The following is a 56,611-nucleotide window of genomic DNA, read 5'->3' on the forward strand; positions in this document are numbered from 1 at the left end:
GCCGCATCGACGAACTGCTTCCGCACAACTGGCACCCCGCGCGCTGAGCACGTCGCCGCTACCGCGGCGATCCTCGTCCGCCCGTCAACTATGGGACGGCCAGCCGCTTACCGCGTCGCTTCCGTTCTGCAGGACGAGTTTACCGACATCGACAGGATTCTTGGCATCTCGCCAAGCCCTGGAGCGACAGGCAAGGAGGCCCGGGCGAATTCTGTCTGGCTCGCCCCGCCGTCCAACGATCACTATCGCTGCGATGTGTATGTCAGTTACGACCGCTCGGACCTCGAATGGGCGGTTGGACTGGTAGAGGAGTTGCGACTTGCGGTTTCCACGTTACTGGGCCGCGAGACCAGGTTTTTTCGAAACCGTCGAGCCGGGTCGATTGGCCATTGGTCGTAGTCCAAATTAGGGATGCATCGCGCGGTCCGATATGGGATAACCCTTTCGGCAGCGCCAGCCGAAGTTCGAGCGCGTCTCGACTTTGGTGGAGTTGCCAGCTCGGAAAAGAACGCAAGGAGCAACCATGGCGAGTCGCGGCCCGGACATCACTTTCGTAGTTTCCGGCCAAGCCGATACGGCCGCGCCTTCCGCCCGGGAAAATCTCAAAGCGTCAGTTCGAGTAGGCGCCACGCGCGACGGTGGCACGACGCAGCGAACGACAGCGCGGCCAGGCGAAGACGTTGTCGAGTTGACGATCGCGAACGGTCCCACGCTCGTCTTGAGTCCCGAGGCAGCGAGAGACTTGCTGCGCGCCCAAAATTCTGGCATTACCCGCAGCGCGATCAGCGCGGCCGCGTCCGACGAGGTGACGGTGTCGAGCCAACTCGGGTGGCCGGGTCTGGAAGCAGCGAGTACGCGAAGCGCCACGCGCGGCTGGCTGGGCGAGGCGATGCTGAGCGGGTTCAGATTGCTGAGCCCAGGGAAGGATCCTGCCGTCTCGCTCGCAAGCGCGGCGATCACGATGAAGCTGGACGGCGCGGTGGACCCCGGCGTCTACCAACTGACGGCCGACGCGCTGCCGAAGCGCCTGAAGGACAGCGGGCTGAAGCAACAAAATGTCGCCGCGGCCGACGACGGCGGCCAACTGCTGATTCTGGTACATGGCACGTTCGTGGACACGATCAGCAGTTTCGGCAAGCTTTGGGAACTGCACCCGCAAGTCGTGCGCGATCTGTTCGGGTTCTATCGTGACCGGGTGTATGCACTGGACCATCCGACCATGAGCCAAAGCCCGATCGCCAATGCGCTGACACTCGCCACTGCTTTGCCGTCCGGTGCCCGTCTACATCTTCTCACGCACTCGCGCGGAGGACTCGTCGCCGAAGTGCTGGCACGCGCTTGTGGCGGAAAGCCGCTCGGCGAGGAGGAACGCGCGCTGTTCGCCGACCGGCGCTACGCGCAACATCTGCAGGATCTCGACCTGCTGGTCAAAACCGTGCAGCGCAAGGGCCTGAAGGTCGAACGAGTGGTTCGCGCAGCTTGCCCGGCACGGGGAACGCTACTTGCATCGAATCGCCTCGATGCCTACCTTTCCGTCCTCAAGTGGGCGCTGGAGCTCGGTGGAGTTCCGGTGGCTCCGGAGTTGGTCGGCTTCCTCAACGAGGTCGCCCGCCGGCGGGCAGACCCGACCGAACTGCCCGGCCTCGAGGCCATGACGCCTGATAGCCCAGTAGTCGCCTGGCTCAATGCCGGCAGCGAGCCCCTTCCTGGCGAACTGCGCGTGGTTGCGGGAGACCTCGAAGGCGATTCGATTGGCTCGTGGGTCAAGACCCTGTTGTCCGACGCCTTCTACTGGACCGACAACGACCTTATCGTCCAGACGCGCTCGATGTACGGCGGTTGTCAGCGGCGCGTCACCACGAACGGCGCCGGCGCGACCTTCCTGCTCGACCGCGGAGCGAAGGTCTCCCACTTCAACTACTTTTCCAACGACCGGACTGTGTCGGCCATCGCCAGCGCGCTGTTGCTCGAGCACCCAGCCGAGTTCGAAGTTATCGGGCCCCTGTCGTGGGCTGGCCAGGATGCCAGTGGCGTTCGTGGCGCCAGGGCGGTGGCCCGGTCGCGCGGGGCGGAGGGCGGCGCCGGCGCAGCCGACCGGCCGGCAATCTTCGTGCTGCCGGGCATCCTTGGATCGAACCTGAAGCTGGATGGCAAGCGCATCTGGCTGGGCTTCCGGTTCCTGAACGGGCTCAAACGGCTGGCCTGGGACCCGGCCACCGCAGCCAGGGTTGAGCCCGACGGGCCAATCGACAGAGTCTACGAAGACCTCATCGATCGTCTCGCCGACACGCACGAGGTGATTCCATTCGCGTTCGACTGGCGTCGTCCCATGGAAGACGAGGCCCGCCGCCTGGCAGACGCGGTGGACCAAGCACTGATCGCACGAGCCTCAAGCCGCCAGCCGGTGCAGCTGATCGCCCACTCGATGGGCGGGCTGGTGGCGCGCACAATGCAACTCGAACGGCCCGATACGTGGCAGCGCCTGATGGCACGCGATGGCGCCCGCCTGCTAATGCTGGGCACGCCTAACGCCGGCTCCTGGGCGCCCATGCAGACGCTGTCCGGTGACGACACCTTCGGCAACTCGCTGGTCGCCTTCGGCTCGCTGTTCGACAACGGCGGCGCACGCAAGATGATGGCTGCCATGCCGGGCTTCATCCAGCTGCAGGCTGCGCTTCTTGACCCCGCGCTCGGGCTCGACAAGGCAGCCAGCTGGCAAAAGCTGGCCGACGACGACATGGCGCGTTTGAAGGAGCACGCAATCTGGCACGACATGGGGCCGCAGCAGACAGTCTACGAATGGGGTGCGCCGCCGCAGGCCGTGCTCGACCGCGCGGTGGACTTACGCAAGCGGCTGGATGCGCAGGCCGCCGCGCTCGGCGCCGACGCACAGAAGATTCTGCTGGTCGTGGGGCATGCCGACTTCACTCCCGCAGGCATCAGCCTCGGCCCTGACGGCCTGACCTACGTGGACAGCATCGACGGCGGTGATGGACGCGTGGTGCTGTCGAGCGCCCTGCTGCCGGGAGTGAAGACCTGGAAGCTGGATGCGGTACACGGCAAGCTGCCGCAAGTATCGAGCGCGTTCCCGGCCTACATCGAACTGCTCGCGACCGGCGACACACATCTGCTCGAAACCTTTGCCCTCCCGACCCGGGGGTTGGCGCAGGCGGCCGGCATGCCGTCTGCCGCCGAGTTGGTACACAGCCGGCCGTCGCGCGGACTGCAGTCCTCGCGTCCGCCCTCCAGCGAGTCGGACCTGTTCGGCCTTGCGCGCGAGGCCGGGAAAGATTCGAAGCATCCAGCCCGCTCCGGCACTTCGTTGCAGGTGTCGGTCTACAACGGCGACCTGAAGTTCGTGCGCGAAGCCCTACTGCTGGGCCACTACCGATCCATCAAGCTCACCGGCACCGAGGCCGTGGTCGATGGACTGGTGAACAAATCCATGAGTCAGTCGCTGGACGCCGGTCTGTATCCGGACCCGCCCGGATCGCATCAGATCTTCGGCAATGTCCGCGACGACCCCGACAACGTGTTCGATATGGCGAGGCCGAAAGCAGCGATCGTCGCCGGGCTGGGCGAAGAGGGAAAGTTGCGTGCCGTCGATCTCGTCCGCACCGTGCGCCAGGCCATTCTGGCGTATGCGCATCGCGTAGCGGAACACGATCCGGAGGCCACGCAGTTCGAAATGGCAGTGACGCTGATGGGGAGCGGCGGCACTGGCATCAACGCAGGCACGGCCGCCCAGCAGATCGCTCAAGGCGCGCTCGAGGCCAACCTGCGCCTGCAGGACAGCCGATGGCCTTTCTTGGGCCATCTGCGATTCGTGGAGCTGTACCTTGAGCGGGCCGCGGATGCTTGGCGCGCTCTGCAACTCCAGGAGGCCGCCGCACCGAACCGTCTCAAGCTGACGGGCATGGTGCAATTCGGACCCGGCGCGCTGAAGCGCACTCTCGACTCGAGCTATCGCGGTGCTGCCTACGACTTCATCAGTGCGCTGACCGTTCAGACGAAGGGCCAGCCCTCCAGCATTGCCTACACACTGGACACCAAGCGCGCACGCACCGAAGTGCGCGCCCAGCACGCGCAGAGTACGCTGCTGCGCGAGCTGGTTGAGAAAGCCTCGAATGACGCCAACCAGAACCCCCAGATCGGTCGCACGCTTTTCAACCTGCTGATTCCGGTCGAGATGGAGCCCTTCCTCTCCGGCACCGGCGAGATGGTGATCGAGGTCGATCCAGGCAGTGCGGTCATACCCTGGGAATTGCTCGACACCAATCCCGACGCGCAGTCCGGCGACAAGCGGCCTTGGTCGATCCGCTGCAAACTTTTGCGCAAGCTGCGCCTCGATGAATTCCGTGCCGCGGTGACCGATGCGAGCGTCGAGGACAGCGTCCTTGTCATCGGTGAGCCGAGGTGCGATCCGAAACTCTACCCGCGCCTGCCCGGGGCCCGGGCGGAAGCCGTTGCCGTGGCGGGCCGGCTCGGCGACGCGGGAACGGGACTCGGGGCCGAACGGGTGCGCGCGTTGCTGAGTGGCCAGGACGACGCCCAGACCATCATCAACGCCCTCTTTGAGCGCCCCTACCGGATCGTCCACGTGGCGGGCCACGGCTCCCGGGACGGGGGCGTCGTATTGTCCGGCACGAACACCTATCTCGGCGCCAATGAAGTGCGTTCGATGCGAATCGTGCCTGAACTGGTGTTTCTCAACTGCTGCCATCTGGCCGGACGCGATGCGGACACGGTGCTCAAGACCTACGATCGAGCCGAGTTCGCAGCGAATATTGCAGAGGAACTGATCCGGGTCGGCGTGCGCTGCGTGATCGCTGCGGGTTGGGCCGTGGAGGACGGGCCCGCCGAGAAATTCGCCACGACCTTTTATGCGTCTCTCTTGGGAGGCGCCCGCTTCATCGAGGCTGTCTCAGCAGCGCGCACGGCCGCGTGGCGCGAGAATCCGCGCGGCAACACCTGGGCGGCTTACCAATGTTATGGCGACCCGGAGTGGGCCTGGCGCCGTCAGGCGGCGGACGGTCAGAAACCAGTCTCGTCGGTCGGCGATCCGTTCGCTTCCGTAGCATCCCCGGTGTCGCTCCAACTGGCGCTGGAGAACTTGGCAATCGGCAGCGAGTACGACACGACAGGACGTCAGACACAACTCGACAAGGTGCGGTACCTCGAATCGCGGTTTGCGCCCCTGTGGGGCGGCATGGGGCCCATCGCCGAAGCCTTCGGCCTGGCCTACGCCAGCGTGAGCGAGATCGACAAGGCTATTTATTGGTATGGTGTTGCCGTCGATGCACCCGACAGCATCGCGTCGTTCAAGGTTGCCGAGCAACTTGGAAATCTACTGGTCCGACGGGCCGAGAATTCCCGCGATCCCGAGCTTGCCGAAGCCGATTTCGCCGCGGGCATCTCGCTGCTTGAGCGTCTCGTCGCGCTGAGGTCCAGTGCCGAGCGCCAGAGTCTGCTCGGCTCTGCACAGAAGCGGCTTTCGATGGCCGCATGGCGGGCGAAGCGAACTTCAGATGCTAGCAAGGCCTTGGCAGCGGCGATCATTCACTACCGCGAGGCCGAGGCGGTCAGCCTGAGAAGCGGCGCCGACAACCTGTTCTATCCGGCGAAGAATTGCATCGCCTGCGAACTCCGAAAAGCCTTCCTGGAAAAAGCCCCAATGACGCTCAGTCGAGAACGCGTCAACGAGGTACGGAAGTCCCTACAGAAGGCCGCGATGGAAGCGCCTGACTTCTGGAGCGTCGTCGGACTGACCGAGTTGAGCCTGATCGAGTCGGTGGCAGCGGGCAAGCTGGCCTCGAATGCCAAGAACCTGATCGAGAAGTTCGGCGAACACAAGGCGAGGGTGCCTTCGACGAGCAAATGGGACTCCGTCTACAACGAAGCCCTATTCATGCTCGAACCCTATTTTGGCGCGGCCGCTGGCGACGAAAAGCGGGCCGCCGAGGAGTTTCTGAAGGCATTGAAGACAATGGCGAAGTCATGAACGCCGCGTGGTTCGAAACAAAGCCTTCAATGTGAAAGGGATCGTCAAACCTGAGAGCCGGCCGCGCGAATCTGAACACGGCCTAAAGTGGAACGGCTGCTCCGATGGGCGAGGATAGAGCCCGGCATGACAGGAGCAGAAGATGAGCAAGAGACCCCGCCGCAACCACTCAGCGGCCTTCAAGGCCAAGGTGGCGATTGAGGCCTTGGCCGATGGCAAGACGATTGCCGAGATCGCACAGAAGCACGACGTCCACCCCAACCAGGTGACGGAGTGGCGCAGACAACTGCTGGAACGCGCCGCAGGCGTGTTCGGCGGTGCGACGGCGACCGAGGCGCCGGCGATAGACCTCAAGGCATTGCACGCCAAGATTGGGCAGCTGACGCTGGAGAACGATTTTTTAGAGGGTGCGCTCACCAAGGCGGGATTGCTGAGCGCAAAGCGATGATCGACCGTGATGCCGAACTGCCGAACTGCCGATCAAGCGCCAGGCCCAGTTGCTGGGCATCAGTCAGGCTCGGTCTACTACCACCCCGAGCCGATTGCCGACAGCGAGCTGACGTTGATGCGTCGCATTGACGAGTTGCACCTGGAGCATCCGTTCGCGGGCAGCCGCATGCTGCGGGACTTGCTGAGGTTGCTGGGCATCGAAGTCGGACGGCGGCACGTACGCACGCTGATGCGGCGCATGGGCATCCAGGCGCTGTACCGCAAGCCCAACACGAGCAAGCGCCACCCAGCGTATCCGGTGTTCCCGTACGCGTTGCGCGGGCTGGCCATCGAGCGGGCCAACCAGGTCTGGGCGCTGGACATCACCTACGTCCCGATGGCGCGCGGCTGGGTGTACCTGGTGGCGGTGCTGGACTGGCGAAGCCGCAGGGTGCTGGCGCATCGAGTGTCGATCACGATGGAGGCGGACTTCTGCGTGGAGGCCTTGCGCGAGGCGACGGCGCGTTGGGGTGCGCCGGAGATCGTGAACACGGATCAAGGCAGCCAGTTCAGCAGCGCCGAGTTCATCGCCGAGGTGCAGCGCATCGGTGCACACCAAAGCATGGACGGCAATGCTGGCGCGACAACGTCTTCGTCGAGCGGCTGTGGCGCAGCGTGAAGTACGAAGACGTCTACCTGAAGGGCTACGACGGCGTCAGCGCCGCACGGCTTCACCTGGCCGCCTACTTCGATTTCTACAACGCCCGCCGCCCGCATCAGTCGCACGACGGGCGCACGCCAGACATGGTCTACTTCGCCACGCTGCCCACAATGAAGGAGGCTGCCTGATGGGTTGAACCATGAGTACATGGCTCAACCGGGGCGCCTCCGGCGGCCTGGCAGGGGCCTTCTGAAGATTGAAAGAATCAAACCCGCAGCCGATCCACTTATCTCAGGTCAAAGCGTGTTCAGACGAGCGGAGCCGGCTCTCTGCCGAACGGAGAGCTGGAGCGGTTCGCATCTTCATCTGTCATCGACGAGAAGGTTTCTGGCCTTGCCCTGGGAGATGAGCCTGACGTTGGTGCCCGCAGCCAGCGCCATGCCAGCCTCGATGCAACTGTTGACGTTGTCGTCCGTGATGTCGGCCATCACCAGGCGTTGCAGATCTTCTCCATGATCGCTGCGTGCAGCGAATCGCTCTGGATCTCGTTGCCGACGACCACGGGCATGCCGCCGACCTGCTCGACCAGCCGGCGCATCGCGCCGCCCACCGCCGCCGCCGGCGAATTCAGGTCACTACAACCATCACCGCCCAGACGGATCATTGGGCCACCTGACCCCCAGGGCAGAAAAGAGGGCAGATCAACAAGCCGAAAAGAGCCAACTCCAGCTTGGTACAGACCGAAAATGGGGGAGACGTCATCACTGAATTTGACCATAATCCATGGAGTACGTTTTTCGGAGGCAAGATCGGAATTATCTTGACTCATTCTCTTTTTTTGCCGGCCCAAACAAGGCATTCATTTGCCGGGCAAGCTCAAAATCGTGGTTGGAGATGCCATTCACTTCGTGCGAAAATAGCCAAACCTTAACGGAAGTATAAACATTCAGCCACTCTGGGTGGTGATTCATTGATTGACATAAGATTGCCACGCTAGTCATGAATCCGAACGCACGCGGAAAGCTGTCAAATTCAAACTCTCGATACAACTTGTCTTTTTCAATCCGCCACACTGGCAGATTTGTTAGCTCTCTTATGACTTCGCCTTTTGCAAGATTTTTCATGACTCAGTTTCTATGTTTGTTGCTAAGAATTGCCTGCAGCATCCAGATCTCGACGCGAGAGCTTTCTCTCATAATTCGTTAAAAAAAGACCGTCCAAATATGCTGCAACATCGACGTCTAGCAAGGATGGTCGATGACCTATGTCCCAAGTCGTCAAGTAAACAATAAGCGTGCGCCATATGTTCGTCCATTCAGGATGGTGATCAATTCGAGCAATAAATCGAACTGCGGTGTTCATGAAATGAATTGCATCTTCAAAACTCTCGAATTCATACGTTCGCATGAGTTCAGTTTTTTCACCCTTTTCTGTTGCTCGATGTACAATGCGCCATTCAGGTAATTTCACAGCCAACCGCGCCAAATTCGAACTGTCCAGCGCTTTTACCTTAAGGAGGGGGAAGGGGTAGTTTACGTGCGCTGTTGCCGGGGTTTTCCCTAAACGTATTCCAAGATCTGCAACAAGACTCGATATATCGGCGGCAATGTTTGTCGTTTGTATCGACCGAGACTGTACGGCCAGCAATCCCGCGACGGATGATGGAAGCGCCTCCTTGATCGGCATGTCTGCACCATCAATTAGAAGAGGAATAATGGATTTTCCATCTTCAAGGCTTACCTCAATTTCACGCCTAACCCAATCATCGGGATGATCAATGCGACGACGTTCAAATTCGTCCTTGATCGAGAGCCAATTCTTGCCTATCACGACAACAACTATCGACGCAACTTTCAGCGCCCCATGTATTTTGGTTGCCCATAAATCAGCGTCGCGAATGCTTTCCGTATCGATAAACACACAATCAGGGCCATATGCACCCTTCAACTGGTTTGCGAGCCATTGAGCAAAGATGGCGCTATCCAAGCGTCGGTAACTAATAAAAATGTCCGCCAAGTGGTCGCTCATTTTTGACTCCTGCACGAGTGAAAGCAGCGCCGCTACCATGCCATGACCGGTCCGTTTTGTACAGTTGGATCTCCCTTCGCTTCAGCCTGCGCCGGTCCATGGGGAAGCGCGATCGCGCCCTGGGCTTCGGACACGCAGGCGCTCAAAGGTTCACTCGCGTGCTTCCTGCACACATCCAAGCGTGTGCATGATCAAGCGATCCTGCTCATGCCCGCGCGGTCCCGCAGAGGTGGCGCCGGAATTCCGAACACAACGATAAGTGGTCAAACTGCGACATTAGCCCGGGCCTGAGGCCCGAGAAAGCAGGAAGACCATGAGCAAGAGACCGCGTAGGAACCACTCACCGCTATTCAAGGCCAAGGTGGCGCTGGACGCCATCAAGGGCGAGAAGACGCTGGCGGAACTGGCCAAGCTGCACGATGTGCATCCCAACCAGATCGTCGATTGGAAGAACCAGTTGCTCGAACGCGCCGCCAGCGTGTTCGGTTCGGAGTCGGCACCCCCGACGATTGACCTCAAGGAGCTGCACGCCAAGATCGGTCAGCTCGCCCTGGAGAATGAATACGAAGATGCTATGTGGGACTACCCGAGCGAGGCCCGTTTAGCTTAGCTACTAGCGATGCCTCTCATTCCCGAGTCATCTTGGCAGAATTTTGCTTGACTTATTGGGGAAGCCCTTGTAACGACAGACCCATTTTTCCGCCCCACTGCCTCCTCTCGATATGGGATAGACATGTTTGCTTTAGCGGTGGCGCCAGGCGCATACTCTGCTTGGACATCACAGGGCACCCCTACGCGCTGGAGGCAGCATGCGCATCTTTGTCTCGTCGTCGTTCGAAGACCTCAGGGAGCACCGCGCCGCAGCGATCAGGGTCCTGCGACAACTCGGCCACGAGGTGCTGGCGATGGAGGACATGATCGCCGGGTCGGTGGCACCGCTCGCCAAAGTGCTGGAGATGGTCGATCGCTGCGAGGCCTATGTCGGGATCTTCGCGTGGCGCTATGGCTATGTCCCTGGCCGGGTCGCTGAGTCACTGCAGACAGCGATGGGAACGATCCCCCCTGTCCAGGGCGCGCACTACGGTAAGACCTCGATCACGCACTACGAGTATCTTCGCGCCGTCCAACGTGAACTCCCGGTCATGGCATTTCTGCTCGACGAGCAGTGTTCCTGGCCGCCGCAGCTGATCGACGGATTCGACACGACGACACGCGCGGATGCGCCCGCAACTGCCGATGACATACGCGCGCTCCGGCAGGTGTTGCAGCAGGAGCGGGTGGTGTCGTGGTTCACCACGCCAACCGACTTCGAAGCGCGCGTCAGTGCGGCAGTCACGATGGCGGGCCTGACGCGCCAACTGGACCTCCAACCTGCGACGGCACTCGACCCCAACACCGGCGTTGCCGGCGACAGCTCGGCCGAGATCGGGATCACCCAGGCCATTGTGGCAGCTGGTGATCACCAGCGCGCCCTGAAGATCGACATTCGCACCACCTGGTGGTCGACCCGCCTTTACCTGATCGCGGTGCTGGCGGACCGGCTCACGCAGGCCCGACGCATCCTTGTGGTTGACACCACTCCTGCGGAGACAACGGGCGAAACGGTTGTGCAATCACCCACATTGCAAGCGATCGAGGAGCGCTTCGTCGGCCAACTGTCGACCCGTGCAATCCTGACCACGATTGGGCCGAGATTGCCAGCACTCGGCATATTCGCCCAATGGCTGCAAGCGCGGCCGATCGGCTACAACGAGGTGCACGCCGAGATTCGCGACCTGCTTGACGGCTGGCGCAACGCGTTCGCCGACGCGCAAGGAATGCACGTCAATGAACGGGCCGCCAAAGTTGATCTGACGGCCGAGCTGTTGCGCCGCTGGTTCGGCGACGCGATGCTCCAACTCCCGATGCACATCGCCGATCTACAACGCGCTTCGGTGGTGGATCTGCTGCGCCTGCTCGACTACCCGAGCGACTACGTGCCCGTGCTCACGCGCCACGCACCCGCTGCAGAAGGACAGTCAGCGTCGGAGCGCGTGGATGTGGTGGACAAGGGTGCGCTGAACGGGCGCCTGGCGCGAAGCTACCTGGTTGAGTTGATGGATCGCGCGCGCATCGTCTGAAGCCGGTTCGAGCGGCACGCGAATCGTGCGCAAAGTGAACCGCTTCGCTCTGTTTGCACATTTGAGGGCGTTATCACGTTGGCGGAGGCGAAGCGCAAGACCGATATTCGGGATCACTGATCAGAATGCAACGGACGGATTTGGGCGCTGCCGGTGAAAAGGCGCCACGAGTCGAAGCGCGCCCCGCTCTATCGTAAGCAACTGGCTGCGCGCTTCGACGCCTGGCGCCTTTTCACAGGCCTCACCCAAAATCCGTCCGCCTCCTTCTGAATCGCAACGCCGTCTGCCGATGTTGTGTGAGTGTCCGGTCTTCCCCGTCATTGCTTGATGCCGCCTGATCGGTGATCGTCAGCTTTCCTTGCTACGGAGAGTTCGATGACGGATGAGGCAGAAGCAGTCGAGACCGCGGGTGCGGGACGAGTACGTGTGGACTGGCGAACAGGCCGGGCGATGGTGCAGCATGACGAGGCCTTCTGGCGCGACCATGAGCAGCGCCGCCTGGAACAGGGTTTGAGCGTGCCGCAATACTGCGCGGCCAACGCCCTGGCGCTGTCGACGTACCGGCATCGTGTGAGCGGCAAGAAGCGCGCGAGCGCAAGGCCTCTGGTCACGAAGCCGATGCCCTCAAGATCGCCGTCGTTCGTTCCCGTGTCGGCTCCGCAGGCCGAGCTTGGCGCGCTCGTGGAGATCGCGCTGCAGGGCATGACGCTGCGCCTGAGCGGCGAGGCCGCCGAGCGCGTTCTCGCCAGCGTGATGGCACGTCTCGCATGATCCTGTCATCGGCGATCCGGGCCTACGTGTACAGCGAGGCCGTAGACATGAGGAAGTCCATCGACGGACTGTCGCAGATCGTGGCGGCTGCGATGGGGATGAACCCGTTGTCGGGTCAGGTCTTCGTCTTCATCGGCCGGCGCCGTGACCGCGCGAAGCTCCTGGTGTGGGATCGCCACGGATTTTGGGTCCTCTACAAGCGTTTGGAACGAGGCCGCTTCACCGACCCCGCGCGACTGGGCGCAGGCGGCATTGCGATGAGCGAACTCGTCGCGTGGCTGGAGGGGATCGACCTGAGTCGCACGAGACGGTTGCAGACGCTCGATGTGAGTGTCGTCGTCTGAGGCACTTCGAGAGGCGCTCGGGGCTTCGAAGGCAATCGGCAATTCACCGACTGTCCGAAGCTCGCGCACACTGCGATGATTGGCACCCATGCAACTGCTGGCTGCCCCCGTCGATCGAGCGAGCTTGCCCGACGACGTCGAGGTGCTCAAGGACATACTGGTGGAGGTCGCGCAGGCCTTCCAAGCGCTGCGGGCACAGGCGAATCAGCAGATGGACTCGCTGGCCGCGCAACTGGCCGAGTTCAAGCGCCGGGCGTTCGGCGCACGCAGCGAGGTGCTCGCGGTGCTGCAGCCGGAGCTCTGGCAAGACGTCGTCGAGCTGCCGGTACCGCCCGAGCAACTCGACCAGGTCAAGGGCCACAGGCGTCGCCGCCACGGCCGTCCGGCCATCGATGAGAGCTTGCCGCGCAGACGCGTCGAATATGACCTCTGCGACGCCGACAAGGCTGGCTTCGCACGCGTAGTGCGCATTGGCGAGGAAGTCTCCGAGACGCTGGAGTACACGCCGGCCAGGCTCGAGGTGCTGCAGCACGCGCGGCTGAAGTACCGCTGCGAGGACGAGGCCGGGCGCAGCACGATCCGCACCGCGTGGGCACAGGCGTCGCCGCTCGCGCGCAGCAATGCCGGCCCCGGGCTGCTCGCCCACGTGACGGTGTCGAAGTACGCTGACCACAACCCTCTCGCGCGCCAGGAGCGCGTGCTCGCCAGGCACGGCTTGCGGCGCTCGCGCCAGACGACGTGCGACTGGACGCTGGGCGCCGCCGAACTGCTCGCCCCGCTGATGGCGCCGCTCAAGCGCCACGTGCTGGGCAGCGCCGTCATCTTCACCGACGACACGACGCTCGCGCTGAAGGCCCCGCGTGGCGAGGCCCGCGGCAAGTCCATCACGGCCAGGCTCTGGGTCTACCTGGCCGGCGGCTGGCTGCCAGACCCCGAGCAGCGCTGGCGCCGCGTCGCACCAGCGGCGCTGTACGACTTCACCACGGATCGCTCCGGCGCTCACGCCCGGCGCATGCTGGGCGCCTGGCGGGGCTTCCTGCAGGCCGACGACTTCGCGGGCTACGCCGAATCCTTCCGCTCGGGCGTCGTGCACGCGGCCTGCCTGGTGCATGCGAGGAGGCGCTTCGCAAAGATCGTCAAGGATGCCCCCAAGGGCTCACCGCCGGGACTCGCGCACGAGGCGCTGAAATACTTCGCTGAGGTCTACCGCATCGAGGGCGAGATACGCGATGCCGATCCCGACGAACGCCTGCGCGTGCGCCAACTCGAGACCCGACCCCTGATGGACGACTTCCACCGCTGGCTCAGCGGCCATGCGCCCACGGTGCTGCCGAAGTCGCCGCTGGGCGAGGCGTTAGGCTACGCCTTGAGCAACTGGGGTGCGCTCAACACCTTCATCGAGCATGGCATCCTGGAGGCGGATAACAACATCAGCGAACGCGCAATGAAACCTGTGGCCCTGTCGAGGAAGAACTGGCTCTTCGCGGGCTCCGAGCGCGGCGGGCACGCTGCGGCCATCGCCTTCAGCCTGATCGAGACGGCGCGCCTGAACGGCGTGGAGCCCTATGCGTACCTGCGCGACGTACTCCAGCGCATCAATGGTCATCGCCAGGATCGGCTGGAAGAGTTGCTGCCGATGAACTGGAGGCCGGCATGAATGCCCGCATGCCGCCGATGCAGGATGCGGCGCTGATCGAGGCGCTGAATCAGGCGACGAGCCTGGAGCTGTACCAACTCAGCGCACTCCTCGAACGCCTGATCACGGACCCGCGACGCATCGTGGCCGTGCGCAAGGATCTGCACCTTGGACAGGTCGTGCGCTTCTACGATGGCCGCCGCGACACGATGCGCGAGGGGCGCATCGTCGAGATGCGCGATGCGCAGGCGACACTGCACGACACGCAGCAACGGGTGCAGTGGAAGTTGCCCTACGCCGCGATCGAGCCACCGCCGCCCGATGCGCAACCGCGGCCGCAAACACCGCCAGCCTCGCCACCGCCCGCAACCTCCCCGAAACCCACGCGCGCCGACTTCGCGCGCGGCGACAAGGTCTCCTTCACCGATCGACATCTGCAGACGCACGTTGGCGTCATCACCCGCAGCAACCCCAAGACCGCCACCGTCGACACTGGCGAAGCGTCCTGGAGCGTGCCCTACGGCGGCCTCAGGCGGGTGCTTGACATCTGACAGTCCCGGCGGCCTCAGCCGTCAAGCGACGGGGAAGACCGGACACTCACGATGTTGTGGCCATGGACCGTCAACGTGACAACGCCCTGCGCAGCGTTCAGCGACAACCTGAACGCATCAAAATCTACTTCGAACACGAGCCAGTTCGCTATGCGGCCTGATTCAAGTTCGTTCATGCCGGCTCAATAGTCGCGCGCAACAGGGCGACATGGTGTATCCGTCCGGCCAACCCACATTGAGTTCTGAGAGCCGGCCAAGGATGCTTGTGTCCACAACTTTTGCGTGGACACATGGACACTTCTGGAACGACAGCGGTGGTTGCAGAGCCGCTCAAGCGCAGCTGGCGGCGGCACTCTGACGAGTTCAGGGCACGCGTCATCGAGTTGGCTCGCCAACCGAACACGTCGGTGGCCGCGGTGGCGCTGGCCAACGGGTTGAACGCCAACATGTTGCGCCGCTGGATGCGCGAGTCGGAGGCGGCCGGCGAAGGCGGCGCGCAACTGCGCGATGTGGCCAGGCCGGCCTTCGTGCCGCTGCCAATGCCCGCGCAGCCTTCGCTGCCGATGCCAGAGCAGACCGCGGTACGCGTCGAGGTGGAAATCCATCGCAACGGCACGACCGTGCGCGCAAGCCTGCCAATGGACGGCCGCAGCGCCGCCTGGCTTCGCGAGGTCACGGCTTGATCCGCGTCGACTCGGTTTGGATGGCTGTGCAACCGCTGGATATGCGGCTGGGCACAGAAGCCGCCCTGGCGCGTGTGGTCACTGTCTTCGGCGCCGCGCACCCGCACCATGCCTAGCCTCTTTCCTTCAAGGCGCGTTGCAGCCCGAAGCCGGTCGGCCCAGCCTCATACACGATGTGCAACTGCTCGGCGGTTCCGATCTTTGTCAACACTTTCAGAAGCTTGTTCAGATCGTGCGTCACCTTGCCAATCAACCGTGCCGGTGCTCGCCCCAACTCGGCCGCGGCAACACTGATGCTGTCCTTGTGGACATCCAGGCCCACGTGAAACTTGGTACGCTCTTTCATGGTCGGTCTCCTTGTGTTGCTGACGACGAAAGTCACAGCATGTAGCTCTACACGCCTCGGCGTGCAACCTACGATGTTGGAGACCGGCCGCCTACCCTGGGACGGCGACCATCATGTCTAGGCATGCCGCGTCGCTCGCCGATCGGGTCGTACTTTTGCATCGGAGGCGTGAATGGCGTTTAGGACCTACGAGATCGGCCAATCGAGCATTACATTGCGATTTGGAGATCTCACCGACTCCAAGGCTGAAGTGTTGGTAAGTTCGGATGACTACATGTTGTCCATGGGAGGCGGTGTTTCGCGCGCCTTGCGATTAGCTGGCGGTTTGCAAGTCCCCACCGACGCGTCAAAGATGGTGCCAGCCAACGTCGGAGATGTCGTTGTGTCGTCAGCGGGCGACCTCTCCGCACGCTACCTTTTGCATGCCATCACGCTCGGTCCGAGCGGACAGTTCATGGAGCCGGGAGCCACGGTACGCCAGGCGTGCGCGCGTGCGATGCAACTATTGGCGGCGCTGCGCTGTCGCTCGATCGCCTTTCCAGCCATCGGCGCGGGGGTTGCGGGGATACCTTACGAAACTGTCGCTGCCGAAATGGCAGCGGCCCTTGTCGGATCAGTGATCGGCTCGCCCGTATCGTACACAATCGAGCTTTATTTGATGGACAGATTTGGAGCGATGAAAGACGGCGATTTCTTCGCATTCTTCGAGCAATTCGCTGCGCGAAAGCTCGGCCTCACAACTGCCATTGACGCAGGAATGCATGCGCTTGTCGCGCCGTCCCAGCCATCGACAAGCATGGGCGCGGAGAAGACCGCACAAGCCATTCGTCGTCACCAGATCTACACGATGCTCCGATACCTTGACGCTCGCCGCGGCACACTCGAGGCCGAGTTGGTGGAGTGCCTGACGAGAAGCGCGTCTGGTATCGCGCCGATCAAGCTCCAGCTCGACGAACTGCAGGCACTACGTCGTGGGTATGAGGTGGAGCTTGACGTCGGCGAGTCCTCGCCTCCGACGGCCGATCGCGACACCGTATTTGTAAGCTCGACTAGCTCGGACATGAAGCCTTACAGGCAAGCGATCCGGGAGGTAATCGAGGGCCTTCACATGCGCTTCGTCGGCATGGAGGATTTCAGTAGCTCCCGTCAAGCACCGGCTGATCTGATTCGCCGCAAGGTCCTCGAGAGCGAAACATACGTTGGGATCCTTGGAATGCGATACGGATACGTAGATCCCGGAACCGGCTTGTCGATGACCGAGCTTGAATATCACCAAGCGGTGGCCAGCGCCAAGCCGATGCGCATGTTTGTGATGGACCAACAAGCTCCAATTACGGCAGGCATGGTGGAATCGAACCCCGTGCATTTTGCTAAGCTGACTGAATTCAAGTCCCGTGTCATGAAGGACCACACTTGCGTGCTCTTCGATGGGCCTGATGATTTGGCCGACAAGGCGAGGGCAAACTTGACGGGCGCGCAGTGAGACCATATTGACCATTACCCCGAATCCGCCCCTTTCACTCTTGGGCTCACGGATTCAGGTATGACAACCACAGCAGCAACCGTGATTGCGAACTCCATGCCGTGGCCCAGCGTCAACCTTCTTCGCGTTTGCCCTTCTTTGAATCCAGCATCCGAGCTACCGCGCTCACCTGAGCGGCGCCGGCTCGGAAATACCCCGCCACCGTATCGGTGCTGCGATGCCCGGTCATCGCCATCGTCTCCTGCAGCGGCATGTTCTGCCGCCCGGCCTCGGTGACGAAGCCCGACCGCAGCGAATGCGCCGAGAAGTCGTCTCCCACGCCAGCCAGCGCACACCGTACCTTCACGATGTCCCGAACCGCCGTCCCCGAAAGACCTTCCGAGCCTAGCCTCCCGTTCTTGAGGATGCGCCGGAAGAGGGGCCCTGAAGTGATGCCGCTCGCCTTGAGCCAGGCGTCCAGGGGGTGATCGTCCTTTCCGTGTAGTTTGATACGGTTTGGTCTAGAAATTTCAATCCTGACAACGACTTACCAAACGCGGTTTCTGCGCAAGGTTTGCCTTTCCATGCAGATTGACACGCTTTGGCTTGCACAGCGCGTTCGATGCCGGGTAGTGCGACGCGTGAGACCGGCTTCAAACCTCGACTGCCGCTCCTGAAGAGCCCCCCGGCCGCAGCAGCGCCGAGGCGTACGCGTCGATCCTGAAGCGGAAGGTCCCGCGGAAATTGATGTGCCCGAAGTGCACCGGCCCGATGCGGCGTAGCGATGCATCGTCGATGTCCATGCCGGCCGTGCGCATGCGCTCGACCGCATCGTTCATTCGACTGGTGTTCCAGGCCAGCACAATGTTCGTGAGCAATGCGTGGGAGCCGGAGATCGCTTTCATCTCGTCGCGCCGCCGCCCGCGTTCGGGCGCCACCTTGCCGGTGTAGACGGCACGCTGCAATTGATGCACCGACTCACCTCGACTCAGGAGCATGTGAATCTCGCGCCTGAAGTCGGGAATCGCCACGTAGTCGCACAGGAAGATGCTGCGCAGCAAGCGGCCAAGATGCTCGGCCGCCTCGTACGCCGGGTCGCCCTGCGCGGCACTGCCGAGCAGGCGCAGCGCAACGTCGGCGCCGGTCTTGCCGATTCGGATGGACGCGACCACTCGCAGCAGTTCGTCCCAACCGGTGCAGATCGCCTTGCGCGACAGACGCTTGACCGTCGCGCGCTCGATGCCCTCTGGCACAGCAAAGCCCGGCGGCAAGTACAACTTGCGCTCCGCGAGATCTTGAAGGCGAGGGCAGAGATCGAAGCCGAGCAACTTCGCTACAGCCATGGCGCCGTTCGTGTACCCGTGCGTGTCTACGGCAAGGAGCGAAAGTCGGATGCGGTCATCACTGCGGTTGTGCCGCTCGACGCCTTCGATCGCTACGCCCGCCTGCCGCTCGTTGAGCACGATCGGCTGGTCGTAGACGATGCCCCAACTGTCCAGCACGTGGGTGTAGATGCCGGCTGCGTAGGTGCGGCGGCGCGGATCGGTGCGCGCGCTCCAGAGATGACGGGTGGCTTCCAGCGACATCATGTCGGCCGAACCCTTGGCGCCGTCGCCCCAGTGCGCGGCCAGTGGAACCCGGCCCTGGAACTCGACCACGCGCTCGTTGGCTCGCCGCAAGCGGCCATGAGTCTCCAGCGCCCGCATCGCGACGGAAACCCACGCCGTGTCTAGGCCGGGGATCATTGCTGCGACGCTCTTGGCATCGATGTCGGTGCCGTGAGCGAGCAGGGCGGCATACAGCGCGAGCAGTTCGGCGTCGGTTTCCGCCCGGTGGCCCAGGAGCGCCTCGCTGTAGTTGCACTGGGCATCGATCTCCAGCAGAAGATCGGGGAGCTGCACGTCGCCGATCTTCCTGTAGATGAGCTCGCGCAATCGCCGCGGCTCACCCTCATCAGGAAGGGCCGTCACGGCCGGCAGATGCAGCGTGCCGTGGGCATCGACGTGAAGCGATCCCTTCTCACAGCCTTCGCCGACGGCGGCGACGCCGGCGTTCAGGTTATGGAGGAGGGGATCGAGGAGTGCGTCGGCCGTCGTAGGCATGCCCAACAAAGCCAGGTAGGCACCCCGGTCTCGCGCCCATTCCGCTGGAGAGATGAGCATCTGTTCGCGCGAGCGGAAGCTCAGCGAATGATCGATCCAGACGCGGCCATTCCTCAGGCTCTTGCGCAGAGACATCATGGTGCACGCTGAGAACGCATGCAGGCCGAAGCGCGGATCGACATCGCGCACGAGATCGTCCCAGGCGGGACCGACATCGGGCAGGACAAGGTCGCCGGGCAACTCAGACGCCCTCATCGCCTGCAGCTGGCGCCACGCGGCCAGCTGTTCGAAGGCCGGATCTCTGGCGCGCCCACCGAACTCCAATGACTGCAGACCGCCCAGAAACACCTTGACGCGCTGGTGATCGGTCGACAGGGCCTTGCGCACCTCGGACACAAAGCTCTTGGGGGGCGCGTCAAGCACCTTGGTCAGCAGTCGATCGGCTTCGACGCATCGCGTCTGGAACGGCTTGGCTGCATCGCGCAACACGTCCCGCGCAAGGCGTGCCTGGTCGCGTGTGACGCTGTCCGAACGCTCCCGTGTCATCCTCACCTTTTGCGTGGCTTCGCGGAACAGCTGCTGGCTTCGGCGCAGGTTCTGCTGCACGGCGATGTCGGTGAGTTCTAGAAGGCTCACGCGCAGGAAACACACCAGCTCGATCGCCTGGCGGGTCTCTTTGAGTTCGCGGTTCTTCGCTGGACGCCGCGCCTGCACCTGTTGGGCGTAGGCGTGCTGCTTGGGCAGGCTGACGCCGGCCAGTGCCCACTCGTGCACCCCAAGCGATTTGAGGTAGCTGATCTTCTCCACGGTTTCGGCGAGCGTGGAAGGCCCGTGGCGCTTGGAAGGCGTCTTTATCCATTCGAGATGAGAGCAGCCGGCGCCAGGGCGCTGGCTATGGGCCGAATCAAGGCAACGACGCATCGTGGAAGGGGAGACTTCGCTGGTGATCGCGTTGCTGACGCTGGCTTCAATCGCGGCGAACGCGTCTCGCGCCCAGTCCTGAACACGGCGTTCGCCGGGAATCAGGATGCGGTGGTCATACAGCCAATGGCACGCCGACGTGACCAGTTCGTCGGCATGCGCGGCCTCGGCGGCGTGAAGTGCTAGCATGGCCACAAGGGCAGCTTCCGCGGGCGGATCGAGGTCCCTCAGGCCGAGGTAGTCCCTCGCCCACTGCTGGTGCTCGTACAGCGTCGGGCGGCGCTCGTAGAGACTGCGTAGGCTCGCGATCGTCAGCGGCGGTGCGTGCAGGGTTTCGGCCACGTACCGCAGCAGATTGCGCGGCAATACGGCAAAGCGGTCCATGGGGCGGCCGCACGCACGCAGGAACAGCAACTGCAGCGCGCCTGCGACCCGGCGGTCTGATCGGAACCGCTGGCGAACCGCCTCGACGTCACCAGTGCCGAGTTGGAAGAACTGCTGGAGGTCAAAGTCAGTCAGGCGACCCGGCAGGGTTTCCAGACCGACGAAGCGATAGACATAGGTTGACATGACCGACCAAAGTAGGCTGTCGGCGGACTGTACATCGCCGTCGTTGGCCACTCTGGGGAAGCGTTCCAGACGGTGTGCCGACGTGCCCAAACCCGCGCCAGCAAAGGCTCTCGGAGCAATCCGTATCTTTCTGCACGGAAAGGACGATTACCCCAGTATTCGGTGAACGCCGTCTGGGCGGCGCCGGCGCCGAAGTTCAGCGTCCCCAGCCAGCGGTAGTAGGCACCGCACCATGAGGTCTTGCCGGTGTAACGTATATCGTGGCCCAGCAGGAAGCCCTTGAGCTGATGGCGGGCCTGGACGCGACTGTGGACCGCGTCTTCGCGCGCCCGCGACAAATCACGGATCGCTTCGTCGTCTGGATCGGGGATCCATACGGCGCTCAACTGCCCAGCGCGCGAGCACTCAGCCAATTACACGCTGTCACGCCCATCGGTCTTGACTCGATCGCCTGGGCGCCGCGGGATCTGCGATGGGGCAATGATTTCGCAGGTGTAGCCCTTGACCTTCAGCGCACGCTGCAGTCCGAACCCCGTCGGGCCAGCCTCGTACACGATGTGCAATTGCTCGGCGGTACCGACCTTCGCCAACACCTTCAGCAGCTTGTTCACGTCATGCGTGACCTTGCCGATCAAGCGCCCGGACGCTCGACCTGGCTCCGCCGCCGCCACGCTGATGCTGTCCTTGTGGACGTCCAAACCCACGTGAATCTTGCTACGCTCTTGCATGGCCGGTCTTCTTCTTGCTGACGACGCAAGTCACAGCATGTAGCTCTGCATTCTTGGATGCAACCTACGATGTTGGAGACTGGCCGCCTGCCTACTAGGGCGGCGACCATGATGCCTAGGCCCGCTGGCGGGAATCAAGACGGATTGGCCGGACGCTTGCCTTCTACGCGCGAAGGAGAGACGAGGTGATCGCGAAGCTTGACCCCGATGCGCCTAGGTTTATTTCATCACTGAGCTTAGGAACGCGCTAACGCCTCCGTGCGCTGTCGGCTTGTCTTGGTCTGACGAAGAGCTGTACGCCGCGGTCCACGTGCGGCAGATGGGACTCCAAGTCGATTTCGCCCCGGTGCGCCACGGACGCTTCGCTGGGGTAAGGCATCGCTTTCCCTCACGGGTCCCGGCATGAGCTTGGCGGAGAGCCACTCGTCAGCGGGCACCTCCACGTGGCAAAACTCTTCGGGGTTACTTTGAAGTTGCCCCGGATCCTTGATTGCGTTGCAAGTAGAGTCGATCTACGATCGCGGCGGCATCGACGTCATGTTTCGATATCCTGTTTCCGATGTCCCATGTGGTAAAACCGACGATCACCGTACGCCATTGGTTCTCGATCCGGGGATGATGGTTCAACGTGTTCAACGGCTTTACCATCGATTGGAGGAATTCGATCGCATCTTTGAAATTCTTGAACTGATATCCCCGTCGTAGTTCGTGTCGCGTGTACGGGTAGTCTCTCGGGATCGAGGTCTCAAACGGTTGCCAGCCGGGCAACGTAAGTAACGCGGCATCCAGTTCTTGCTCCGTTAGAGGCGGGGCCTTCTTTTCAGGATTTGGAAGCACGACCTCATCATCGACCTGCTGCAGACCATAAGTCCTGGTTAGGACGCGTACCAAGTTCGAAACATCGCTTTCCCAATTGTTGTCGTTGAGAACGAAATGATGATGTTGACGAAGAGTCGCGAGGCTCGCAGGAAGCGCCTCGACCGGCGGAAGCTCAAGCAAGCCACCGATCAACAACGGAATGATCTTTTTCTTGGTTTCCAGCGCACATTCGATCTCCAGCCGAACCCAATCGTCGCTGGCATCGAGTCGCCGACGGCCATATTGATCCGCCGCTCTGAGCCAGTTAGGACCTACTACGACAAGGGCAATCGTTGCTGCGTCCAACGCGCGCTTGAGGCGATCCGGCCAGACATCTCCGGAAGTGATCGACGAGATGTCCATGAAAACCTGCCCTAGCCCAAAGCGTTGTCTCAAATGAAAGTACAACGCGCGCACCGCGTCGTTTGCATCTGCGCGCCTATAGCTGACAAAAAGGTTTGGTTTAGACATGTGTTACTCCCAAGCGAGGCAGGGGAGGTCGACCCCGTTCGGACAATAAGTGACATAGCTCGGACTCCAGCCTTCGCCATTCGCCTCTTTTCTTGAATCGTGTCAGCAGCTCGACCGATGTCAGTCTCGGGCGAGATACGGCTCCGGAACGAGTAGCAACACCGCGGTTGGTACCCAGGATTTTTGCATGTCTCAACTCGCGGGACGGGTCTGCCCCCGCCTCGTGAGTCCCCGTGTCGAAGGCGTGGCGGCTTCAATCTCGCCTGAAACGAACGCAATGTCTGGGCCACGACTTGTCGTGGCTACTTCGATCCGCGGCCCGTTACAGGAAACGGACCCGAGTCACCCAGCGCACAGGCAACTTTATCCCACGCCAAACAGAAAAGCTCTTCCTCAATATTGGCTAGACATGTTGGTCGGTGCCCAGAGGTAGACCGCCGGTCTCCAACATCGTAGGTTGCACGCCGAGGCGTGTAGAGCTACACGCTGTGAGTTGCGTCGTCAGCAACAGGGAGACCGACCATGGAAGAGGGTACCAAGTTTCACGTGGGCCTGAATGTCCACAAGGACAGCGTCAGCATCGCCGCGGCCGAGTTGGGTCGTGCAGCAGGGATCGCTGCGGTGATGTGGCCGGGCACCGATAAGGCGGCGCCAACGGCCACTTGGCGGTGGCGTTCCAGAGCCTGCCCCGACGTGGCGAAACCCGCGCCAGCAAAGGCTCTCAGGGGCAGACCGTATCAAGCTACAAAACGGCCATTAGATCAGCCAAGTAAGAGAAGAACGTAGGTCCTTCATAGAGGGGAGTCGCGCTGTCGGCTCGTGGCTGATAATAATGAATCGCGCTAGAGCAAAAGCTTTACCGAGGAGAATCTAATGGACCTTTTTCGCAGGCGGGAGAAGGCTTTCATTGAGGGAATTCGCGAAGCGAATCCTGACGCAATTCAGCGGGTCGTGGACCTCTCTGGCGATGTGCAGGAGAGGGACTATCGGCCGCTCAGAGTCATGGTTTCCTCACCTCGCAATGGGCTAGCAGAAGAGCGGGACGCGTTAGTTGCCGCCCTTGCCGACGTATCGGACATGAGAGCCAAGCTATTCGAACAACTCGACTCCGGGCACTCGAACGAAGAAGAGTCCCGCAAGATGGCGGGAGAATGCGATATCTTTATAGCCATCTTTGATCCGGAGTATCACGGGATGTCCATTTTGGACGGCCCATCAAAGGGCAAGTACTACTCCGAAATTGAAATCGAAGAAGCGTTCAGACGGCAAGCGCTCCCTCCAAGTGACTGGCCATTGATATTTGTTTTCGTCAAAGGTCAATCAACACTGACTGGTTGGCACAACCTGTGCCTTCAAAAATACAACCTTGCTCCTACTGCTCGATTTGAGTCGACCGATGATCTTGTTGAGCGAGTCAAAGGGTTGCTGCTAAGACATAACATTGAGATTCGCTCAGCCAGGGTGCGTGGGCTTGCTGACCGCCTCCGAATCGTGAGGGAGGCCCTTACGAGAGCACAGGACTCAAATACCGCGGCAATAGGTGAACGTGATGGCCTGCGTCAGCAACTAGGAAGACTTCAGGAGATATTCCAAAGTGAATTGGAACGGCAAGCTGAAGTCCTAACGAAAGCCCACGCTCTGGCCCTGCAGCAGTTGCAGAATACCGGCCAACAGATCGAACAAATTTCCGAAGAACAGCGTGTGCGCTTCAACGCAGCTACGCAGGTTGCAAACGACGAGATTTCTCGACTTCAGACAGAATGTCGGGCTAGGACCTTCAACACCGTGCGCGCACTGGCTTTAGGCCTACTTGCAGGAGTAGTCCCTATCCTGACCGCGATTTTGATCGTCAGGGCAACAGAGTCTCCGTCGTCATTGGCCTCAATGTTAAGCCTAGTTGAGGCCTCCGCCGAAAAAATCGCTGCATCCATTGAACAACGTCCATTATTTGTGCAGACATTGGACATCGACCCGATGCTACTCGCCGCAAAGATTTCTTTAGCCAAAAAACTCAACAATGAATTCGATTGTGGACGCACTGGATCACGTAGCTGGGCTACCAATCTCTTATCCGATCCTATCCTTCAATTTGATGGGAACAGTGCCTGCCTATCCCCGGGGCCGGTAATTTTTGTAGCGAAGGCTACGGGCAATGATGCCTGTCAGTATAAAGATATCCGCGTTACTCAGGCATGGTGGAAAAAACTAGAGACGGTAGCCACCGAATCTGGCCTGAAGATTGAGCGAGTTCGTGTCATTGGGCACGCCTCCAATGAACCGATCAGCGCTTCCTGCGGACCCCTGATTATTCCCTCAGAAATGGTCCGGGCCCTCGCGGGTATCAATCGTGTTTTCGGCGCGGATGATCGAATCATTCGATCAAACGCGCAGCTCGCGTATGTTCGCGCATGGCACGTTCAGCAAGCCTTGGCTGAGCAGGCGCGTCCGGGTCTTTTCGAGATCGATACCCTTGGCTCACTGAGTTCCACGGGCAGCGCCCTCAGCAAGGACCGAGGCGTTTCACTAGCCATCTTTGTCTCTCGCAACTAGACCCCTTTTAAGATTCAGATTCAGATTGAGGGTCGCATCTCATATTCACGGTCGCCGTCCCCAGGGGAGACGGCCGGTGCGTATTCCGGCGAACGTGACTGACGATTCCGCTTGATCGTGCCCGGTCGTCATGCGAGCTGAGTTGCGCGTTCAGATTGTAGAAGCGGACGTTGGGTCTGTGCTCTTTTTCTTCGGATGGATCTTGACTCCTGCCGAACCGATTCACCCATGAGGGTGAGTCGGTGGTTTTGACGCATCAGGCGATCGAGGAACGCGTCGACGATGGTGGCGTCCTCCACCCAAGCATGCCAATGCTCGATCGGCAGTTGCGCGGTGATGGTGGGTGCCTTGCTGGCCGTTCGGTCGCCGATGATCTCGATCAGCTCGCTGCGGGACCTGCCGCGAACTACGACGAATAGTGCTCAATCAACAGGCCCAAATTGCAATAACTACTTGCTCCGGTCAGATCAGGAAAGAGCGAAAGATGGTTTATGTTCATCTTGTTCAGCATACGCAGGCAACTAATTCTCTCAGCCTCGGGGATGGTAAAGCGTGTCAGAATAGTTTGCTGTATGGAGCCTGCAAACTCCTTCTTGACCCAATTATCTATTGGTACGCCATCCGGTCCTCGTGTGAAGAGTCCTCCTTGGTTGACTAGCCTCGGATTTTCGTCCGACATCGGATGAATAAATTCCACAATGGGGGGGCGCGACGAGGAAGAATGCTTGGCGATCTCCGCAGAGCGCTCGGTGGCCGCCAAAGTCGACAAAGCCCAGATGCTTCTGTCCTTCCCATCTGAACTTGGTTCGTCTGCGAAGGCAAAGAATGCAGCGACAAACGGTGAAGCTGTCCAATCGAGTAGCGGAGTTGCAAGACCGAAGTGCTGGCCGAGAGCCCACCAGTCATTTTCAGTTAGCTCACGATTCGGGTGAACCCCGCGCCTCCCGCGAGTGGCCAACTGGAAGGTTCGTAGGTGCTTTTCGTATGCGGGTCGAAGCTTGCGAGAAATGACGTTATAGAAGCCGGCATGGCTTGTTGGCTTGCCCGCCCAAAGCAATCGGTCAAGTGTCGGACGCAATTGCCAGCTGGGATTTTTTTGACCACGCCACACTAAATGCCAATGGGGGCTCTCTTCAAGATGATTGTGAAAGCTCGTCCAAGAGGGGAGCGAAATTTCACGCACACCATCCTTGAGACGCGATTTGATCAGGGTCGGCTTCTCCGCCATATGGCGCTCCTTAGGTGATTCGCTCGACTTTTGGATCAAACTGTCCGATCGCGCTTTTTTCTGGTGCGGTCGGATCACAGCATTGCTTATTGAATTGGTGGCCGGATTAGGCCAACTTTCCTATCGCGGCCCTCTCGACTGTTCGCGAAAGCCCATGCGCTCGGATTTCAACCATTCTCTCCTCTAGCCGTTGGCGAATCAATCATTCGGGCCACGGCGGTCACTTGAGCGGCACCTGCTCTGAAATACCCCGCGACGGTATCCACGCTCCGATGCCCCGTCATCGCCATCGTCTCTTGCAACGGCATGTTTTGTCTGCCCGCCTCTGTGACGAACCCCGAGCGCAGCGAATGCGCCGAAAAATCCTCTCCCACCCCCGCCAGCGCGCACCGCGCCTTCACGATGTCCCGCACCGCGGTCCCCGACAGCCCGTCGGTGCCCAATTTGCCGTTCTTGAGGATGCGCCGGAAGAGGGGCCCCGAGCTGATGCCGCTGGCCTGGAGCCACGCGTCCAGCGCCACCGCCGCCGACCCGACCACCGGCTTCACGTCCTCCGAGCGGATCTTCCCGTTGTGGTTTGTCTTCGAACTGGCCAAGGTGTACAGATAGGCGCCTTCATCCCCGCGGTGCAGGTTCTCGAACACAGCCTCTGAGACTTCCGAGCGCCGGCGCCCGCCCGAGGCCCAGGCGAAGAGGAGGAGGGCGCGGTCGCGCTTTCCCTTGAGCGAGTCGTCACAGGTTTCCAGCACCGCCTCCAGCGGCTCCTTGGTCAGCGCACGCTGCTTGTGGGGCAGGGCGTTGCGCTTCGCATAGGCCTTTCGGGTCTTGCTCAGCAGCACCTTCACCGCCGGATCCACGCACGGATTGGCCTGTTTGGAAACGTGGTGCGCCATCGAGAGCACCGAGATCCGGTGCATCAGGGTGTTCAGCGCCGGCGCGCCGAGCTTTCCCTTGAAACCGGCTTCCACCAGCGCCTCGTCGATCTCGGGCGGCAACTGGTGCTCGAGGCCCGCCTTGGTCGAGCGCTGCGCATGGTCGACGATGAACTGAACGACCACAGGGACTGCAACCGGAAGCACCATCTGGCGCCCGTACCGCGCGCCGAACCAGGCCGCCCAGTAGCGCATGGCGGCGCGGTACGCCAGGCGCGTGTTGTCGGATTCGCCCTCGGCCATCAGGTCGTGGGCGGCTTCCTCGGCCATGTCGGACAGCTGGCCGGGATCGAGCAGCGCGTGGTCGCTTTTCAGGGGCACGAGGGCCTTGGAGACCTTGGGCACCTCAGACGGCGGCACTTTTTCAGCAGATTTCATGGACGACCTCCAGCGGCATTGGCTTCACGGACGGCGACGGGCGAAGTCCGCCTCGAGCCGCTTTGGTGTTATTTATCACACATGGCATGTATGATGTCTTACGTATATTCTACATCACTTCCGATAATCTATTATTATCGAAAGTGAAAACGGGATCCCGGAAGAACAGCGAATCGTGTCCGTCCGACCGTCCGGTGGCCGGGCCAGATCTGGAGGAAAGTCATGGAAAGTTCGAACGTCAGCACCTTCCCGCCGCGCGGCGGCCGCGGAATTCAAGAGGCCCAGGTCTGGGAAGCAGCAGATGCGCTGGTGCATGAAGGCCTGCGCCCGACCATCGAGCGCGTGCGCCAGAAGATCGGCAGCGGCTCAGTCGGGCGACAGCATTCGCTTTTGGAATGTGCAGGGATATGCGACAGCATTCAGTGAATGTTGGTCTTGCCCGGAAAGGAAGCAAAAGTCTTCCAAGGGTCGGAAAGCAAGCCTTTTGTGGACATGCCTGGGGGCTTCTGCTCAGCGACACGATTCACTTGGCTTCGGTCAAAGATGAAAGGTGTTTGAATGCTGTCGTCACCCGACAAGACAGCGTCTGACACCTGCAACACGCGATCAACATCTGGCAAGGAGCAATTGAGTGATTGATAACGTGCAGCACCCGATCAGATCGGGGCGCGGCGTACAGGAGTCGCAGGTTTGGGAAGCTGCCGACGCCTTGCTTCACGAGGGCCTTCGACCGACTATCGAGCGCGTGCGCCAGAAAATCGGCAGCGGCTCGCCCAACACCGTGAGCCCGATGCTGGAGCGCTGGTTCGCAACGCTCGGCAAACGTCTGGACGGTCATGGCGCCAACCTGGCCGACGGCGAAGCACAGCGGCTTCCACTGGTCATCGTTCAAGCTGCTCAGCACATCTGGGAAGCTGCCCGCCGCGAGGCCGACCAAGTTCAGCTCCAGAAGACAGAAGCCACGCAGCGCGAATTTGATCTGGAGCGCGAGGCTTTCATTCAGAAGGAAGCGAACCTGCAGCAGCGGGAATCGACTTTCGAGCAGGCCCGCTTGAAGCTCGACGAGGCTTTGGCATCGTCGCGCCAAGCCATTGAGGCAATGCAGGCGCAGATTCAAGCCCAACAGCAAGAGTCAGCACGCATCCTCCATGATTCGGAAGCGGAGATACGACGTCTGCGCAAGGCACTTGACGACGCCCTGGCCAGCAAGGAAGCCTTGAGAGAGAAAGCCGCGATGGAGCTTGAGGTCAAACGGCGCGCCGTAGAAGAAGCTGAAGAGCGCCACCTCGCGCAGGAGCGACGCCTTCTTTCCGAGGTCGATCGGGAGCGCATGGCCACGCGCCAGTCAGCAGCGGAACTCGACAAGGAACGCAAAGCGCGCGCAGCCGAAGTCGAAGCCGCGCGCAGGGCCCAAGACGCAGCGAAGGAGGAACTTGAGGGCGAAAAGGCATTGCATCGTGACGCGGCAACTGCTTGGGCACGCCAGGATCAGGAAGCGCGGCTCGAGCTCGTGACCCTTCGCGAACGCGCCGCCGGCGCGGAACGACGCATCGATGATCTCACCTCTCAATCGCAGCGAACCCGAGAGCAATCCGAGCGGGAGATCGCACAACTCAGGGAAAGCCATGCTTCGGCAGTCGCCGCGCTGCTCCGGTTCGAGGCGCGAGCTGAGCCGGCGGCCAAGACACCGCGGAAGCGAGCGACGATCGTTTCCAGGGGAGATTGACGGTCTACTGCGCCAGGAAGTGGGCATGCGACTGAGCGCGTGGCGGGTGGCTCGTTTGAAAAAGTCTGGCCAATCGGAGGCTGACTACGATCCAATGTCTTGCACAACCCTTTTTGCCGCGTCAGCATTGTCTCGGCGCCAGAAAAAAGCTATATAAATCAAGCACTTAAAAAATACAATGTGCCTTATGTTAAATAAGGCTAGTCACTGAAGTTGCCCCAGGTGCTCGGCGGCTCGGCCCAGTCCCGTCAACAATTTGCACAACAAACAGCCGTCTCCGCGACAACATTCGCACATCGGGTCAGCTTCTGAAAAGTATCGGGAATCCTGTCGCGACCACACATCGAGCGTAAATGAGCTCTTGAGGCCCCACAGAGCGGCAGCGGGAAGCCCTCCCCTCTCGAAAGCAGAGGCCTTCCGCTCGCGCCCCCCTCCTCTGTGGCGACAAGTTGCGAGCGACAGAGCGTCGATCGCCTTGATGCCGGATGAGCAGAGAGGAGATTAGAGGCGGATCGCTTTGCATTATCCCTTGCACATCGCGCCTCTGCTTCGGTGGGCAACGACAACGTGGCAGAGACCGCAGCAGCAGCGGCCACCGACAGGTCGGTCGCCCAGATTGAGGAGCGATTCGACCTGGTGTTGCGGGCCCGGCCACAGATGGACGGTGATGCCGGCATGGTTGTGAAGACGCTGGGAACGGCCCGACGAATCCTGGTCGCCAGCCCGGCCTACCTTGACCGCAACGGCAGGCCTGCCAACCCATCAGAGATTTCCAACTTCGACGTGGTGAGCCAACTGGGCGACCAGCAGGACGGCGCGGCGGTCTGGTCGGTCACGAGCAGCGCCGGCGAGCAGGCCCGCGTCCCTCTCAGCCCACGCCTGGTATCCAGCGACCTGCGGGTGCAGCACCAGGCTACGCTACATGGCATCGGCATCGTGCTGATGCCCGAACCCATCGTCGCCGAGGCGCTACGCAGCCGCGCGCTCGAACAGGTGCTTTCTGAGTGGTCTGCCGGCGAAAACCTGATTCACCTCGTGTATCCGCCGCCTCGCGGCATGCTGCCGTCCGTGCGCAGCCTCATCGACCACCTGGTGGAGCATCTGCCCAAGGCCATTCACGATACGCCGGCTTAGCCGCCCTCAAGCCTGCGCCGACGTGTCGCGCTGGCCCAGGCGCTCCTGCAGGAACTCGATGAATCGCTGCACTTTGGCGGGCAGTAGCCGCGTTTCAGTCAGCGCGTAGACCGGCGTCGACTTGCCCTCCCAGTCCGTCAGTATCCGCTGCAGGCGACCTGCGGCTACATCCTCCGCCACGATTTCCTCGGGCAGCAGCACGACGCCCAAGTCCAGCGTGGCCAAGCGACGGAAAATGCCGACGCTGTTGACCAGGAAGCGCCCGCCGACTTCGACCTGCACCGATTCGGCGCCACGGTGCAGTTCCCAGGTCGCGGCCTTCGCAAAGCCAAGGCACTCGTGCTGCGAGAGGTCTAACGGATGGGTTGGCTCGCCCGCGACCTTCAGGTAGCCAGGCGAGGCATAGGCCTGCACCGACAGCCGCGCCAGCAACCGGGCAATCAGGTTCGAGTTGGGCAGTTCGCCCATGCGGATGGCCACGTCGAACGGCTCGGAGACAAGGTCCACACGCCTCGGCGTCAGATCGAAGTCGAAGGCGATGCCGGGATATCGGCGCGCAAATTCCGCCACCAGGGGGCGCCATGTAGATGGTCGCGAAGTCCACCGGTAGCGATGCGCGCAGAACGCCGCTGGGCTGAGCCAGCATCTCGCCCAACTGCTCGTGCGCGATGCGAGCTTCGTCCACGATGCGCCGGCAGCGCTCGTAGTAGACCTGGCCGGCCTCGGTCAGCTCGACCTTGCGCGTCGTGCGATGCAGCAGTCGCAAGCCGATGGCCTTCTCCAGCGCGCTGATGCGGCGCGACAGCGTCGAGTTGGGCGCCCCGGTCACATCGGCAGCCCCGCGAAAGCTGCGGGCGTGGGCCACTTCCACGAACAGCGCCATGTCGTTCAGCAATTCCAAATAGATTGCGCCAAATTTGAACCAATGTTTGCCAATTTACCGTATTTATCTCTCAGTGGGAATAAACGAACATTAGCCACCAAATTGAAGGATTGACCATGAAGCAACTTCTCACCCCCGTCCGCATCGGCCGCCTCGTCGCCCCGAACCGTGTCGTCATGGCGCCGATGACCCGCTCCCGCGCGAGCGACGGCGGCGTCGCCGGCGACATGACTGTCGCGTACTACGCGCAGCGCGCCAGTGCCGGGCTCATCATCACCGAGGGTGTCTTCCCCTCTGCCATGGGAAAGGGCTACGTACATACGCCGGGCATCGAGACCGAAGTGCAGGTGGCGGCGTGGAAGAAGGTGACTGAGACCGTGCACGCTCGCGGCGGACGTATCTTCATGCAGCTCATGCACTGCGGCCGGGTCTCGCACCCCTCGCTGCTGAACGGCGCCATCCCCGTGGCCCCTTCTGCCATCAAGCCCGAAGGGCAGGCCTGGACCCCCGTCGGTCAGGTCGACTTCGTCACGCCACGCGAGCTGAGCCTGGAAGAGATTGCCGGTGTCATCGACGACTACAGGCAAGCAACCCGGCGCGCCATCGAAGCTGGCTTCGACGGTGTCGAACTGCACGCGGCATCGGGCTACCTGCCGGAGCAGTTCCTGTCCTCCGGCAGCAACCAGCGGCAGGACCTGTACGGTGGCTCGGTCGAGAACCGGGCGCGCTTCGTCCTGGATGTGCTCGACGCCATGGCGGCCGAAGCCGGTGCCGACCGCGTCGGCATCAAGATTTCTCCGGAGATGAACTACAACAGCATCTCCGATGCGGCTCCGCAAGAGACCTACACCTACCTGGTCGACAAGCTGAAGGGTTGGGGCCTGGCCTACCTGCACGTGGCCCTGTTCGGCACGACAAAGGTCGACTATCACGCGCTGCTGCGGTCACAGTTCGAAGGCGCTTACCTGATTGGCAGCGGCCTCACGCAGGAAGCCGCCGAGACGCTGCTCAAGGAAGACAAGGCCGATGCCACTGTGTTCGGCGCGCCGTTCCTCGCTAATCCGGACCTGCCGGAACGCTTCCGGGTAGGCGCAGAGCTCAATGCGCCGGACCGCACCACCTTCTTCGCACCGCCGACCGCCAAGGGCTACATTGACTACCCAGCGCTGGTCCCCGCCGAGGTCGATTGAAGTGGCTTAACGCCACGAGGAGCCTATGCCATGACCGCCACCATCGCCCGCATGCAGCGCGCCAATCGGGGAACGCAGTTCCGCGCCTACCGCCTGCACGGCGCTGACCCCGCGCAGCTCGACCCCTTCATGGGCATCGACCACGCCTGGATGAGCGCACCCACGTTCCCGCCACATCCTCATGCGGGATTCTCTGCAGTGACCTACCTGTTTCTCGATTCGGAGACGGGCATTGCGAACCGCGATTCGCAGGGCAACAGGACCCTGATTGAACCCGGTGGCCTGCACTGGACGGCCGCAGGGCGCGGCGTGGTGCATGAAGAGAACCCTGCGGTGCTGGGGAGCACAACGCACCTGCTGCAAATCTTCGTGAACCTGCCTGAAGACCGCCAGACGGAGGCGCCGTTCGCGTTGACCTTGCGGCCACAGGATGTGCCCGTCGTGCAGCGCCCCGGTGCGCGTGTGCGCGTGCCCTTGGGCAGCTTCGGTGGCGTTCGCTCGCCACTGACACCGCCGACCGACGTCACCTTGCTGGACGTCACGCTGGAGGAAAACGCCGAACTCGAGGTGACCGTCCCAGCGGGGCAGCGCGCCTTCTTCATGCCGGTCTTCGGCAGCGCCGAAGTCGATGGCCAGAGCTTCGGCCTGGACGACCTGGGGGCGCCCATCATGCCGACCGGCGCCGATGCGACGGCCCACAGGCTCGTGGCCAAGGCGGGCAGCGCCAAGGTCGCCGTCTTCATCGGCAAGCCGCTGGAGCAACCTGTCCTGTCGAATGGCCCGATGGCCTTCGCAAGCCGGGACAACCTGGCCGCAGCGGCGGCCGCCTATCACCGTGGCGATATGGGACGCCTGTAAGGGGCAGCCACACACTCCGGGGCAGGTGGCCCATCCGCCCCATTCACATCCAAGGAGCTACATCATGAAGTCTGAACAATTCACCGCCGAGAACTCTGCTTTGCTGCTCATCGACCACCAGGTCGGCACCATGCAACTCATCAAGAACATCGACAAGGAACTCGCTGCCAAGCAGTCGATTGCCTTGGCCAAGATGGCGAAGATTCTGAACATGCCGGTCGTCATCACGTCCAGCCAGGAAGACCGGGCGCAGGGCCCCATCCTTCCGGAGATTGCGCAAATCCTCCCGGAAGCACATGCGGCACGCGTCAAGCGTCCGGGCGTCGTCAACGCCTGGGCCTACCCTGACTTCAAGAAGGCCGTGCTCGCGACTGGGCGCAAGAACCTCATCATGGCCGGCGTGACCACCGACGTCTGTCTCATCTTCCCTGCCATCGACGCAGCGAAGGAAGGTTTCGGCGTGCAGGCCGTGATGGATGCATCGGGCTCCCCGAGCGATTTGAGCGAAGAGTTCTCGCGCCAACGCATGCACGATGCCGGTGTCGTTCTGACCGCCACGAACACGCTTATGGCGGAAATCGCGCAGGACTGGTCCACCCCCACAGGCCAGCAGCTCATCGGGTTGCTGTTCTCCGACGTGTTCCCGGCCCTGGGCGCCAGCATCTCCTGAGCCATACCTGAGACGGCCGCATCGTGCAGGCTCTGAAGCATCCCCACGTGGTCTTCATGCGAAAGGACGAGATCGCGCGTTGGGCCATGGCGCATGGCCGATACACCCACAGTGAGCCGACGAATTGGCCAAAGGAACTGAAATGACCTCCACGACAAACCTGCGCAGGACTGATGCCTACGGTACGGTCCATGGTGTCCCCCAACTACCCGATGGTTTCACCAGCGTCTTCGACAGCTACCTCGTCCAGAGCGGCATGCTGAACCTGCATGTCGTGATCGGCGGCGAGGGCCCGCCGCTGCTGCTGCTCGGCGGCTGGCCGCAGAGCTGGTACACGTGGCGGCACCTGATGATGCCCCTCTCGAAGCGTTTCACCGTGATTGCGGCGGACCCGCGCGGCGTGGGCGTCTCCGACAAGCCCGAGGGCGGTTACGACTCCACAAGCCTGGCCGGTGACATGTTCGCGCTGATGGATGCGCTGGGGAACGACAGATTCGCCATGGTCGGTCACGACATCGGCATGTGGGTGGGCTATGCCATGGCCCACGAGCAGCCCAGGCGCATCGTGCGCATCGCGCTGGGCGAGGCGAACATCCCCGGCATCTCGTCCTCCCTGCCGCTGCTTCCTGAAGCACGCGGCGTGAGCGACTTCCTCTGGCACTTCAACTTCAACCGCGCCTTGGGCGTGAACGAGGAACTGGTCGTCGGACGCGAAGCCATCTACTTCGGCCATCAGTTCGAGACCAAGGCCGCTTCGCCCGAGGCCATTCCCAAGTACGCCAAGGATTTCTACATCAGCCTGCTGGCCCGGGACCGCAACGCACTGCGCGCGAGCTTCGATTACTACCGCGCCCTCGACGAGGTGATCCCGCAGACGCGTGAGCGAATGAAGCGCAAGCTCACGCTGCCGGTGCTGGCATTCGCCGGTGAATTGGCATGCAACACGATGGTGGAGGACGAGCTGCGGACGGTGGCCGAAGACGTGAGCTCAATCATCATCCCCGGCAGCGGCCACTTTCCCGCCGAAGAAAAGCCGCAGGAACTGCTGCAGGCTCTTGAAAGGTTCCTGGAACCTTATGCGCGCAGCGGCGACTGAGGTTCGGGTGTGTCAGCGCCGGTTGAACTTTGACCGGTGGATCAATTTTCGGCCGGCGCCAACACGAGTACACCTTGATCGGCGAGAGCAGGTCCCCGCACGAGTTGGACGATCTTCTCGACGAGGTGGAAAACGAGGAATGGGAAACCCTGCGTCACTACCAACCCCGATTGCTTCGACCGGCGCGCCGTCAACCGAAGGCTCGCCGCCTCGGCTGCGCAATCTCAGGAAAGGTAGGCCCCCATGAGAGTCACCGTTCAGGTTCGCATTAAGGGAGCAGCGTCGCGTCCCTCCACCGTGCGGCTTCACACCATCGATGGTCCATGTGACCAGGTGCAGGACGTCGGACTTGCCCTCGGCGACCCAACGTTCAAATGAACCCAAATGCGACTTCCCCGTATCTTTGGACAACTGAGTCCCTCACCTGGTCGGGGGAATCGTTCGCCGAACAAGAGGCGGCAAGACTTTGGTGGTACCTGCCGGAGGCGCTTCAAGCCATCGCAAGAAGAGAAATTGGTGCGGGCAACACCCCGAAGGCTTTGCAGCTCGACCGTAAGACGTTCGTGTCAGTCATGACGTTTTCCAAGCCGCCATCGGTGCCATTCACGCCCGAACCTGGTGTCTCCGTGCACACCACCTATGCGCCAGGGAACTACTGCTATGACGGCACCGCATGCACGTACGAGCTGACCAATCCTCGCGGATTTCTATGCTTTGACGACCCAGCCTATGGAGATGATTCCTCGGTGGACTGAATGGCAGTAGAAGACGGTCATCGACCGGTTGAATCCGCAGCCAGCAGTAGACCTTCGAGCGTCCCTCAGAATATCTCCCCCGAGGTGACCGTACTGGCTGACGGTCAAAATGAGGCAAACAGATAAAGGGCTCGTGTGGGCGGCGAAATCCTATTCACCATTGGGGCAATGCTGGGCGGAGCAGCGCTCCTGCACCTAATGTATCGAAGCTGGCGAGCCTCGACTCGCCCTTACGCCCTGCCAACTCTTGCATGCTCGGTTGGGGCAGGTTTTTGGTTCGGCTATGACACGCCGCTTCACAACTACTGCACCATCTTCTTGGTGGGCTTCTTGCTTGGGGCCATCGTCTTTTGTCTACACGCCGCAGCCATCAAGGCGCTCATTGAGAGAGTGCGATAAGGTCCCAGCCATCCTCATAAGATGAGGCGAGGAGCTGCGAGGCTGGAAGGACGACCAAGCCCAACGGCTGCTTCCGAGCAAGGCGTACGGCGGCTACGGGGCCCACTCCGGCTGTACAGATTTCTCCGAAGCGGCTGTTCGTTCCCTGCTCGTGGGAGTGAAATGGGTCGACTAAAGACTCCTGAGCATGGCTCTACGGACCTCACGTCGCCCTTTATTCGCCCTCCAATTTGCGGAAGACAGGGCTTCCTTGCCTTGGGCGACTGTTTGACTGTTTGCGGATTTATTTAGTTGTTTGCACATTTAATAAGTTATTCGCGCATCTATTTACTTAGAACAAGGAGGACATCCCTCTAGAGCTTACTTGTCCAGGTCGATTTCTCCGAGTCGCTTGACCCAAAGGTTCCATGAGCGCGGAATCTGCCCATCGTTCATGTCCGACGAAAGCTGGGCCTCCTCCTTGTTCAGGAAAGTGATCTCGCCCAAGCTGCTGGCCGCAAGTTGCAACTTGGCGTTGACTTCAGCGTAGATTGCACGGTACACGGCCTGCTCGAGCGAGGTGCCGACGACCGTGGAGCCATGGCCACGCATCAGTACGCAACTGTGGTTGCCAAGCGACTTCGCCAAGGCCGCACCGAGATAGGAACTGCTGATCAGCATGTCGGTGTTGCCACCCGCTTCACGGATCTCGAAGTGCGCCGATCCTTCGCTGAGGAAGCCTGACATGTGAAACACTGGCTTCAGCGCGTTCTTGGTGATCGCGAACGGGATCACGCTCTGCGAATGGCTGTGCACAACGGCCATGACATCGGGCCTGGCACGGTAGATCTCGCCATGGATAAAGCGCTCCAGATAAGGTCGTTCCTTCTGTTCCGACAGCGTAGTGCCGTCGTAGTCATAGACCGTGATGTCCTGTCGGCGCACCATCCCTGGCGCGCGGTTGCACGAGAGCAGGAAGGCACCTGGCTCGCTGTCGTGACGCACGCTGACGTGACCGAGGCCATCGACGATGTTCTGGTCGTACAGGATGCGACTGGCGTACACAACGCGGTCGACGAGGTCTGAGGAAGGCGGTTGGATAGCCATTGTTTGTTCTCCTATATTAGTGCAGTGCAGCCTGAGGAAGTGTCCGGACTAGGTCGGTACGTATTTTTCGCCTAAGCCCCTATGCGTGCAACCGCGCAAGCTGACAACAAATACCGCGTTCTTCCATAGCGGAGGCAAATGGAGGTCCCACGGTGGCAAAGCCTGATCTTGAATGGTTTGACTGTGTTCGACGACGTGTCTAAACCCGCGAGAGTCTCCAAAGCGGCTGAGCGACTTGGGATACTATCCGCCGCCCCATGCCGCGCTCCGTGCCCAGACCCACTCGACCAACCTGCGGCTCCTAGGCGGCTACCGGACCATCGCCCGGGAAGCGGCCGCACGCCCACAGCTAGCTCCACTGCTGGATCGCAGACCACCCCATCCGGCGCGGTGGTGAAGTGATTGCAGCGGAGAGCCTGCCTTCCATCCCAACGGAGTCATGTAGACCCTCCTCGGCTGAGTAAGGCATGCTTCGACACAAATTCCACTTGTCTGCATGCCGGATTCAGATGGGATCGGCACGGGCGAGCAGTCGACGTAGCCTGGCACCTCTGTGGTCACACCCAGCTTGCGCATGCAGTACCAGGCCACGGCCGAGTTGCTGGTAATGACAGGCCGCCCCAGGGACTGCTCCAGCGACTCGACGGCTTCGGCGGTTCGCACGGTAGTGCAACTCAGGACGTATGCGTCGGATTGGGCATGGGCATGGCTCAGAGCAAAAGCCTGCCAGGCCTCGGGTGTGACAGCCATCATTTCGCGGCCGGTGCTGCAACCCAAACCAGCGTTTCCAAGGACGTCGAACCCGCGGTGCACGAAGTAGGCTGCCTCCCGCTCATTGACTGCCGCCAAGTAGGGCGAAAGCAGAACCACACGGCGGGCTTTCAAGTCCTCCAGGGCAGCCACCAGGGCTTGCGACGTCGCCACGGCCGGCAACCTCGTGGCGCCCTCGATCCGCTCAAGGATAGAAGCTTCCAGCTCGGTACTGTAGGTCGAGGCCGCAGTACAGTGGAACACCACGACATCCACGCCAGCGTCCGCGAGCAATTCAGATGCGACTTCGACGTCGCGGATCATGCCCATCAAGGCCTGCTCCGAGCTATCCACTAGCTTAAGTCGCGTGACAGCGATGCCGATGTCTGCGGGAAGCATTGCCCGCAGTTGGGGCTCGGCAGCCTGGTTCACGGAGGGCAGGAGCAAGCCGACCCGCCCGCGCGATCCGTAGTCAAGGGTCCTAGTCATACGGGGCCTTCCCCTAGTTCATCTTCAGGCCAAGTTCCTTGATCAGGGGAGCGTACTTGGCGGATTCCCTACGGATGGTTTCGTCCATTTCTTCCGGGGTGGTACCCCCCGTTTCGAGCCCAAACGCCATGAGTTGGTCCTTGACGTCCTTGCGCTGCACCACTTCGACGACGTCCTTGTTGATCCTGTCGATGATCGGTCTGGGCGTACCGGCAGGCGCCGACAGCGCATTCCACATCACCAGTTCGTAACCCTTGAGCCCCGCCTCCGCCAGCGTCGGCACGTCGGGCAACGCCGCCGAGCGGGCTGAGCCAGTGGTGGCCAACGCGCGGATCTTGCCGGACTGGATGTGCGGAACATTGGCGGCAATGCCGTCGAAGCTGACCTGGACGTCGCCGGAGAGCATTCCCTTGACCACCTCCGATGCGCCGCGGTAGGGCACGTGGACGAGCTTTGTCTCGGTTTGTCGCCTGAACAGCTCTCCCGAGAGTTGCGTGGACGTGGTGCTCGATCCGTAGTTGATGCCACCGGGATTGGCCTTGGCAGCAGCCACCAGATCGGCAACGGTCTTGAAGGATGTTCGGTCCGTTGCGGTAAGGACCAGCGACTGCCGGGCCACGATCGAGATGGAAGCGAAGTCCTTAATCGGATCGTATGGCAGTCGCGAGTAGAGCGCCGGATTGAGGGTGTATGTGGAGTCCAGGGGCATAAACAGCGTGTAGCCATCGGGTGCGGCCCGGGCCGCCTCTTGCGCGGCAATCAGCGTGTTGGCGCCGCCTTTGTTGTCGACGACGACGGGTTGCCCCCACTTCTCCGACAGACGCTGTGCGATTGCTCGTCCCAACACGTCCGCCGGCCCGCCGGCGGGGAAGGGGATGATCAATCGAACCGGCCTGGCCGGGTAGTTCGCGACAGGCTGGGCCTGTGTCGCAGTGGTCAGACTGGAGAAAGCCAAAACGGGAGCGAGCAGCGCAGTGCGCTGCGCTAAGCGGCGCAGCAGACGGAACATCAGCATGAAGTCTCCTTCTGGACGGGCGGCGGTGAGAAGGCGTCGGTGGGACGCCCGCTCAGAACCCGTAGAGTTTTTCGGGATTGCGTACGAAGATCTGCTGACGTTGCTGCTCGTCCGGCACCCAGGTCAGCATCTGATCCAGCAAATCCGTGGTGTTGGGCATCAGCCCCTTGAAAGACACGTGTGGCCAGTCGCTGGCCCACACCAGACGGTCGGCGCGGGCGGCGAGCAACGCCTGAACATAGGGCACCATGTCCTCGTAGGGCGGCGGGAGGGGCGACATGCGGTAGCCGCAGGAGAGCTTGACCCAGCATCGCCCCGTGTTCACAAGCCTCAGCAACGATTGGAAACCGGGCTGGCCCAGACCCTCATGCGGTCTGAGTGAGCCCATGTGGTCGATTACAACGTCCGTCGGTAACTCGCGCAGCGTCGATTCGATGTCGGACAGAGGGGCACGGCCCATGTCATCCATGACATGCAGTTGCACATGCCAACCCAGTCGGGCGATGCGTGCTGCCAGCACTGGCATGTCGGCCAGCGGCACGGCACCTGCGTGGCCGATGTTGTATCGAATGCCCCGCACCCCAGCTTCATGCATTCGGTCCAGGTCGGCATCCGGCACATCGGCCCGCAATGAGGCGATGACGCGCGCCGGCCGCCCCAACTCGGCCACCGCGTCCAGATGCCGGCGGTTGTCCGTGCCATAGCCGCTGGGCTGCACGAGCACCAGACGCTCGACGCCTAAGGTGTCGTGCAGCTCGCGCAGTTTGATGGGCAAGGCATCGGGCACGTCGAACGCGCGCGTCGCGGCAACCGGGTAACGACCGACGGGGCCGTAGACATGCACGTGGCAATCCGTCGTCCCAGGTGGACAGATCAGTCTGGGCTTGCGGAGAACTGGATCGGGAGGCTGACAGAGCAGAATCATGGGAGGAGTTCGCACGGTCGATTGGAGCGGGGGTGGAAGGCGCAATCCATTCACTCGAAGATGCGATCCTCGTGGAGCACCACCGGCACTTCCTTGTTTTTCTCCGAGTAGCCATCGAAAGGCTTGCCCTCTAGGTCGACGCGGGCAAGCACGTCGCTGTCGGGATCAATGTGCGCACCGATGCGCAGCATGACGAGTTCTTCGTCGTCCTCCTTGGTCTGGAACCAGTAGAAGGTCTTGGCTGGCAGCAGAACGCAGTCGTTCTTACCCACCTCGCGGGTCTCACCGTTCGGCCCGTGGAACATAGCGCTGCCTTGCAGAATGACAAATACGTGGTCCTCATTCGAATGCGCATGGATCTCGTTCTCGCCGCCGCTGGCGTAAGTCTTGAGCACGACGTTCATATAGCGCGAGGCGCCCAGCACCTGGTTGGTCCGACCCTCTTTCGGCAGCTGGGTCCGGATATGGAAGAAGCTGGGCTGTCCTGGCCTGGAAAGGCGTGCCATCTCGGCACGCCACTCGGCGGCGCTGTGGACAATCGGTGCGAATCTTTTGGATTGCGGGTTGGTGCTCATGGTCAATGCCTCCAGGACGTGATGAAAACTCAATCGATCTTGATACCGGCTTCCGCGATGACTGGTTGCCACCGCGCGGCTTCCGAGGCGATGAAACTGCGCAGCGCCTGGGGCGAACTGGCATCAACCAGCAAGCCGGCGCCAAGGAGCTTGTCCTGCACGTCCTTGGAAGCGAGGGCATGTGTCAGCGCATGGTTGAGCTTGTCCACCACGTCAGCCGGAGTGCCTTTGGGGGCGAGCAGCGCCATCCATACGTCGATTTCAGGCAGCTTGATGCCCACATCGGACATCGCCGGCACATTCGGAAGCGTCGGGATCGGCTTGGCACTCAGCCGTGCCAGCGGCCGCAGCGTGCCCTTCTCGAAATGGGGCAAGGCCGTAGTGATGCCATCGATTGTGAATGTGACGTCCTTGGACAGCAGACCCTGAGTGGTGCCCGCACTGCCCTTGTAGGACACAGAGACCACATCTTTGCCCAGCGTGCGCTTGAGCAATTCTCCGGAGAGCTGAGAAGTGAAAGTGCCGAATCCATAGCTCAACGTGCCGGGATTAGCATTCGCCAGTGCCACCAAAGCTTGCATCGACTTGGGGCCAGCTTGGTTGGTCATTACCACTAGCGGCGTCGTGGCGACCTTGCCAACTGGTTCGAAGTCATTAAGGGGGTCATAGGGCAGTTTCGAGTAGAGGTACTGATTCATCACCAGCGTGTTGTCGATGGCCATTAGTAGCGTGTAGCCATCCGGGGCTGCCTTTGCGACTGAATCGGCGCCGATGATGGTGTTTGCGCCTGGCTTGTTGTCCACCACGACAGTCTGTCGCATTGCCTCGCCCATACGCTGCCCCACGACACGGGCCAAAAAGTCGGTGGGCCCTCCGGCTGGAAAAGGCACGATCAGTTTGATCGGGTGGTTCGGATAGTCGCGCGAGCCTTGTGCGAGCGCATCGAATGTGCTGACGAGGCACCAGAGCGCTGTGGCGAGAGTGGCAAGGCGCTTGAGCGTCTTCATGAAGTAGTCTCCTGGGGCGGTTTCCAGGCCTGTGGTTCTTGGCCGCGGGCACTGTTGGCGTCGATTCTGAGGAGTCAAGGGCCGCGAGGCAACTTGCCTTGGGCTATTCGCTGTATCGGAAAAACGAATGTCGAAGTCCCATCCAGATCGGGTGTTGCAGACGCACCGCTTTCCCCCCGCCCGGACGCAGATGTGATGTGCGCTCGCCGTCTCGCGAAGTTCAGTCATGGGTTTGGCGCCGAGAAAGCTCATCACCGAACTTCATCTTCTCTTTGAAGCCTTGCGGAAAAGTCCTATGGGTCCCTTGACGGGTAACGTCCTTGAACGCTCCTCGCATAGGGGCGCTCGCATCTGTTCATGCTGAAGGGGTAGATGACGTCATCCGCATCTGAAGGATGCCTGCCTCATGGTTAGGCGCCTAACCATACTAGGGGAAACACCAGGGTACGCGCCGTTGTCGAGGGAAATCTGCGGGCCTAGAATCGTTAGTCGCCTAACCATATTAGACTTTCCGCCCCATCCCGGGCGGTCTGCCAGCTATGAATCTCACGACCGCGCCACCGCAAATCTGGTCAGACTCCCTACTGGTCGGGCACGCCGGTATCGACAACGAACACACGCTGTTGGCCGAGATGATCGCGCGCATGCAGCGGGCGACGGAAGATGGGATGGTGGTTGCGCTTGACGAGTTGCTTGCACATACCTCGTCGCATTTCTCCGCGGAAAACGCGCTAATGCTGACATCGGGATTCCCGCCACGCGATTGCCACATCAAGGAGCACGACGCAGTGCTTTCGACGATGACAGGCGTCAGGAAGCGTCTGAATGCCGGGGAATTCGTTGTTGCACGACGACTGGCGGATGCGTTGGCTGAATGGTTCCCGGCCCACGTCCAGCACCTCGATTCCGCTCTGTCTCACTGGCTTTGCAAACTTCAGTTCGATGCAAAGCCGATGGTGTTGCGCATGAGCCGCAAACCGGCCGCCGCATTGGCCCACTTCAACCTGTAGGGAAAACCATGATGACTCACGAAGAAAACGATCTGCTCTGCCGCGTGGAGGGCCAGACTCCGATGGGGCAATTGATGCGCCGTCATTGGACGCCTGTGTGCCTATTGGAGGAGGTGACCGAGCCTGACGGCACACCTGTCAAAGCACGCGTATTCGGCGAGGACCTGGTAGTTTTTCGCGATACAGAAGGCCGTGTTGGCGTCATGGACGAATTCTGTCCACATCGTCGCGCGTCCCTGACGTACGGCCGCAACGAGGAAGGTGGGTTGCGCTGCCTTTATCACGGCTGGAAGATGGATGTCGATGGCAACGTACTCGAGATGGCCTCGGAGCCGGCAGCCAGCGGCATGGCCGAAAAAGTCAAGCACACCGCCTATCCGGCCACCGAATGGGGCGGGATGGTATGGGCTTACATGGGACCGAAAGAGACGATGCCGTCCTTCCAGCCACCAGCATGGGCCCCGACGTCGGACACCCGGGTGAGCATCGCGAAAGTATTGTTGCCATGCAATTGGGCCCAGATTCTCGAAGGCGCTATCGACTCAGCCCACAGTTCGAGCCTCCATTCGTCCGACATGGTCCCCGCTCGTGTCGACAGCGCGAAAGCCACGGATAAAGCATGGCTGCGTCCGTCCACGGACAAAGCCCCGCGCATGCAGGTGCAGCGAACAGGATACGGTTTCCGTTATGCCGCGCTTCGTCGACCAATCACGAACGCCGCTGCGAACGACTACGTTCGATCGACGGTCTTTGTTGCCCCGGCGACTGCACTGATTCCACCGAACAATCTCTACAACGTCGCGAACATAAACGTTCCCATGGACGATACGAACACAGCGTTCTATTTCATCGCGTGGGGGCATCCGGCACAAACCCCCGAAACTGAAACTTGGCGAAAGTTCCTGCGCCAAACCGTCGGAATCGATCTTGACGAGAACTATCGTCCGCTGCGCACCGAGAACAATAGGTTCTGGCAGGACCGCAATGCCATGAAGGCGGGAAACTTCACCGGAATCACTGGTTTCCCGAATCAGGACGTAGCGATGTGGCTGACCATGGGGCCTATCGCAGACCGTACCCACGACCGTCTAGGCGCGAGCGACTTGGCAATCGTCGAATTTCGAAAGCAGATGGTCGAGGCCGTCCGAGCGTTCGAGAAAGGTGAGCCCGCGATCGGGACCGGATCCGAAGCAGCTACGCCTGCAGTCTGCTCCTTCCAAGCCATCGTACCGAAGACTACTGACTGGCGCACACATGAGGTCCGTTACGTGTGGCAAGACGGACTTGATCATCCCGAACTCGAACCCTCCTATTCCGTGAAGATGTAATTCCGTGAGCAAGCTCCAACTCTCAATCGCCATGGGCGACTATGACCGTACTCGCCCTCTGTTCGACGGCCGCGTTCAGATTGACGGTGTCGACCCCGTATACATGCTCCTTAATCCCGAGGAGATGTTCTTTCGCGCGATGCGCAGTGTCGATTTCGACATCACCGAACTCTCGTTTTCCAGTTACCTGATAAAGCACTCGAGGGGTGAATGCCCCTATATTGCGCTTCCGGTATTTCTGTCGCGTGCGTTTCGGCACACATCCATTTACGTCCGCAAGGACCGAATTCGGGTGCCAACAGATCTGAAGGGAAAGCGTATCGGGGTGCCCGAGTACCAACTCACCGCCAATGTTTGGGCGCGTGCGATTCTGCAGGACGACTACGGCGTACGTCCTGCCGACGTGACCTGGGTGCGCGGCGGCATCGAGACGCCAGGCCGCCCAGAGAAGATCAAACTGCAGCTTCCCGGCGACATCAACATCGAGCAAGCGCCCGACGGGGCGACGATCTCGCTGATGCTTGATCAGGGAGAGATCGACGGCTTTATGGCGCCCCGTCCGCCGAGCCGTTCCGCACTGGCGAATCCGAACATCGGTTGGCTGTTCGACGACCCGACGGCCGTGGCAAAAGACTACTACATGCGCACCGGTGTATTCCCCATCATGCACGTAGCAGCCATTAGGAAGGAATTAGCTGCGCAGCACCCTTGGCTCCCGGCCGCGGTCGTCAAGGCTTTCACGCAGTCGAAGGCGGCGGCCCTAGAGCTACTGTCGGACACGTCGGCAACAAAGGTCACTCTTCCGTTCGTCGAAGAGCAGCTGCAGGCGGCGCGCGATGCGATGGGCGACGATTTCTGGTCATACGGAGTGGCGGCGGCGAACAGGACACTCGAAACCTTCGTCCGGAGCCACCATGAGCAGGGTCTGTCGTCCAGGCAGGTTCCGGTCAGCGAGCTCTTCCATCCGGCTACCTACGAAACATACAGCATCTAAATAGACACAGAGACACACCCCATGAAACGCAAGACCATCGCTTGGCTCTTCGGCCTGGCATCTGCCGCCTGCTTCGTCTCTGCTTCGATAGCGCATGCCGAGCGCTTCCCCAGTCGTCCAATCAAGCTGGTTGTACCCTATTCAGCAGGGGGTCTCCCGGATACGGTAGCGCGGGTGCTTTCTCGCGCGCTTGGAGATGTTTTGGGGCAAGCTGTCTATGTTGACAACAAGCCAGGAGCTGGTGGCGCCGTCGCTGCCTCTGCAATCATGCAGGCGCCGGCCGACGGCTACACGCTATTGGTGACGGATGGGCCGATGCTGTCGATCACGCCGCTTCTGACAAAGAAAGTGGGCTACGACGCATCGACCGATTTCGTTCCGATCTCGCTTGTCGGCAGGGCCCCTTTGTTCCTCGCCGTCAACAAGGACGTGAAGGCGAACAGCCTTGATGAACTCATTGCACTGGCTAAGGCAAAGCCTGGCGCACTCAACTACGGTTCCGCCGGAACGGGAAGCATTCACCATCTGACAACAGAAGCGATGAATGCCAGCTTCGGCATCGTCATGACGCACGTCCCATTCAAGGGTAGCGCCAATTCGGTCCCTGCCCTGATCGCCGGTCAAGTGGACATGGTGTTTGCGTCGCCGCCGTCCTTGATGGGCTTTGTCAAGGCAGGACAAGCCAAGCTGTTGGCCACGAACTCATCGACACGTTCCCCCTTGGCACCGCAGATGCCAGCGTTGGCTGAGAAGATTCCGGGATTCGATTTCGCATTCACCGTCGCTGTGCTGGCGAAAAATGGCACACCGAACGAAGCCATCGTAAGGATTAGTCGCGAGATCGAGAAGATCGTCAAGAAGCCGGAGGTAGTCGAGCAGCTGCATCAAGCGGGCGTCGATCCAGTGGGTGGTTCTCCAGAGCAACTTGCACAGGCGCTGCGTAGCGAGAAAGAACGTGTGACCGACGCTGCGGCGCGCGCGCAGCTGAAAGCCGAGTAAACGCCGCCATGACGATCCCCCCGACCCACGCCGACACCCAGATGCCACTGCGCGTGGCGCGGGCATGTGATGTTGCCAAAGATATCCGCAGCTTCGAGCTTGTGCAGCCTGACGGCAGCGAACTACCGCCCTTCACGCCCGGCTCCCACGTTAAGGTGCAGGCCCCCAATGGCTCGATTCGAAAGTACTCGCTATGCAATGACCCGGGGGAACGCGGTCGCTACGTCATCACCGTCAAGCGCGATATCAGTGGGCAAGGCGGATCGCTCTCCATGCATGAGGATTTGAATGAAGGGGACACGCTTCCCACGTCGCTGCCGTCAAATGCGTTCCCGCTGGTAGAGAGCGCCAAGAGCTACCTGTTCATCGCGGGCGGAATCGGCATCACGCCGATACTCTCGATGATCCGCTCATTCGGTGAACTCGCGGCGGCTCCGTGGAAGCTCATTTACCTGACGCGTTCTCCGGAAACAACCGCCTTCCTCGATGAACTCGGAGCTCCCGAACTCAAACATCGGGTTCGCATCCACCATAGTTATGGCGATCCCGATCGCGTCTTCGATCTATGGCCGACGCTGGAGAAGCCAAACGCCGCTCATGTGTATTGCTGCGGTCCGCGTCCCTTGATGGAAGCGGTTCGCGACATGACAGGACACTGGTCGCCAGCGAGCGTGCATTTCGAAAGCTTCAACGAGGGAGGCGGTGTGCGGCCTGACGACCAAGTCTTCACTGTGAAGCTCGCGCGATCTGGCGGGGAGTTCCAAGTGCCGGTTGGCAAGTCGATCTTGGCAGCTCTGCGAGAACACGGTTACAACGCTGCATCATCTTGCGAGAGCGGGACCTGCGGGACCTGCCGCACTGGGTTGCTATGCGGTGAGGCCGACCACCGCGACATGGTTCTGATGCCCGAAGAGATGGAGAGCCAAATCATGGTCTGCGTCTCAAGGGCAAGATCTCCCGAATTGGTGCTCGACCTGTGAATCCGAACCGAGAACTCAGGCTCGGCGTCGCTGGTCTCGGGCGTGCCTTCACGCTCATGATCCCCACGCTGCAGCGCGACAAAAGAGTACGGCTGGTGGCTGCCTGCGATCCCCGCGAGGAGGCGCGGGCACAGTTCGCGGCCGACTTCGACGCGCCAGTTTACGCGAACATCGAGGGTCTTGCGACCAACGCGGAGGTTGAGGCGATATACATCGCCAGTCCGCATCAGTTCCACGCAGACCAGGCACGCATCGCAGCACGACATGGTAAACATGTGCTCGTCGAGAAGCCAATGGCGCTGGCGCTTGGCGACTGTGACTCGATGATCGAGCACTGCCGAGAAGGTGGGGTTCAACTGGTCGTCGGCCATTGCCATAGCTTTGACACTCCCTATCTGCGTGCGCGCGATATTGTGTTGGGGGGCGAGTTCGGGCAAGTTCGCATGATTCATGCGCTCAACTACACAGACTTTCTCTATCGACCTCGCCGTCCTGAAGAGCTGCGGACTGATGACGGGGGTGGCGTGGTGTTCAGCCAAGCCGCGCACCAGGTCGACATTGTGCGATTGCTCGCCGGTGCGGATGTTACGCAGGTGCGGGCCGTGACTGGCCGCTGGGACTCGGCGCGACCGACGGAGGGCGCCTATTCGGGCCTACTGTGGTTCGAGGGCGGGGCCTTCGCCAGCATCAATTACAACGGCTACGGGCACTTCGACTCGGACGAATGGTGCGGCTGGATTGGCGAGATGGGGGCGGAGAAGTCGCCAGACCTGTATGGTACGGCCCGACGCAAGCTCGCAGCTATGACCTCGCCCACCGAAGAGGCGCGTCTCAAGGCGGCGGGCACATACGGAGGCGCGGGATATGTCGCCGCTGCGGGCGAGAGATCGTCGGTCTGGCATCAACATTTTGGACCAGTCGTTGTGTCATGCGAGCGCGGCGACGTTCGCCCGTTGCCGGACAGCATCTGCGTCTACGGCGACCTTAAGAAGGAGCGCCGGCCGTTGGACCGGCCGATGGTACCCCGCTTTGAGGTCATCGATGAACTGTACAACGCCGTCGTTAACGGGGTTTCCCCGTTGCATGATGGAACGTGGGCGCGCGCCACACTCGAAGTTTGCCTTGCGTTGCTCGAATCAGCTCGGTCGAATCGGGACGTGGTCTTGCCTCGCTGAACTCTGATTTCGGTTAGGTACGATAGGATCGGGTGTTCCTGTCGCAGCAGCAATGCGGTCGTCGGGCTAGTCTTCTTAAGGCTGTATGGACACCGCGGCGGTTGTGTATCCAAAGAGGGCCCTCAGGCGCAGGGATCGAGTCGTCTTCGACCGGATCCAACCGGAGAGGAAAATCGCCATGCAGAAAAGATGAATCCACGCGACGAAGACCTCAATCTGCTCACGATCTATGAAGCGCTCATGGAGACGCGCAGTGTGTCGAGAGCTGCCGAGCGACTGAACCTAAGCCAGCCCTCCATGAGCCATGCGCTTTCCAAGATGCGCAAGGCGTTCGACGATCCGATGTTCGTACGGGTCAAGAACGAAATGCAGCCAACGTCTAAAGCAGTGGAAGTCGCCGGCCCTGTTCGCGACGCCCTTGAACTGGCTCGCACTCAGATTTTTGGCAGGATTGCCATAGATCCTAAGACTTCATCCCGGCTCTTTACTATCTGTATGACGGATGTCGGCGAGACCTGCTACCTGCCGATGGTAATCAACGCGGTTCATATGGCAGCCCCTAGCGTCCGACTCCGAACGGTCTCCCCTATCGCAGAAAAACTGGAGGAGGGGCTGGAGTCTGGAGCCGTCGATCTCGCCATTGGCTACTTTCCCGATATGACGAATGGAGGAGTATTTCAACAAAGGCTTCTCCGCAATAGCGGATTCCTGTGCGTCACTGGTTGCCGGGACATCGCTTCGCGCGGCGAGTTTGATCTCGCGTCATTTCAGGCGGTGCCTCAAGTGGCAGTGAGAACTGAGGGCCGCAGCCAAGAGGTCATTGAAAAGGCGATGTCTGCCATGGGAATTCATCGAAATGTGGTCGTTACGGTCCCTCACTACCTGGGTTTGTTGACTATCATCCCTCAGACCGGACTGACTGCCGTTGTTCCCGTGGACTTGGCCAGCGCATTTGATGGCAAAGAAGGGATAACCAGTCTCCCGCTACCGTTTGCTTCGCCCAGTGTGGAAGTTATCCAGATTTGGCACAGACGCCATCATGAGGATCCTGCGAACAGATGGCTTCGAACGCTGGTGAAAGACACGTTACAGAAGCGCGTCCTCGAATAGAACTGGCGTACGGATCCAAAAAACTGAGACACCTTCGAGACTACAGCAATCCACTGGTCCGCAGAACATGCACCCCGCGTTGAGATCACCGGACGCAGAATGCTATATTTGTAGCCTCGACCAGTCAGCACAGGTGCAACTGACCACTTGTGATTTCGGTGCGGATCCGCAGCGGAGTCGTGGTCGCGGGATCCGGCCTGTTCCGGAAGTCGTCCGGGCTGCCTAGGCTCATTTTTGGCATCGAGGACTCGAAATTGGCTAAGAAGGCAATTGCAGAATCGGCGGAAGTCGCGACCCGAATGCTGCAGCATTGGCATGAGGGTGTCCCTGACGATCGCCTCGCTCACTTGGTCAAAGACGCGACTCGGGCGTTCTTGCGGTCGCTCCAACACCGCCTAGCACGCCACGATGTTCAACTCGGTCATTGGACCTTCCTGCGAATTCTTTGGGAAAAGGATGGGCTCACTCAGGTCGAACTGAGCGCGGAAGCAGGGGTAATGGCACCCACTACAGCAATCGCAATAAAGGGTATGGAGGAGTTGGGATATGTTGTCCGCAAACAGCGGCCCGACAATCGCAAGAGCCTCTACGTCTTTCTGACGCCTGACGGCAAACGCCTAAAGGCAAAGCTCGTCCCCTTGGCAGAGGAGGTCAATGCGCTAGCTGTCAAATCGTTGACCGAAGCGCACGTCGCCATCGTACGACGCTCGCTTCTCACGATTATCGAAAACTTGGCTACTGACGAGCAACTTCAAGGATGATGATGCTCAAGCGGCGGTGGTGGTGCCCCGCGCTGCCATGCCGTGCAGTATCGTTGTGCGCATCCCTTTTCTAGGCGAACGCACTCGCAGCATTTGTGTTGCTCATCATGGAAGCCGGGGTTGCGCTTGGAGGCAACTCGAACGTAAAGGCCACAACTGTCAAGGAGTGCATCAGCCTCCCAAAAGCGACTCCCGGCAACTGACCCACGCGTCTTCAGGTTCAGGAAGTTCGCAGCAACTTTCCGCTGAACTCTTCAAATCAATGACAGGCACCTAGATCGCCCATATTCCGTTCAAGGGTGCGGCACCGGCGATCACGGACATGTTGGGCGGGAGGGTGGACATGCAGTTCGGATCCATCAACTCTCTTCTGCCTCACATTCACAGCGGAAAGCTGCGCGCGCTCGCCGTTGGTGGCCCACGACGCGCGAGCTTGCTACTTAGCGTTCCAACCATCGCTGAGGCTGCGTGGCGCAATACGCGACAGCGAAGTCTGGCTCAGTCTCGCTGCCCCAGCGGGGACCCCTCCAGCCGTGATCAAGCGAATTTGCGCCGATGTCGTCAGCGTCCTAAAGGAGCCGGCGGTCAGAGAGAAGCTCGCCGAGCAAGGACTGGTGCGGCGGTTTCAACGCACGCTGCTTCATCACAAGGACTACCGGAACAATGCCAAGTTGAGTGATTTGACTGAAGTCGCGCCCCACAACGAACGGCGCATTCGGCAGCAATACTGGGTTGATCGACATGGTGTTGTTGGTAGTGACTAGAAGCTTGTACCCCTCCGCAGGCGCCTTAGCGACGTAGTCGGATCCGAAGTTTTCCGGATGCGCCCGCCCCTGTTGTCCACGATGACCGACTGCCGCCAGATTTGGCTAAGCCCCTGCGCTAACACTCGAGCAACGACATCATTGCTGCCCCCTGGGGTGAACGGCACATCAAGGGTGACCGGCTTTGTGGGATAGCTCTCGCCTGCGTTGGCTGTAGGGGCAACGAGCCAGGTTGTGACAGCGAGCATCGCCGCGGTTGTCAGTAGCGATCCCAGCGGATCGGTGGGCTCTTTCACCGCGTCTCCGTTTGCCGGGCAAGTAGTTGCCCGGTGGATGCGAATCGTAGAAGCGCTCATGGGTGTCGGCAAGCTTGAATGCGCGCTCAACCTACGAACGCTACTTGGTTTGACGCGAAGAGGACAAGGAGGTCGCCGAGCAGAGTTGATTAGCAAATCGATCCGCGCTGACCCTATGCGAATCGGAAGACGATGACAGTGTCATGAAGGAGGACTCGCGTCTTCTGCAATGTTGAGTCTCCAATCAATGCGGGTTTCCGAGAGGCTGATAAGTCGCGACACCGTGTTTTCCCGAACAAAACGATGATTAGAGGCCTATCTATATCATTAGGCGCCTACGTATAATCCCGGGTCCGTGTGGTCGCCGATCGCTGTCGCTTCGAGGGGTTCCACCGGACTCGATGCCCACTAAAACCTGGAGAAGACTTGCAATGAGAAAATCGTTAGTTGCCTTGGCCGCCTTGACAATGGCCGGTGTTGCCTCGGCCCAATCATCCGTGACTGTGTTCGGCGTGGTGGACGCTGCAGTCAGCGGCTACTCAAACAAGTCTGAAATGCCACTCGGGACGAGCATCACGGCGAGCTCGACCAGGCTGACCAACTCGGGCTACACGCCGAGCCGGCTCGGCTTTCGCGGTATTGAAGATCTGGGCGGCGGCCTCGCAGCGGGTTTTTGGTTGGAGTCGAGCTTGGGCAACGATGACGGCACTACCGGCGGAAACGTCGCCAACTCTGGACCTGCCGTAATTGGCTTCTTCAATCGTCGTTCGACGGTGAGTCTTTCGGGCGCCTTTGGCGAAGTCCGTCTCGGCCGAGACTTTACTCCGACATATCTGAACGACATCATCTTCGATCCCATGGGTGCTGCTGGCGTCGGCGCCAACATAATCTACAACGCCAACGGTGGGTTCGGACCGGTCTCTCCGGGCGGCTTTACCGCCAATTCGATGTATGCTCGAGCAAGCAACTCGATCGGCTACTTCCTGCCATCCAATCTGGAAGGCTTCTATGGTCAAGTGCTGTATGCCCTTAACGAAAAGACTAGCTACGAGCCAGGTGCCCTAACGCCTCCTGGTGCCGGCGCTTTCATCGCGAATCCCTCCGCGGCAGGTGACAATGCCCGTGCAGGCCGCTACATCGGCGGTCGGGTAGGCTATGCCAATGGCCCTGTGGACGTTGCCTTCGCATACGCTCAAAGCACCCTTGCCTCTAACTTCTTCGCTGGCACGACCCAAACGCTCGATATCTGGAATCTCGGGGGTTCTTGGGACTTTGGTGTGGTGAAGCTGTTCGGCGAATACTCGAACAACAAGCTCAAGAACGATAGTTCGTCAAATGTGGTCAACAGCGTCACCAACCCCTTCGCGTTCCGCGAGCCAGGTGCCAACGGATGGCTTCTCGGCGGAACTGTGCCTGTCGGACCTGGCCTGATTCGTTTCTCGTACTCGGCAATCAAGTACAACAACACAACGAGAATCAACCAACTGACGGGCTTGTTTGCGGAGCCCAAGGCTGATAAATGGGCGCTCGGCTACGTTCACAACCTGTCGAAACGTACCGCACTGTACGCGACGGTTGCGCGCATTAGCAATTCCGATGGTGCCGGGCTTGCTGTGGGTGGTCCCAATTTCTATACGACCCCAATCACTGTTGGCGGAGTCAGATTCACGCCCCAAGCCTCAACCTCGGCGGGCTACGACTTCGGCATCCGGCACGCTTTCTGATTTCGTACTTGTATTGCAACGTTCGTTGCGAGCCTGGGAAGGCCATCTTGCGAAAGGAGGGTGGCCACTCTTCACTTGGCGGGAAGTCCTTTCTAGTCGGCCACACAGCTCGCTTCTCGCGCAGAGGCTCGAGCATTCCCGCCGGTGGACGAAACTCGCCCGGGATCACGGCGATCGCGCGAATCGAGAAGCGAGCCTCCATTGCACGTGAGATCTCCTCGCGCTCGGCCAATGTCAGTGCCATCGGGGAGCCTTTTCGAACTTCAGAAGGAAACCGACTGGCACAGTGCGCTTGAGCTGTCCGGCGGTGATGGCACAAAACTATCTGCCCCCCTCCTCCCACGGTACCTGACTCGTTACCCCAAGGTCAACGTGCTTGTGGAGGCGACCGACCGGTCGATTAACCTGATCGAGGAGCGGTTTGATCTCGCATTGCGAGCCCGCCCACAGATCGATGACGAAACCGGCCTGGTAGCGAAGACTTTGGGCAGCGCCAGACGCATCATGGTCGCGAGCCCCGCCTTCCTCTCTTCACATGGCAGTCGCTCTCGTCAACGTCGACGACGAGCCGGCTGAGCAGAGGCTGCCGAGTTGATCGGCGATGTCGGAACGCTTGATCGTGCGCGCGGCGGCAACGGTCTCGATGATCTTCAATGCGCGGATGGCGGCGCGCACCTGCTTGACGGCACCGTTGTCTGAAGGGTCTGGAGTAGGTCTTGGAAGCACGGATCGGCTTGGATTTTTCGGATTGTCCCCCAGCTCAGCAAGCAGTCGGCGTCTTCGCCTGCTGAAGGGGTGCACCGGATACGCAAGCCCTGTGCCATCTGGTCTCAAAAGCCGGGGTTGCCTCACTCGGCATCCGAATGTCAACGTGCTTGTGGAGGCGAGCGATCGATCGACCTGATCGATCGGCGATTCGATCTTGCGTTGAGCAAGACCCTGAGCAGCGCCAGACGATCACGGTAGCGGGCCCGGGCTTCCTTTCCTCACAGGGCCGGCCCAGCGATCCGCTCGATTTGTCCGCCCTTGGCGTCATGAGCCAACGACCGCCCATGACTTCAGCTTTGCCCGCTCTTCAGCTCCCGAAAGAATGACTCTACCGCCAGATGCACATGATCGGCATGATGTCGCGCACCCGGTACAACGTCGAGCCGGCTGTCAATCCCGGCGTGCTGCAGCAACCGGTGCAGGAAGCGAGCGCGTTCGACCCGGGTGCCACCGGAGTCGTTGACGCCTTCAGCGTAAAGCGGGCTGGGCCGCTCGATGACAATGTCGGTGGCGACGTCGTCGCCACCCACCACCACCTGCACGGGCAGACCTTTCAGCCCGGCTCGATCGTCGATACCTTGTCCGAAGCGCTCGGCAACGTCTCGCACGCCTACGAACCAGTCGCGCCCCTCGTCCAACGTATTGATCAAACCCGGCGCACCGACCGAGACGCCGGCGAGTCGCGACGCGTGCAGGTACATGAACCGGTGCGCGAACGCCGGGCCGCGCGAGTGCATCCGCACCGTTGAGACAAGTCCAAGCCAACCCGATCAGCCGATGTAACGACGCGGAAACTGAGTACCGCGCAAACGCTATTCCGGCTTGATGTTCAGCTTGTCGAGTACACCTTGCCAAGTCCTTCGATCGTCATCGATGTACTTCGCGAGCTGCTCCGGGGTGCCGGGACGAGGGTACGTGCCGAGCTCACGCGACTTGGCAGTCACATCCGGCAGCAGCAAAGCCTCACCGATGTCCCTGTTGAGCTTGGCGAGAATGGCGGCGTCGACCCCTTTCTTCGCAATCACAGCAAACCAGCCAAACGCGACGGCGCCCGGCACTGTGTCTTTCGCAAGCGGAAACTTCTCCAGACCAGGCTCCGCCCGGTCGCTCATCGAGGCCAGCACGCGCATCTTGCCGCCTTGGACATTTCCGGCCACAACGTTGTAGGTCTCGACCATCATCTTGGTTTGACCGCCAAGCGTCGCCTGCATGGCTTGGGCACCGCCTGGGTAGTGCACCTCCAGGAATTGGGCACCCGACTGGAGACCGAGCAGTGCGGAGGCGAGATGGGGTGCAGTGCCACGGCCGTTGTCGGCGACTTCGATCCCTTGCGGCTTGGTCTTCGCGGCGGAAATCAAATCCCCAAGCGTCTTGTAGGGAGAGTCGCTTGGAACAGCCAGGATGAATGGCGCGACTGCCGCCAGCGTCACCGGCACGAAGTCGCGATTGAAGTCGTAGCTGACTCCCTTGATCGTGCTTGGAGCCACTGAGATCGCAGAGCCTTGCACGAAGCCGAAGGTAGTTCCATCCGTGGGGCCGGTGAGGAGGGTATTCATGCCGATCACACCACTGCCGCCAGGCCTGTTGTCGATGACGACCGCTTGGCCCCACTTCTCGGTGAGCTTGACCCCCACAAAGCGGATCAACACATCGGGCGCCGATCCGGCAGGAAATGGCACCACGAAGCGCACCGGCTGGCTGGGCCACTTCGAGCCCCCGGACTGCGCCTGCGCCGCGGAGACCGCGGCAACCATCGAGATCGCCAGGGCCAGAAGCGATCGGCGAACGATCATTCGATTCATCAAAGTCTCCTTGTCATTCTCTGTAGTCACATGCAGCTCTGGATGCGCGCACATCTTGCGTGTCCAGCTACAAGACACCTACTTATTCGCCGGCCACGGACACGCTTTCCACTGCGCTTGGAGGCATGTCGGTGCGTCCGCGCAAAACGCGGCGTCAGCCAGCCTCACTCATCACCGGTGGCTGATGCATGCGCTCATGCTCGACGCTCTTCAGCAAATCGAGCGCCACGTCAACGATCATGTCCTCCTGCCCGCCAACCATGCGGCGCCGTCCTAGCTCGACAAGGATGTCGACGGTCTTCAGGCCATACTTTTTGGCAGCCACTTCCGAATGCCGCAAGAAGCTCGAATACACGCCTGCATAGCCCAGCGCCAGCGTCTCTCGGTCTACACGCACGGGCCGATCCTGCAGCGGTCGGACAATGTCGTCGGCCGCGTCCATCAGCTTGTACAGGTCCGTTCCGTGGTTCCAACCCAGGCGAGCAGCTGCGGCAACGAACACTTCCAGGGGAGCATTACCTGCGCCAGCGCCCATGCCTGCAAGACTGGCGTCCACGCGGTCGCAGCCCTCT

General features: G+C 61.0%; 50 protein-coding genes and 7 pseudogenes (1 of these 57 cut by a window edge). 33 read left to right on the forward strand and 24 right to left on the reverse strand.

Annotated features, from left to right (window positions below; all coding sequences use genetic code 11):
- The 3 genes and pseudogenes from QTI17_RS28580 to QTI17_RS28590 form a co-directional block, all read left to right on the forward strand.
- Positions 1 to 399: hypothetical protein (locus QTI17_RS28580; protein WP_286537049.1), on the forward strand; the 399-nt coding region annotated here is incomplete at its 5' end.
- A 124-nt stretch (positions 400 to 523) separates the two neighbouring features.
- Positions 524 to 6,001 (forward strand): CHAT domain-containing protein, encoded by a 5,478-nt coding sequence (locus QTI17_RS28585; RefSeq protein WP_286537050.1) that lies wholly within the window; start codon positions 524 to 526, stop codon positions 5,999 to 6,001.
- 142 nt (positions 6,002 to 6,143) lie between these two features.
- Positions 6,144 to 7,279, forward strand: a pseudogene (locus QTI17_RS28590) (IS3 family transposase).
- A 174-nt stretch (positions 7,280 to 7,453) separates the two neighbouring features.
- Here QTI17_RS28590 and QTI17_RS28595 read toward each other — a convergent pair.
- The 4 genes from QTI17_RS28595 to QTI17_RS28610 all read right to left on the reverse strand — a co-directional run bounded on the left by QTI17_RS28595 (position 7,454) and on the right by QTI17_RS28610 (position 9,119).
- Complete coding sequence (locus QTI17_RS28595) at positions 7,454 to 7,579, reverse strand: hypothetical protein (RefSeq protein WP_286537052.1); 126 nt, start codon at positions 7,577 to 7,579, stop codon at positions 7,454 to 7,456.
- On the reverse strand, positions 7,579 to 7,755 hold the full coding sequence (locus QTI17_RS28600) for a hypothetical protein (protein WP_286537053.1): 177 nt from the start codon (positions 7,753 to 7,755) through the stop codon (positions 7,579 to 7,581). Before QTI17_RS28600 ends, QTI17_RS28595 begins: the two co-directional genes overlap by 1 nt.
- Before the next feature lie 151 nt (positions 7,756 to 7,906).
- Positions 7,907 to 8,215, reverse strand: coding sequence for a 4a-hydroxytetrahydrobiopterin dehydratase (locus QTI17_RS28605; protein ID WP_286537055.1), 309 nt, complete (start codon positions 8,213 to 8,215; stop codon positions 7,907 to 7,909).
- Positions 8,216 to 8,237: 22 nt separating this feature from the next.
- Positions 8,238 to 9,119 carry a 4a-hydroxytetrahydrobiopterin dehydratase gene (locus tag QTI17_RS28610; RefSeq protein ID WP_286537056.1) on the reverse strand — a complete coding sequence of 294 codons (882 nt, stop codon included), beginning with the start codon at positions 9,117 to 9,119 and terminating at the stop codon, positions 8,238 to 8,240.
- 313 nt (positions 9,120 to 9,432) lie between these two features.
- On the opposite strand from QTI17_RS28610, the pseudogene QTI17_RS28615 reads away from it, so the two are divergent.
- The 7 genes and pseudogenes from QTI17_RS28615 to QTI17_RS28645 form a co-directional block, all read left to right on the forward strand.
- A pseudogene (locus QTI17_RS28615) lies at positions 9,433 to 9,684 on the forward strand (transposase); the annotation flags it as partial.
- Positions 9,685 to 9,928: 244 nt separating this feature from the next.
- Positions 9,929 to 11,239, forward strand: a complete 1,311-nt coding sequence (locus tag QTI17_RS28620; protein ID WP_286537057.1) for a DUF4062 domain-containing protein — start codon at positions 9,929 to 9,931, stop codon at positions 11,237 to 11,239.
- Between the two features lie 177 nt (positions 11,240 to 11,416).
- Positions 11,417 to 11,509: pseudogene (locus QTI17_RS28625) on the forward strand (IS6 family transposase); the annotation flags it as partial.
- A 105-nt stretch (positions 11,510 to 11,614) separates the two neighbouring features.
- Positions 11,615 to 12,010: an IS66 family insertion sequence element accessory protein TnpA gene (gene tnpA / locus QTI17_RS28630; RefSeq protein ID WP_286537059.1), complete on the forward strand. Its 396-nt coding sequence runs from the start codon at positions 11,615 to 11,617 to the stop codon at positions 12,008 to 12,010.
- Positions 12,007 to 12,354 carry an IS66 family insertion sequence element accessory protein TnpB gene (gene tnpB / locus QTI17_RS28635; RefSeq protein WP_286537060.1) on the forward strand — a complete coding sequence of 116 codons (348 nt, stop codon included), beginning with the start codon at positions 12,007 to 12,009 and terminating at the stop codon, positions 12,352 to 12,354. Before tnpA ends, tnpB begins: the two co-directional genes overlap by 4 nt.
- Before the next feature lie 88 nt (positions 12,355 to 12,442).
- Positions 12,443 to 14,011, forward strand: coding sequence for an IS66 family transposase (gene tnpC / locus QTI17_RS28640; RefSeq protein ID WP_286537061.1), 1,569 nt, complete (start codon positions 12,443 to 12,445; stop codon positions 14,009 to 14,011).
- Positions 14,008 to 14,541 (forward strand): hypothetical protein, encoded by a 534-nt coding sequence (locus tag QTI17_RS28645; protein WP_286537062.1) that lies wholly within the window; start codon positions 14,008 to 14,010, stop codon positions 14,539 to 14,541. The genes tnpC and QTI17_RS28645 overlap by 4 nt, the downstream gene beginning before the upstream one ends.
- A 14-nt stretch (positions 14,542 to 14,555) precedes the next feature.
- On the opposite strand, the gene QTI17_RS28650 is transcribed toward QTI17_RS28645, so the two are convergent.
- Positions 14,556 to 14,717, reverse strand: coding sequence for a hypothetical protein (locus tag QTI17_RS28650; RefSeq protein ID WP_286537198.1), 162 nt, complete (start codon positions 14,715 to 14,717; stop codon positions 14,556 to 14,558).
- Positions 14,718 to 14,831: 114 nt separating this feature from the next.
- Between QTI17_RS28650 and QTI17_RS28655 the strand changes: the two genes are divergently transcribed.
- Positions 14,832 to 15,224, forward strand: a complete 393-nt coding sequence (locus QTI17_RS28655) for a transposase (protein ID WP_286537064.1) — start codon at positions 14,832 to 14,834, stop codon at positions 15,222 to 15,224.
- 112 nt (positions 15,225 to 15,336) lie between these two features.
- Here the strand turns inward: QTI17_RS28655 and QTI17_RS28660 are convergent, their stop codons facing one another.
- Entirely contained in the window at positions 15,337 to 15,570 is a 234-nt protein-coding gene (locus QTI17_RS28660) for a hypothetical protein (RefSeq protein WP_286537065.1), read from the reverse strand.
- Between the two features lie 172 nt (positions 15,571 to 15,742).
- On the opposite strand from QTI17_RS28660, the gene QTI17_RS28665 reads away from it, so the two are divergent.
- Positions 15,743 to 17,053, forward strand: coding sequence for a DUF4062 domain-containing protein (locus QTI17_RS28665; protein ID WP_286537066.1), 1,311 nt, complete (start codon positions 15,743 to 15,745; stop codon positions 17,051 to 17,053).
- A gap of 112 nt (positions 17,054 to 17,165) precedes the next feature.
- On the opposite strand, the pseudogene QTI17_RS28670 reads toward QTI17_RS28665, so the two are convergent.
- The 4 genes and pseudogenes from QTI17_RS28670 to QTI17_RS28685 all read right to left on the reverse strand — a co-directional run.
- Positions 17,166 to 17,549: pseudogene (locus tag QTI17_RS28670) on the reverse strand (site-specific integrase); the annotation flags it as partial.
- Positions 17,550 to 17,685: 136 nt separating this feature from the next.
- The gene (locus tag QTI17_RS28675; RefSeq protein ID WP_286537183.1) at positions 17,686 to 20,625 is read right to left on the reverse strand and encodes a Tn3 family transposase; all 2,940 of its coding nucleotides are present in this window, start codon (positions 20,623 to 20,625) and stop codon (positions 17,686 to 17,688) included.
- Between the two features lie 413 nt (positions 20,626 to 21,038).
- Positions 21,039 to 21,353, reverse strand: a complete 315-nt coding sequence (locus QTI17_RS28680; RefSeq protein ID WP_286537067.1) for a hypothetical protein — start codon at positions 21,351 to 21,353, stop codon at positions 21,039 to 21,041.
- Positions 21,354 to 21,815: 462 nt separating this feature from the next.
- Positions 21,816 to 22,682, reverse strand: coding sequence for a 4a-hydroxytetrahydrobiopterin dehydratase (locus QTI17_RS28685; RefSeq protein WP_286537069.1), 867 nt, complete (start codon positions 22,680 to 22,682; stop codon positions 21,816 to 21,818).
- A gap of 873 nt (positions 22,683 to 23,555) precedes the next feature.
- Here QTI17_RS28685 and QTI17_RS28690 point away from each other — a divergent pair.
- Positions 23,556 to 25,232: a DUF4062 domain-containing protein gene (locus QTI17_RS28690; protein WP_286537071.1), complete on the forward strand. Its 1,677-nt coding sequence runs from the start codon at positions 23,556 to 23,558 to the stop codon at positions 25,230 to 25,232.
- Positions 25,233 to 25,360: 128 nt separating this feature from the next.
- On the opposite strand, the gene QTI17_RS28695 is transcribed toward QTI17_RS28690, so the two are convergent.
- The 3 genes from QTI17_RS28695 to QTI17_RS28705 form a co-directional block, all read right to left on the reverse strand.
- The gene (locus QTI17_RS28695; RefSeq protein ID WP_286537185.1) at positions 25,361 to 25,615 is read right to left on the reverse strand and encodes an ATP-binding protein; all 255 of its coding nucleotides are present in this window, start codon (positions 25,613 to 25,615) and stop codon (positions 25,361 to 25,363) included.
- A gap of 23 nt (positions 25,616 to 25,638) precedes the next feature.
- The gene (locus QTI17_RS28700; RefSeq protein WP_286537073.1) at positions 25,639 to 26,460 is read right to left on the reverse strand and encodes an FRG domain-containing protein; all 822 of its coding nucleotides are present in this window, start codon (positions 26,458 to 26,460) and stop codon (positions 25,639 to 25,641) included.
- A 167-nt stretch (positions 26,461 to 26,627) separates the two neighbouring features.
- Complete coding sequence (locus QTI17_RS28705; RefSeq protein WP_503011124.1) at positions 26,628 to 27,770, reverse strand: site-specific integrase; 1,143 nt, start codon at positions 27,768 to 27,770, stop codon at positions 26,628 to 26,630.
- A gap of 222 nt (positions 27,771 to 27,992) precedes the next feature.
- Between QTI17_RS28705 and QTI17_RS28710 the strand changes: the two are divergent.
- From QTI17_RS28710 to QTI17_RS28720, 3 genes and pseudogenes are all read left to right on the forward strand, one after another.
- Positions 27,993 to 28,166 (forward strand): annotated as a pseudogene (locus tag QTI17_RS28710) (DNA-binding protein); the annotation flags it as partial.
- Between the two features lie 235 nt (positions 28,167 to 28,401).
- Positions 28,402 to 29,496: a DNA-binding protein gene (locus tag QTI17_RS28715; protein ID WP_286537076.1), complete on the forward strand. Its 1,095-nt coding sequence runs from the start codon at positions 28,402 to 28,404 to the stop codon at positions 29,494 to 29,496.
- Between the two features lie 552 nt (positions 29,497 to 30,048).
- A complete protein-coding gene (locus tag QTI17_RS28720) occupies positions 30,049 to 30,630 on the forward strand; it encodes a LysR substrate-binding domain-containing protein (protein ID WP_286537077.1) in 582 nt (193 codons plus the stop codon).
- A 6-nt stretch (positions 30,631 to 30,636) separates the two neighbouring features.
- On the opposite strand, the pseudogene QTI17_RS28725 reads toward QTI17_RS28720, so the two are convergent.
- Positions 30,637 to 31,531, reverse strand: a pseudogene (locus QTI17_RS28725) (LysR family transcriptional regulator).
- A 98-nt stretch (positions 31,532 to 31,629) separates the two neighbouring features.
- Here QTI17_RS28725 and QTI17_RS28730 point away from each other — a divergent pair.
- From QTI17_RS28730 to QTI17_RS28750, 5 genes are all read left to right on the forward strand, one after another.
- Complete coding sequence (locus QTI17_RS28730; protein ID WP_286537078.1) at positions 31,630 to 32,703, forward strand: alkene reductase; 1,074 nt, start codon at positions 31,630 to 31,632, stop codon at positions 32,701 to 32,703.
- A 30-nt stretch (positions 32,704 to 32,733) separates the two neighbouring features.
- Entirely contained in the window at positions 32,734 to 33,561 is an 828-nt protein-coding gene (locus QTI17_RS28735) for a pirin family protein (RefSeq protein ID WP_286537079.1), read from the forward strand.
- Between the two features lie 64 nt (positions 33,562 to 33,625).
- Entirely contained in the window at positions 33,626 to 34,231 is a 606-nt protein-coding gene (locus QTI17_RS28740) for an isochorismatase family protein (RefSeq protein WP_286521291.1), read from the forward strand.
- Between the two features lie 142 nt (positions 34,232 to 34,373).
- The gene (locus tag QTI17_RS28745) at positions 34,374 to 35,327 is read left to right on the forward strand and encodes an alpha/beta fold hydrolase (protein WP_286521292.1); all 954 of its coding nucleotides are present in this window, start codon (positions 34,374 to 34,376) and stop codon (positions 35,325 to 35,327) included.
- Positions 35,328 to 35,701: 374 nt separating this feature from the next.
- Positions 35,702 to 36,082: a hypothetical protein gene (locus QTI17_RS28750; protein ID WP_286537080.1), complete on the forward strand. Its 381-nt coding sequence runs from the start codon at positions 35,702 to 35,704 to the stop codon at positions 36,080 to 36,082.
- Between the two features lie 759 nt (positions 36,083 to 36,841).
- Here the strand turns inward: QTI17_RS28750 and QTI17_RS28755 are convergent.
- The 6 genes from QTI17_RS28755 to QTI17_RS28780 form a co-directional block, all read right to left on the reverse strand.
- On the reverse strand, positions 36,842 to 37,567 hold the full coding sequence (locus QTI17_RS28755; protein ID WP_286537081.1) for a class II aldolase/adducin family protein: 726 nt from the start codon (positions 37,565 to 37,567) through the stop codon (positions 36,842 to 36,844).
- A gap of 309 nt (positions 37,568 to 37,876) precedes the next feature.
- Positions 37,877 to 38,749, reverse strand: coding sequence for a maleate cis-trans isomerase family protein (locus tag QTI17_RS28760; RefSeq protein WP_286537082.1), 873 nt, complete (start codon positions 38,747 to 38,749; stop codon positions 37,877 to 37,879).
- Between the two features lie 70 nt (positions 38,750 to 38,819).
- Positions 38,820 to 39,821, reverse strand: a complete 1,002-nt coding sequence (locus QTI17_RS28765; protein ID WP_286537083.1) for a Bug family tripartite tricarboxylate transporter substrate binding protein — start codon at positions 39,819 to 39,821, stop codon at positions 38,820 to 38,822.
- Positions 39,822 to 39,873: 52 nt separating this feature from the next.
- Positions 39,874 to 40,665: an amidohydrolase family protein gene (locus tag QTI17_RS28770; protein ID WP_286537084.1), complete on the reverse strand. Its 792-nt coding sequence runs from the start codon at positions 40,663 to 40,665 to the stop codon at positions 39,874 to 39,876.
- 131 nt (positions 40,666 to 40,796) lie between these two features.
- Positions 40,797 to 41,321, reverse strand: a complete 525-nt coding sequence (locus QTI17_RS28775; RefSeq protein ID WP_286537085.1) for a cupin domain-containing protein — start codon at positions 41,319 to 41,321, stop codon at positions 40,797 to 40,799.
- A 29-nt stretch (positions 41,322 to 41,350) separates the two neighbouring features.
- Positions 41,351 to 42,328: a Bug family tripartite tricarboxylate transporter substrate binding protein gene (locus QTI17_RS28780; protein WP_286537086.1), complete on the reverse strand. Its 978-nt coding sequence runs from the start codon at positions 42,326 to 42,328 to the stop codon at positions 41,351 to 41,353.
- A gap of 539 nt (positions 42,329 to 42,867) precedes the next feature.
- Between QTI17_RS28780 and QTI17_RS28785 the strand changes: the two genes are divergently transcribed.
- From QTI17_RS28785 to QTI17_RS35110, 12 genes and pseudogenes are all read left to right on the forward strand, one after another.
- Positions 42,868 to 43,338, forward strand: coding sequence for a bacteriohemerythrin (locus QTI17_RS28785; protein ID WP_286537087.1), 471 nt, complete (start codon positions 42,868 to 42,870; stop codon positions 43,336 to 43,338).
- An 8-nt stretch (positions 43,339 to 43,346) separates the two neighbouring features.
- On the forward strand, positions 43,347 to 44,666 hold the full coding sequence (locus tag QTI17_RS28790; RefSeq protein ID WP_286537088.1) for a Rieske 2Fe-2S domain-containing protein: 1,320 nt from the start codon (positions 43,347 to 43,349) through the stop codon (positions 44,664 to 44,666).
- Between the two features lie 4 nt (positions 44,667 to 44,670).
- Positions 44,671 to 45,660, forward strand: a complete 990-nt coding sequence (locus tag QTI17_RS28795; protein WP_286537090.1) for a substrate-binding domain-containing protein — start codon at positions 44,671 to 44,673, stop codon at positions 45,658 to 45,660.
- 21 nt (positions 45,661 to 45,681) lie between these two features.
- On the forward strand, positions 45,682 to 46,659 hold the full coding sequence (locus QTI17_RS28800; protein ID WP_286537091.1) for a Bug family tripartite tricarboxylate transporter substrate binding protein: 978 nt from the start codon (positions 45,682 to 45,684) through the stop codon (positions 46,657 to 46,659).
- Positions 46,660 to 46,667: 8 nt separating this feature from the next.
- Complete coding sequence (locus tag QTI17_RS28805) at positions 46,668 to 47,639, forward strand: PDR/VanB family oxidoreductase (protein ID WP_286537092.1); 972 nt, start codon at positions 46,668 to 46,670, stop codon at positions 47,637 to 47,639.
- Positions 47,636 to 48,814 carry a Gfo/Idh/MocA family protein gene (locus tag QTI17_RS28810; protein ID WP_286537093.1) on the forward strand — a complete coding sequence of 393 codons (1,179 nt, stop codon included), beginning with the start codon at positions 47,636 to 47,638 and terminating at the stop codon, positions 48,812 to 48,814. Before QTI17_RS28805 ends, QTI17_RS28810 begins: the two co-directional genes overlap by 4 nt.
- 189 nt (positions 48,815 to 49,003) lie before the next feature.
- Positions 49,004 to 49,924 carry a LysR family transcriptional regulator gene (locus QTI17_RS28815; protein ID WP_286537094.1) on the forward strand — a complete coding sequence of 307 codons (921 nt, stop codon included), beginning with the start codon at positions 49,004 to 49,006 and terminating at the stop codon, positions 49,922 to 49,924.
- Between the two features lie 299 nt (positions 49,925 to 50,223).
- On the forward strand, positions 50,224 to 50,685 hold the full coding sequence (locus QTI17_RS28820; protein ID WP_286537187.1) for a MarR family winged helix-turn-helix transcriptional regulator: 462 nt from the start codon (positions 50,224 to 50,226) through the stop codon (positions 50,683 to 50,685).
- 286 nt (positions 50,686 to 50,971) lie between these two features.
- Positions 50,972 to 51,193 (forward strand): annotated as a pseudogene (locus tag QTI17_RS35245) (tripartite tricarboxylate transporter substrate-binding protein); the annotation flags it as partial.
- Positions 51,194 to 51,218: 25 nt separating this feature from the next.
- A complete protein-coding gene (locus tag QTI17_RS35250) occupies positions 51,219 to 51,449 on the forward strand; it encodes a hypothetical protein (protein WP_503011125.1) in 231 nt (76 codons plus the stop codon).
- A gap of 727 nt (positions 51,450 to 52,176) precedes the next feature.
- Positions 52,177 to 53,469, forward strand: a complete 1,293-nt coding sequence (locus QTI17_RS28830; RefSeq protein WP_286537095.1) for a porin — start codon at positions 52,177 to 52,179, stop codon at positions 53,467 to 53,469.
- 231 nt (positions 53,470 to 53,700) lie between these two features.
- The gene (locus tag QTI17_RS35110; protein WP_353506736.1) at positions 53,701 to 54,045 is read left to right on the forward strand and encodes a LysR substrate-binding domain-containing protein; all 345 of its coding nucleotides are present in this window, start codon (positions 53,701 to 53,703) and stop codon (positions 54,043 to 54,045) included.
- On the opposite strand, the gene QTI17_RS28835 is transcribed toward QTI17_RS35110, so the two are convergent.
- From QTI17_RS28835 to dmpG, 4 genes are all read right to left on the reverse strand, one after another.
- Entirely contained in the window at positions 54,001 to 54,123 is a 123-nt protein-coding gene (locus tag QTI17_RS28835) for a hypothetical protein (RefSeq protein ID WP_286537096.1), read from the reverse strand. The two genes, QTI17_RS35110 and QTI17_RS28835, sit on opposite strands and share 45 nt — an antisense overlap.
- A gap of 404 nt (positions 54,124 to 54,527) precedes the next feature.
- The gene (locus QTI17_RS28840; protein WP_286537098.1) at positions 54,528 to 54,938 is read right to left on the reverse strand and encodes a hypothetical protein; all 411 of its coding nucleotides are present in this window, start codon (positions 54,936 to 54,938) and stop codon (positions 54,528 to 54,530) included.
- Between the two features lie 111 nt (positions 54,939 to 55,049).
- The gene (locus tag QTI17_RS28845; RefSeq protein ID WP_286521324.1) at positions 55,050 to 56,039 is read right to left on the reverse strand and encodes a Bug family tripartite tricarboxylate transporter substrate binding protein; all 990 of its coding nucleotides are present in this window, start codon (positions 56,037 to 56,039) and stop codon (positions 55,050 to 55,052) included.
- A 154-nt stretch (positions 56,040 to 56,193) separates the two neighbouring features.
- Positions 56,194 to 56,611: the 3' end of a 4-hydroxy-2-oxovalerate aldolase gene (gene dmpG, locus QTI17_RS28850; protein WP_286537100.1), read on the reverse strand. 650 nt of this gene lie beyond the right edge of the window; 418 of the gene's 1,068 nt are visible here — the last part of the coding sequence; its start codon lies off the right edge, out of view — the gene reads right to left on this strand; it ends in the stop codon at positions 56,194 to 56,196.

Origin of the sequence: Variovorax sp. J31P179, assembly GCF_030316985.1 — a bacterium.
GTDB lineage: Bacteria > Pseudomonadota > Gammaproteobacteria > Burkholderiales > Burkholderiaceae_C > Variovorax > Variovorax ginsengisoli_B.

What these genes read in the sequence shown, in the direction of transcription:
- QTI17_RS28585 (WP_286537050.1), top strand. Translation starts at nt 524, where the DNA reads ATGGCGAGTCGCGGCCCGGACATCACTTTCGTAGTTTCCGGCCAAGCC.
- QTI17_RS28595 (WP_286537052.1), bottom strand. Translation starts at nt 7,579, where the DNA reads ATGGCCGACATCACGGACGACAACGTCAACAGTTGCATCGAGGCTGGC.
- QTI17_RS28600 (WP_286537053.1), bottom strand. Translation starts at nt 7,755, where the DNA reads ATGATCCGTCTGGGCGGTGATGGTTGTAGTGACCTGAATTCGCCGGCG.
- QTI17_RS28605 (WP_286537055.1), bottom strand. Translation starts at nt 8,215, where the DNA reads ATGAAAAATCTTGCAAAAGGCGAAGTCATAAGAGAGCTAACAAATCTG.
- QTI17_RS28610 (WP_286537056.1), bottom strand. Translation starts at nt 9,119, where the DNA reads ATGAGCGACCACTTGGCGGACATTTTTATTAGTTACCGACGCTTGGAT.
- QTI17_RS28620 (WP_286537057.1), top strand. Translation starts at nt 9,929, where the DNA reads ATGCGCATCTTTGTCTCGTCGTCGTTCGAAGACCTCAGGGAGCACCGC.
- tnpA (WP_286537059.1), top strand. Translation starts at nt 11,615, where the DNA reads ATGACGGATGAGGCAGAAGCAGTCGAGACCGCGGGTGCGGGACGAGTA.
- tnpB (WP_286537060.1), top strand. Translation starts at nt 12,007, where the DNA reads ATGATCCTGTCATCGGCGATCCGGGCCTACGTGTACAGCGAGGCCGTA.
- tnpC (WP_286537061.1), top strand. Translation starts at nt 12,443, where the DNA reads ATGCAACTGCTGGCTGCCCCCGTCGATCGAGCGAGCTTGCCCGACGAC.
- QTI17_RS28645 (WP_286537062.1), top strand. Translation starts at nt 14,008, where the DNA reads ATGAATGCCCGCATGCCGCCGATGCAGGATGCGGCGCTGATCGAGGCG.
- QTI17_RS28650 (WP_286537198.1), bottom strand. Translation starts at nt 14,717, where the DNA reads ATGAACGAACTTGAATCAGGCCGCATAGCGAACTGGCTCGTGTTCGAA.
- QTI17_RS28655 (WP_286537064.1), top strand. Translation starts at nt 14,832, where the DNA reads ATGGACACTTCTGGAACGACAGCGGTGGTTGCAGAGCCGCTCAAGCGC.
- QTI17_RS28660 (WP_286537065.1), bottom strand. Translation starts at nt 15,570, where the DNA reads ATGAAAGAGCGTACCAAGTTTCACGTGGGCCTGGATGTCCACAAGGAC.
- QTI17_RS28665 (WP_286537066.1), top strand. Translation starts at nt 15,743, where the DNA reads ATGGCGTTTAGGACCTACGAGATCGGCCAATCGAGCATTACATTGCGA.
- QTI17_RS28675 (WP_286537183.1), bottom strand. Translation starts at nt 20,625, where the DNA reads ATGTCAACCTATGTCTATCGCTTCGTCGGTCTGGAAACCCTGCCGGGT.
- QTI17_RS28680 (WP_286537067.1), bottom strand. Translation starts at nt 21,353, where the DNA reads ATGCAAGAGCGTAGCAAGATTCACGTGGGTTTGGACGTCCACAAGGAC.
- QTI17_RS28685 (WP_286537069.1), bottom strand. Translation starts at nt 22,682, where the DNA reads ATGTCTAAACCAAACCTTTTTGTCAGCTATAGGCGCGCAGATGCAAAC.
- QTI17_RS28690 (WP_286537071.1), top strand. Translation starts at nt 23,556, where the DNA reads ATGGACCTTTTTCGCAGGCGGGAGAAGGCTTTCATTGAGGGAATTCGC.
- QTI17_RS28700 (WP_286537073.1), bottom strand. Translation starts at nt 26,460, where the DNA reads ATGGCGGAGAAGCCGACCCTGATCAAATCGCGTCTCAAGGATGGTGTG.
- QTI17_RS28705 (WP_503011124.1), bottom strand. Translation starts at nt 27,770, where the DNA reads ATGAAATCTGCTGAAAAAGTGCCGCCGTCTGAGGTGCCCAAGGTCTCC.
- QTI17_RS28730 (WP_286537078.1), top strand. Translation starts at nt 31,630, where the DNA reads ATGAAGCAACTTCTCACCCCCGTCCGCATCGGCCGCCTCGTCGCCCCG.
- QTI17_RS28735 (WP_286537079.1), top strand. Translation starts at nt 32,734, where the DNA reads ATGACCGCCACCATCGCCCGCATGCAGCGCGCCAATCGGGGAACGCAG.
- QTI17_RS28740 (WP_286521291.1), top strand. Translation starts at nt 33,626, where the DNA reads ATGAAGTCTGAACAATTCACCGCCGAGAACTCTGCTTTGCTGCTCATC.
- QTI17_RS28745 (WP_286521292.1), top strand. Translation starts at nt 34,374, where the DNA reads ATGACCTCCACGACAAACCTGCGCAGGACTGATGCCTACGGTACGGTC.
- QTI17_RS28750 (WP_286537080.1), top strand. Translation starts at nt 35,702, where the DNA reads ATGAACCCAAATGCGACTTCCCCGTATCTTTGGACAACTGAGTCCCTC.
- QTI17_RS28755 (WP_286537081.1), bottom strand. Translation starts at nt 37,567, where the DNA reads ATGGCTATCCAACCGCCTTCCTCAGACCTCGTCGACCGCGTTGTGTAC.
- QTI17_RS28765 (WP_286537083.1), bottom strand. Translation starts at nt 39,821, where the DNA reads ATGCTGATGTTCCGTCTGCTGCGCCGCTTAGCGCAGCGCACTGCGCTG.
- QTI17_RS28775 (WP_286537085.1), bottom strand. Translation starts at nt 41,321, where the DNA reads ATGAGCACCAACCCGCAATCCAAAAGATTCGCACCGATTGTCCACAGC.
- QTI17_RS28780 (WP_286537086.1), bottom strand. Translation starts at nt 42,328, where the DNA reads ATGAAGACGCTCAAGCGCCTTGCCACTCTCGCCACAGCGCTCTGGTGC.
- QTI17_RS28785 (WP_286537087.1), top strand. Translation starts at nt 42,868, where the DNA reads ATGAATCTCACGACCGCGCCACCGCAAATCTGGTCAGACTCCCTACTG.
- QTI17_RS28790 (WP_286537088.1), top strand. Translation starts at nt 43,347, where the DNA reads ATGATGACTCACGAAGAAAACGATCTGCTCTGCCGCGTGGAGGGCCAG.
- QTI17_RS28800 (WP_286537091.1), top strand. Translation starts at nt 45,682, where the DNA reads ATGAAACGCAAGACCATCGCTTGGCTCTTCGGCCTGGCATCTGCCGCC.
- QTI17_RS28805 (WP_286537092.1), top strand. Translation starts at nt 46,668, where the DNA reads ATGACGATCCCCCCGACCCACGCCGACACCCAGATGCCACTGCGCGTG.
- QTI17_RS28815 (WP_286537094.1), top strand. Translation starts at nt 49,004, where the DNA reads ATGAATCCACGCGACGAAGACCTCAATCTGCTCACGATCTATGAAGCG.
- QTI17_RS28820 (WP_286537187.1), top strand. Translation starts at nt 50,224, where the DNA reads ATGCTGCAGCATTGGCATGAGGGTGTCCCTGACGATCGCCTCGCTCAC.
- QTI17_RS28830 (WP_286537095.1), top strand. Translation starts at nt 52,177, where the DNA reads ATGAGAAAATCGTTAGTTGCCTTGGCCGCCTTGACAATGGCCGGTGTT.
- QTI17_RS35110 (WP_353506736.1), top strand. Translation starts at nt 53,701, where the DNA reads ATGTCAGTGCCATCGGGGAGCCTTTTCGAACTTCAGAAGGAAACCGAC.
- QTI17_RS28840 (WP_286537098.1), bottom strand. Translation starts at nt 54,938, where the DNA reads ATGTACCTGCACGCGTCGCGACTCGCCGGCGTCTCGGTCGGTGCGCCG.
- QTI17_RS28845 (WP_286521324.1), bottom strand. Translation starts at nt 56,039, where the DNA reads ATGAATCGAATGATCGTTCGCCGATCGCTTCTGGCCCTGGCGATCTCG.